Raw genomic sequence first — 57,671 nt, forward strand, 5'->3', positions numbered from 1 at the left:
GGTAGACGCGCATGGTTCAGGTCCATGTGCCGCGAGGTGTGGGGGTTCGAGTCCCTCCGTGGGCACCAAATGCTACCCGGCTTGCAGAAAGCCTCCGGCTCATCGCGAGATGATCCCCGGCGCAAAACGCCGCAATCTTTGCAAAAGGATTGCGGCGTTTTGCGTTCCGGCTGCCGCTTCATGGCCTGGCGACGGCCTGCCCTGCCAGGTGCATCGCCAAGAATTCGCCGATGCGGCGCTCGTACTCGGCCGGCGCATAGGCATGCAGGTCGACGTGCGCCGCGCCTTCGACCACCCACAGCGATTTCGGCTCGCGCGCGGCGGCGAACAGGCGCCGGGTTTCGGGCAGGGTCGTATGAAGGTCGGCGCTGCCGGCGGCGATCAGCACCGGCGCCGCCAGCTCCGGCAGGCGCGCGATCGGATGCAGCTCGGACGGCGCAATCTTCAGGCGCAGCGGCAGCTGCCACAGCAGCAGATTCGACAGCGGCTTGCCCAGCGCGCCCACGCGCATGCGCAGCCTGTCTTCGACCGCTTCCTCGATCGTCGGATACATCGATTCGAGCACCACGGCGTCCACCGGCGGGCAGTCCCGGCACAGCACCAGCGACGCCGCGCCCAGCGAAGTCCCGATCACGCCGATGCGCTGGCCCGGCGCCTGCCGCCGCAGCCATGCCAGCGCCGTGCGCACCCCAGCCGCTTCGTGCAGGCCGAAGGTCACCGCCGGCGCCAGGCTCTCGCCCTGGCCGGGCAGGTCGACCAGCAGCACGGCGTAGCCGCGCGCGTGCAGGAAGCGCGCCCGCCCGAGCATCGCGCGACGGTCGCTGCCGATACCGTGCAGCAGCAGCACCGCGCCGCTGCCTTCGAGGTACCAGCCTTCGACCCGCATACCGCCGTCGACCGGCAGGGACACCTCCTGCGCCTGCGGCCAGGGCGCGGGTCCGATCCGTTGCGCCCGCACGGCGATCAGGCTGGAGCCGGCCAGCCAGGTGGCGGCCGCGCCCAGCAGGACCAGGGTGAACAGGGACAGCAGCAGGGTCTGGATGCGCATGGGCGGCCGCTCAGTGGGTCGCCAGGTCATCGAGGATCGGGCAATCCGAGCGCTGGTCGCCGTGGCAGGACCGGGCCAGGGTCTCGAGGGTGCGCTTCATCGCCTGCAGTTCCTCGATCTTGCGTTCCAGTTCCGCGATGTGCTGCTCGGCCAGCCGGCGCACGTCGGCGCTGGCCCGGTCCTGGTCCTGCCACAGGGCCAGCAGCCCGGCGATCTTCTCCAGCGGGAAGCCGAGCGCGCGGCCGCGGTGGATGAACTGCAGCAGGCGCACGTCCTGCTCGCCGTAGACCCGGTAGCCGGCCGCCGTCCGCTGGGCCGCCGGCAGCAGACCGATCGATTCGTAATGCCGGATCATCTTGGCCGACACCCCGGATGCCTGCGCCGCTTCGCCGATATTCAACATCGTCCCTCCTTCATCTGTCCGCCACAGGATACACCTTCCCATCGCGGGAAGGTCAAGCCAGGTCCGCATGCTTGACTTGGCGCGCCGCCGCGGGCAAGCTCGGCCCATGAACAAGATCGTCGCCATCCTGCTGGGCCTTGCCCTGGCCGGTCCCGCCATCCTGAACGCCGCGCCGGCGCCCTGGTACCAGTGGCGCAGCAAGGCCGACGGCGCCCTGGCCTGCTCCCAGACCCCGCTCGGTCCCGGCTGGACCCGGTTCGCCGGTCCCTATCGTGACGCCCGTTGCGAATTCCGCATGTCCGAGAAATAATGTAAAAAGACAAACATTGAGTGCCGTCGCAGGAAAACCAACCGAGGAGACATCGATGTTCACCAACCCCGAGCAATTTGCCAACGCCACCAAGACCCTGTTCGAGCTGCAGGTCGAAACCTTCAATGCCCTTGCCAGCAAGGCCGTGCAGGGCGTCGAGCAGGTGGTGGCGCTGAACATGGCCACCGCGAAGAATTCGATGGAAGGCGCGGTGGCCGCCAGCCGCCAGATGAGCCAGGCGAGCGATCCGAAAGCGGCGCTGGACACCCTGTCCGCGCGCCTGCAGCCGGGCGTACAGGACGCCCAGGCCTACGGCGAGGAACTGCGCCGGATCGTCGCCGACATCCAGAAGGACTTCCAGCAGGCCGCCGACACCCACCTGGTGGAAGCGAAGAACACCCTGTCGGCCCTGATCTACGACGTCACCCAGAACGTCAAGCCGGGCCAGGAGAACGCGGTCGAGATCATCAAGGCCGCGATCGACAATGCCTTCAAGGGCTACGAACAGGTGACCCAGTCCACCCGCGAGGCCATGCGCCGGGTCGAGGAACAGGTGGCGCGCGCCACCTCGCAGCTGGCGGCCGCGTCCGGCCAGGCGCCGAAGGCCTGACCGTCCGCAGCCGGATCGCCGTTCGCGCCGCCTTCAGCTTTCCGCTGGCGGCGCGACGCCCAGCATCTCCTCGATGTGGGCGAACGAGGCCTCGTCCTTGACCACCGAACGCAGCCACACGTGCAGGGGCTGTTCGCCCCAGTGCGCGGCTTTTTCCGCCAGGTAGGCGACCGGGCTGTGCGGCTCGGTGCGGCGGAAGAACTCGGCGACTTCGCGCAGCCGGGCCAGGGCCTGGGCGCGCGATTGCGGCGGCCCGCCCGCGTCCGCGCCGGCCGCGTCGACCGGCGCAGCTTGCGATACCGGCGCCGCTGCCGCAGCCGTTGCGCCAGCCGGCTTCTCCGCCGCAGGCGCTGCCGCGCCCTCCTTCACCATCGGCTTCACGAACAGCATCACGCTTTGCAGGCCGGACCTGGCGGCGCTGAAGCTCGGCCCGTCCACGCCAAGGCGCGCGTCGACGCTGCGCTCGATGCGTTCGAGCGCGCCGGCGCAATGCTCGCAATCGCGCAGCAGGGCCGCAAAGAAGGCCGGCGAGCTGCGCGCCTTCGCCGTCTCCAGCTTCGTTAGTTCGTCGCCGCCATGCATGCGCGCGACGTCGAAGTCGCGCAGCGCATAGGCAGGCTGGCCGGGCTGGCTTTCCGTCAGCGGCACCTCGCGCAGCAGCGGCGCGATGCGCGCGGCCAGCCAGGACAGGTTGCCGATGCGCCGCTCGTGCCCATCCTCGTCCGGCAGCGGATACAGGCCGTCCCACCAGCGGTCGCATAGCGCGGCCACCAGCATCAGGCCGTCGGCCAGGCCGCGCAGGCCGCCCGTCCTGGTCTCGGCCTCGACCAGCCAGACCGCCAGCTGCAAGTCCTTGCTGCGCTGTTCGATCAGCTGGGCGCACTGCTTCGCGACGAACTTCCAGTCGGCTTCCTTCAGCTCGGTGACCCAGGCGCCCTGCTCCAGCGAGGGATCGTCGGCCTGGCGCGCACGCACGATCGCGTCGATCTCGACGGTGAAGGACAGGTCCTCGCCGCAGGGCCGGGCGCCGCCGACCGGCGCCAGCAAGCGTTCCAGGTTCAGCATGGCGCCCTCCTCATGACGGTTCGACCGCGTACTTGATCTTGCCGCCCCTGGTCGCGCCGACCTTGATGCGCCTGATGCCTCCGCCGGCCGCCATCGCCGCCAGCACGTTGTCGGCGATCTCCGGCAGCAGCGTGCCGTTCAGGATGGCGTCGACGCTGCGCGCGCCCGAATCGACTTCGGTGCAGCGCGCCAGCACAGCGCTCACCAGCGCATCGTCGTACTCGAAGCCGGCATGGTGGTTGGCGGCGACGCGCGCCTTGATGCGCTCGAGCTTGAGGCGGATGATGTCGGCCAGCACCTCGTCGTCGATCGGGTAGAACGGCACCACGGTCAGGCGTCCGAGGAAGGCCGGCTTGAAGTGCTTCATCAGGGTCGGGCGGATCAGTTGCGCCAGTTCGTCCGGGGATGGCCGCTCGGCGGGCGGCTTGTTCAGGCAGGCCTGCATGATCTGGCTCGAAGCCGCGTTCGAGGTCAGGATGATGACGGTGTTGCGGAAGTCGATCTGGCGGCCTTCGGCATCGTCCAGCACGCCCTTGTCGAACACCTGGTAGAACAGCTCCAGCACGTCGCCGTGCGCCTTTTCGATTTCGTCGAGCAGCACCACGCTGTAGGGATTGCGCCGCACCGCCTCGGTCAGCACCCCCCCCTCGCCATAGCCGACATAGCCCGGCGGCGAGCCCTTCAGGCCGGACACGCTGTGCGCTTCCTGGTATTCGCTCATATTGATGGCGACCAGCTTGCGCTCGCCGCCATACAGCAGGTCGGCCAGGGCCAGCGCGGTCTCGGTCTTGCCGACGCCGGAGGTGCCGACGAACAGGAACACGCCCTTCGGCTTGTCCGGGTCTTCCAGGTTGGCGCGCGCCGTGCGCACGCGCTGGGCGACGATGCCGCTGGCGTGGCTCTGGCCGAGAATGCGTTCATCCAACGTCCCTTGCAAATTCATCACGGTGCGGATCTCGTCCTTCACCATGCGCCCCAGCGGGATGCCGGTCCAGCCGGCGACGATGCTGGCCACCGTATGCCCGTCCACCTGCAGCGGCACCAGCGGCGTCTCGCCCTGCAGCGTGCGCAGCTCGCCGATCAGGGCCTGCAATGCCGGACTGTCCGCGGAATCGCCGGCTTCCAGGCGCGCGCGCATGGCGTGGATCTCGCTCGAGATGGCCTGCTCGCGCTCCCACTGCGTGCGCAGGCGCGCCTGCTCCTTCAGGCCGGCTTCGCGCTCGGCGTGCAGCCGTGCCAGCGTCGCCGCATGGTCGGCGCCGCCGCTCTGCTCGCGCACCAGCACGCCGATGCGGGCATCGAGCCGTTCCACGGCGCGGGTCGCTTCCTCCAGCGCCGCCGGCGTCGCCCTCTGGCCGAGCGCCACCTTGGCGCAGGCGGTATCGAGCACGCTGACCGCCTTGTCCGGCAGCTGGCGTCCGCTGATATACCGGTGCGACAGCCGCACGGCCTCGCGGATCGCCTCGTCGAAGATGCGCACGCCGAAGTGGCGTTCCATCAGCGGCGCCATCGCGCGCAGCATGGCGCAGGCGGTGTCCTCGTCCGGCTCCTCGACCTTCACCACCTGGAAGCGGCGCGCCAGCGCGGCATCCTTCTCGAAATACTTTTTATATTCGCCCCAGGTGGTGGCGGCGATGGTGCGCAGTTCGCCGCGCGCCAGCGCTGGCTTCAGCAGGTTGGCCGCATCGTTCTGGCCGGCCGCGCCGCCGGCGCCGATCATCGTGTGGGCCTCGTCGATGAACAGGATGACCGGGTGCAGGCTCTTGCTCACCTCCTCGATCACGTTCTTCAGGCGGTTCTCGAATTCGCCCTTGACGCTGGCGCCGGCCTGCAGCAGGCCCATGTCGAGCGTGTGGATCTCGACCCCGCGCAGCACGTCCGGCACCTCGCCGGCGGCGATGCGCAGCGCCAGCCCTTCGACCACGGCGGTCTTGCCGACCCCGGCCTCGCCGGTCAGGATCGGGTTGTTCTGGCGCCGCCGCATCAGGATGTCGATCACCTGGCGGATCTCGGCGTCCCGCCCGATCACCGGGTCGACCTTGCCGTCGCGGGCGCGCGCCGTCAGGCAGGTCGTGTACTGGTCGAGCGCGGGCGTCCTGCCCGGCGCCGCGGCCTGCAGTTCGCCGACCGGATCGCCGGATGCGCTGGCCTGCGGCTGCGCCTCATCTGTCGCCGCCGGCGCTTCGCAGGAGCCGCGGGTAAGCTTGTCGAAGTCGTGCTTCAGGCGGTCCAGCGGGAACTCCATGAAGCAGCGCGAGGCACGCTGGGCCAGCTGGGCCAGCCCGGGTTCGGCCAGGAGCGCCAGCAGCAGGTGGCCGCTGCGGATCTGCTGCGGCCGGCCATGGGCGGCCTGCCCCAGCGAGGCGATCAGCCAGGCATGCTCGAACAGCACCGGCAGGTGGCGCGAAAACACCGGCGTGCGGCCGCTGCCGCCAGGCAGCCGCTCGACTTCCTTGCGCAGGTCGGTCTCGAAGGCGGTCAGGCTGATCCCGGCGGCGCGCGCGGCCACCACGAAGTCGCTGGCCGGCTGCTCCAGCAGGGCCAGGAACAGGTGCTCGATGTCGACCTCGTACTGGCCGAAGCCGACACAGATCCCGGCCGCGCGCGTGGCCGCCGCCCGGGTCGTGTCGTTCAACTTGCCGATCAGGGTCTTCAGGTTGATGTCCATCGTCGTGGTCCTCCCTCCAAAAAAGACCGCGGCACGAGGCCGCGGCAAGCGCGCTGGCAACGGAGCGCGTCAGGCAAACCGATCGGACAGGCGGCTCAGGCCACCTTGTTGGACGCCAGGTCCCAGCCGCCGGAGGTATTCCCGCCGGCGCCGCCGCCGATCTTCTGCTGGGTGTACTTGAACTTCACCTTCGAGAACTTCAGGCCGACGTTCTCGGACATGAAATCGCCTTCCGAGACCGCCGACTGGACCGAGCCGATCAGCACATTCTCGAGCTCGACCTCGAAGTACTTGACCCGCTCGCCCTGGCCGTCGGCGCGCATGAACTCGAGCTTGGCCTTGGGGATGGTCTTGCCGGACGAGCAGGTCTGGAGCAGCACCGGCGACGACAGGTCGGCCAGCTTGGTGATCACCACTTCGGAATACTCGCAGCGCTCGGCGGTGTGGCCGCCGCCGGTCGAGGAAGTGGCCGATTTCGGCTGGATCACGCCCCATGCCACCGATTTGCATTCGATCCAGTCCTTGTGCCTGTCATCCATCGATTCGCCCTTGATGCCGTCGATTTGCAGGTACACGTCTATTGCCATGTCTTACTCCAATAATGGTTGGTGAATGAATCAGGATTTGGTCGATTGCGGCAACTCCGCGACCAGTCGGAGCGAAACGGACAGCTCGTCGAGCTGGAAATGGGGACGCAGGAAGGACACCGCGCGGTAGACGCCGGGACGGCCCGGCACTTCCGCCACCTGCACGCTGGCTTCGCGCAGCGGGAACTGGGCCTTCTGCTCCTGGCTGGCGTTATCGTCCAGCAGCACATATTGGGTTAACCAGCGATTGAGGTAATCCTCGACATTCGAGGCGGCGGCGAAGCTGCCGATCTTGTCGCGCATCATGGCCTTCATGTAGTGGGCGATGCGCGAAACCGCGAAGATGTACTGCAGCTGAGAGGACAGCAGCGCGTTCGCGTTGGCGGCATCGTTGGCATACTTGCGCGCCTTCTGCGCCGACTGGGCGCCGAAGAAGGCCGCGTACGAGGTGTTCTTGCAGTGCACCAGGGAGATGAAGCCGAGGTCCGACAGCTCCTTTTCGCGGCGGTCGGTGATCGCCAGCTCGGTCGGGCACTTCAGCGCCACTTCGCCCTCGTCGGTCTTGAAGGTGTGGGTTGGCAGGTTCTCGACCAGGCCGCCGCCTTCGACGCCGCGGATCGCCGCGCACCAGCCGTAGTCCTCGAAAGCTTTCGTCAACTTGGTCGCGAAGGCGTAGGCGGCGTTACACCACAGGTACTTCTGATGGTCGCTGCCGTCGACGTCCTCGACGAAATTGAAGCCCTCGGTGGCCGTGCCGTCCATCGGGTTGTACGGCAGGCGCCCGAGGAAGCGCGGCAGGGTCAGGCCGACGTAGCGCGCGTCTTCCGATTCGCGGAACGCCTTCCACTTGGCGTATTCGACGGTGTCGAACACCTTGGCCAGGTCGCGCGGCTTGCCGAGGTCGCCGAAGCTCTCGATCCCGAACAGTTCCGGCGCGCTGGATGTGATGAAGGGCGCATGGCTGGCCGCGGCCACGTGCGACATCTGCTCCAGGAAGTAGATGTCCTCGGGCTGGCGGTTGATCTCGAAGTCGCCGATCAGGGCGCCGTACGGGGCGCCGCCGAAGGTGCCGAACTCCTCTTCGTAGATCTTCTTGAACAGGCTGCTCTGGTCGAATTCCAGCGCCGACTGGAAGTCCTTCACCAGCTCGCGCTTGGTGGCGTTGAGCATGCGGATCTGCAGGTTGGTGGAAGTCGCGGTGTTCTTCACCAGATAGTGCAGGCCGGTCCAGCTGCGCTCGAGCTTCTGGAATTCGGGCGCATGCATGATGCTCGACAGCTGGGCCGAGATCATGCGGTCCAGCTCGGCCAGGCGCGCATCGATCGTCGCCGACAGGTTGCTGGAGATGACCATGGTGCCTTCCATCACCTGGGTCACCAGTTCCGAGATGATGTCGCGCGCCCGTTCGTGTTCGCTGCTGGACTTCGCCACCCTGCTCTGCTCGACGATCTGGTCGAGCAGGCCGGTGTCCAGTTCGAGCGCGCCGCCAGCCTCCGGGCTCGCCGCCGTTTCAAGCATCGCCGTCATGGGTTTCCTCCTTCGTCTTGCGCAGGCCTTCCAGCTTTTCGGTGTTGGTCAGCACGTCGTTCAGGATGTCTTCCAGCTTGTCGTTCCCGGCCAGCTTGTTGCGCAGGTCGGCCAGCTTGCTGCGCGCTTCCAGCAAGCCCCTCAAAGGCGCGACCTGCTGCACCACCGACTCGGGGCGGAAATCGGCCATCTCGCGGAACTGCAGGCTGACCGCGAACTCGCCGCCTTCCGGCGACAGGTGGTTCTCGACACGGAAGTTGGCGCTGGGCGCCACCCCGTTCATCACTTCGTCGAAGTTGTCGGCGTCGACATTGACGAAGTTGCGGTCCTTCAGGCGCTTTTTGGCGGCGTCCGGGTCGCTCCCGAAGTCGCCCAGCACGCCGACCACGAAGGGCAGCTCCTTGTTCTCGATGGCGTCGCCGATCTCGACGTCGTAGGTCATCTGCACGCGCGGGGCGCGCACTTTCTGCAGGCGTTTCTGCACGCTTTCATTCTTGGGCATGGCGGCTCCAGGCTGGGTGGAAGGATGTGTGTCCGGACGGCTTACTTGAGCGCGTCGAACGGGTCGTTGCTGGCGGCACGGGCGGCGGACCGGGTCGCAGCCGGCTTCCTGCCCGCCGCATCCTTGGGCCGCACCGGGGCCGGCCGGGCGCCGTTCGCCACCAGCACCTCCTCGCCCAGGCTGGTGCGCAGCAGCTTGGCCAGCTCCTGGGCCTCGGTGCGCACGTTGCCGCTCAGGTTATTCTTTTCGCTCAGGTCGGCCAGCGCCCTGGTGGTCACGCGCAGGCCGCTGACCGCGACGATGCTGTTGGCAAGCGTGTCGTCCGGGTCGCGCTCGAGCGCTTCCAGGGCGTCGACGATGGCTTCGCCGTAATCGGTACTGTCGAAGCGCATCTGGGCCATCCTTACCCACGGCGTCTTGTCGGTGGGAAAAGTACTGCCTGCGCTCTTCAGCAAGGCATAGGCCTTGTCGTTCTGACCGGCCAGCACGGCGGCGTCGACATCGGCCATCGCGGCGGCCATGGTGGGCGCCGGCCTGGCGCTGCTGGCCACCTGGCCGGAGCTCGCGCAAGCCGACAGCATCGCAACACAGATTAGACTCGGCAACAAGCGTTGGAACTTCATCTGGCTCTCCCTGGGTGAAATCAAGCGCCATTATTGGCGCGCGATTTCTGGGGAGAATTGTGTGACGTCAACTAAGGTTCCCCTCGCAATTGCGCCCGGTCGAAACCGGGCTTGCGCATGCTCAGCGTGCATCGATGGCGATCCCGTTAAATGTCGCTGTCGGCTTATTTACCAAAGGCATCACGCGATGGCTACCGCACCTTTTCCTTCCCGCTTGACCGGATTCCTCTGCTGCCTGCTGCTGGCCGGCTGTGCCGCCGGCGCCGGGCCCTCGCCAGCCGGACTGCTGGAAGCCGCCGGCTTGCGCAAGCCGCCGCCCGTGCCCGAAGCGCAGCTACCGCCACGCAACGTGGCGTTGCGCCTGCATGCCGCGAAACGCCTTAACGTGGACCCGCGCGGCCAGTCGCTGGCCCTGCTGGTGCGCATCTACAAGCTGCGCCAGCGCACCGCTTTCGATCAGGCGCCCTATTCCGCCTTCCTGTCGCCGCAGAGCGAGCGCGAGGCGCTGGGCGCCGACCTGGTCGAAGTGCGCGAACTGACGCTGGTGCCCGGCCAGCAGCTCGAACTCTACGAAAAGCTGCCGCGCGAGGCCGGCTGGCTCGGCGTGGTCGCCCTGTTTTATTCGCCGCCGCCGGAGGGCTGGCGGCTCGCCATCGCCGCGCCGGAAGCCGAACGGACCGGCGTGACGATCGGCCTGCATGCCTGCGCCATGAGCAGCAGCGCGGCCGGTGCGGGCAAGCCCTTATCGCTTGTCCGATGTCAATGAAAGCGGTGTGGTTTCCCCCAAGCTAGAGTTTTGTGACATCTGCGCGAGGCATCCGTGAAACCACCATCGAAGGTCTTGTGGGGCGAAGGGCTGTTCCTGCGTCCCCAGCACTTCCAGCAGCAGGACCGCTACCACGAGGCGCGCCTGAACGACACCGCCAGCGCCCTGCATCCCTATGCATGGGGCGTGCGCAAGCTCGAACTCGACCTGGATGCGCTGAAGGCCGACACCCTGCGCATCACCGGACTGTCGCTGATCTTCCCCGACGGCGAAATCCTGCACGCCCCCGACCGTGATGCCCTGCCGGCCCAGGTGCGGCTGGGAGAACTGCCTTCTTCGGTGCAGACGCTCACCTTCCACGCCGCCCTGCCGGCGCTCAAGGACCATGGCGACAACTGCGCCGCGCGCGGCGAGACCCGGCCCGACACCCGGTTCGGCCAGCACGAGCACGATACCTTCGACCTGTTTACCGACGCCGCCAGCGCGCCGGTCGCCTACCTGACCCGGAGCCTGCGGCTGGTGTCCGAACTCGAACCGCTGGAAGCCTTCGAGACCATCCCCCTGGTGCACCTGCGCCGCGTCGCTACCGGCGGTTTCGAGGTCGACCATGCCTTCGTGCCGCCCAGCCTGTCGATCGAGGGCGCGCCCGGCCTGCACAGCCAGCTGGCCCGGCTGATGGAAAAGCTGCTGGCCAAGGTGCACGCCCTGTACGGCCACTACCGCGAGCCGAGCAAGAACGTGGTCGAGCTGCGCGGCGGCGACGTCGCCTCGTTCTGGCTGCTGCACACGGTCAGCAGCGGCTACGCGGCGCTGACCCACTTCCTGGCCCACCGCGACCTGCATCCCGAGCGCCTGTTCCAGGAGCTGCTGGGTCTTGCCGGCGGCCTGATGACCTTTTCGCGGAGCAGCAAGCTCGAAGACCTGCCGGCCTACGTGCACCAGGACCCGGGCCCGGCCTTCGCGCGCCTGGATGCGATCCTGCGCGACCTGCTCGATACCGTGATCTCGTCGAAGTACTTCGCGATCGCGCTGTCGAACGAGCGCCCGTCCTATCACCTGGGGGTGCTCGACTCCGGCAAGATCAACGCCCAGACCACGCTGTTCCTGGGCGTGTCGGCCGACATGCCGGCCCTGCAGCTGGTCGAGATCGTGCCGCTGCGCTTCAAGATCGGCGCGCCCGAGGACGTCGACAAGCTGGTGCTGTCGGCCATGCCCGGCGTGCGCCTGGTGCATGCGCCGCAGGTGCCGAGCGCGGTGCCGGTGCGGCCCGACACCTATTACTTTGTGCTGGAGAACCGCGGCGTGCTGTACGAAAGCATGCTGAAGGCCCAGGCGATCTCGATCTATGTGCCGAACGGGATCCGCGACCTCAAACTCGAACTCATCGGAATCGCAGCATGAGCCAACACGTCGAACGGCGCGCCGCGCCCCAGGCCGGCAATCGCAATGCCGCCGGCACTACCCCCGCCTCCCTCGTCGACCTGATGTACGAGGGCTTTTACGCGCTGTTCCTGCTGAAGAACGGCTGCGGTCCGCACGACAGGACCGCGTTCGCCGACCACATGACGCGCTTCCTCGGCGACATCGACCGCAACGCCAAGGCGCTGGGCGTACCCGCCGACGACGTCACCGCCGCCAAGTATGCGTTCTGCGCAGCGGTCGACGAGATCATCCTGCGCTCCGACTACGACATCCGCGAAGCCTGGGAGACCCGCCCGCTGCAGCTGCGCCTGTTCGGCGACCAGCTCGCCGGCGAGCACTTCTTCCAGCGCCTCGAAGACCTGCGCGCCAAGGGGGCGGTGCATCTGCAGGCGCTCGAGGTGTTCCACGTCTGCCTGCTGCTCGGCTTCGAGGGACGCTTCGCGCTGGACGGCAGGGACAAGCTGAACTACCTGACCGCCCGCCTGGGCGACGAGATCGCGCGCATGCGCGGAAAGAGCCGCGGCTTCGCGCCGCATGCCGAGCGTCCCGACCAGATCGCGCACAAGCTGGGCAGCGACCTGTCGCTATGGGCGCTGTCGATGGTGTTCGCCGTGGTGACCCTGGGCGGCTACCTGGGCTTCCGCACGGCGCTGGCGCATGAAACGGATGTCGCGATGGCCGGCTACAACGACCTGGTGAAGCTGCCGCCGCAGTCGGCGAATGTGACGATCACGCTGCCGTAGACGCTTGCGCAAAAACAAACCGGGGTCAGACTCCCGAAATTGGAAACAGCCAGCAGGATATTTCCAAAATACGGAGTCTGACCCCGGTTTGATGTTTATTGAACTACCTTGAACTCGATCCGCCGGTTCCGCGCCCGCCCTTCCGGCGTGCGGTTGTCCGCCACCGGCCGGTCCGGGCCCTCGCCGGACACTGCCACCATCTCGGGATTCACGCCACGGCTCACCACATAAGCCTTCACCGCCTCGGCGCGCGCCTGGCTGAGCGAGAGGTTGCCGGCGCGCGAGCCGGCGTTGTCGGTATGGCCGATCACCTCGACCTTCTTGTCCTTCAGGCGCAGCAGCGCGACGCTCATCTGGTCGAGGATGGCCTTGCCGGAATCGGCCAGCGTGGCCTTTCCCGACTCGAACTCGATGATGCGGTCGGCCAGCGCGGCGTCCAGCATTCCCTGCTCCGACACCGCCACCCGCAGGCCATTATTGACGGTGTAGCCGGGATCGAGGTTCAGCGCCAGCTCGCCGGCGATCTGCTGTTTCTGCGCTTCGCTGGCGACGTCGCCGCGCAGGCTGACGCTGGTGCCGTCGACCTGCAGCTGGCCGCGCGTGACCAGTTTCAGGTTCGGTCCGATCAGGCGGGCGACGTGATCGTTCCAGTTCGCCGGCGCCGATACCTTGCCCACCGCGAGCTGGTCGACCACGCGCTCGGCGCCATACACTGCACGCAGGCGCGCCAGCAGGGCCGCCTTGCTGGCGTCGTCGGGGACGGTGCCGGACACTACGATCGGCGCCGCAGGATTGGCGCTGCCGTCGGCCAGGGCGGGCGCCGCGGCCAGGCAGGCGGCGGCAATGCAGATCGTCGTTGTCAGCTTCACGTGGCGGCTCCGATGAAAGTCTTGAGGAACAGTTCGCGCGCCATCCGCAGCGGCAGCATCGGCTGCTCCAGGTAGCTGGCCAGCGCGCGCACGTCGATGTCGATGCCGAGCTGCTCGTCGATCCAGCCGTCGTCGACCAGCTGCACCTGCTGCTCGCACCCGGCCAGCGGGTCGACGATCCCGTGCAGGGTCTCGGCGGCGGCGCCGCCGAAGCCGATCACCAGCGCCGGCCGCTCGGCGACCGTGGTCACGAACAGCACCAGGTCGAAGGCGGTGCGGCGAATGAAGGGCGTGACCAGCTCCAGCCAGAACGCCGCTACCCGGCAGCGCGCCGCCGCATCGCCCTGGCGCGGCAGCGGCAGCACCAGGCTTTTGTGCAACGCCGCCGGACGGCTGTGCATGACCGGCTGTAGCAGCAGGCCGAGGCCGAGGACCAGGCGGTTCGCCGCCAGCTCCAGCTCCGCCGACAGGGAACTGACGGTGGCGACGGCCAGGAAATCGTCGAGCTGGCCGTCGTATTCGCCGAGGCCGACCAGCGTATCGGCGATCGCATGCAGGTGCGGGCCCGGGTCCGTGGTCTCGAGCACGCGCGGCGCCATCCCGCCCAGGAACTCCCACAGCGGCGCGAAGGCCAGCGGGCAGCGCGAGACGAAGGCTTGCGGGTCGGGCACCTCGACGGTGCGCATCATCAGGAAGGGGAAGCGGCGCCCGGAGCGGTCGTGGCTCGCCACCAGGTGGCCGGCGATCGCATGGCGGCGGCGCGGGCCGACGAAGGCGAAGCTGACCGGCGGCGAGGCGTCGTAGTACAGCTTCCAGCGCGCGTCGTTCGGCAGCCGGGTCATCACCTGGGCCAGCCAGTCGTCCAGCATGCCCAGTACCGGCTGGTCCTCGGCGACCCTGACGAAGTCGCTGCGGGCGGGGATCTTGCCGAAGTAGCCGATCCGGCTCGAGGCTAGTGCGCGGTTCATTGTGCAGCTCCAGCCAGTTGCTGGCCGCTGCCCGCCGGGCGGCCGACCACGCTGTCCGGCAGGCGCAGGCCATTGAAGCCGCGGCTGGCCTGGCCGTCGGAGCCGCTGGAGGCGCTGCTGACCAGTTTCAGCGTGACGCCCACCGTCGTGCTGCCAGAGGTCCAGCGCAGCTCGGCCACGCCAGGTTCCAGTTTCTTCCTGACGGCAGTGGCGATCAGCTTGGTCAGCCCCTGCTCCCCCGGCTCGTTGAACAGTTCGACGGTGCGACCGTCAAAGGTAACAGCGCTCACCTTCGCCCCGCTCGCCCCCTGCGGCCCCGGATGCACCATGTTCACCCAGGCCGGCGGCGTATTCCGGTAGCGCAGCTGCTGCCCGTCGATCTCGATCGTATATTCGGTGACGCCGGGCGCCGTCATCGGCAACAGCTGGAACACGGTCTGCGGGCCGCCGCCGGCCGCGACGCCATTTGCCGACAACGGCGCGATCCAGCCGGGGAAGCCGCTCACCACCTGCGGCGCCAGGGTCACACCGATGTCGGCCCAGGTGCGGCTGGACAGCACGTCGCCGCGCCGCACGACCAATGGCCCCATGGTCGTGCCGACGAACTTGGCGACCGCGCCTTCGGGACCGAACACCTGGCCAATTTCCGCGGGTGTCGCCTGCATTTGCGCGCCGGGCGCAAACGGGTACTTGCCGGCCAGGTTCTTCTGGAAGGGTTCGACGACCTGGGCCTGCCAGGTCTTGTTGATCTCGGACTCGGACGGCAGCACGATCATCGCAAAGGTCTGCACCAGCGGACGCACCAGCAGCGGGCGCAGCATCTGCTTCTGGGCGTCCGTCATCCCGGTCAGCATCTGCTCGTCGACGTACTTGAGGGCGTCGGCCAGCTCCGAGCCATTGCCCTCCAGGGTCTGCTGCATCAGCTGCTTGGCCCCGGGGCCGGGATCGCCCTGGTTCTTCAACTGGTTCAGGCGCGAACGCAGCTTCGACAGCGCATCCAGGTAACCTGTCATGAGCGAGGCGTCCTTCTCCTTCACCCCGACCAGGCGCGCGACGCCGGCGAACTCGCGCCCGACCGGACCGGCCGCCGGGGCCACCCCGGCCGGCAGCGGCCCGATCGCATCGGCCAGCTGGCGCGCATCGCCCGGGGCCTGGCGCAGCACGACTTCGCGGAACCAGGCCATCACGCCGCGTTTGAGCTTGGCCTGGCTCACCTTCGCCTGGCCAGGGTCATCCCAGGAGGTCTCGTCGTAGACCGTCTTGAGCACCTTGGCCAGCGGCGAGGTCTGCGGGTCGCCGAGCCGGTTCATCGCCTGCACGCTCGCCTCGAAGCCATTCAGGTCGGCGATCGTCACGCCCTGCACGAACCCGGCCCATTCCTTCGCATACTCGGCTTTGTATAGGTCGATCAGGGTCTTCTGGATCTGTTCCGGGCTGCCTTCCAGGGTCAGGTCATCCTTCGCGACGGACTTCAGCACCCAGTCGCTGCTCTGCAGTTCGCGGTTCGACGCTTCGCGGATGGCGCCGATCACGAATTTTTCCCAGGCCTCGCGGGTGAAGGCGCCGGACACCGCATGGCTGCCCACCACCAGCGCCTGGTCCTGCTCGCCGACGATGCGCGCCACCGTCACCGCGGGGTACCGCGTCGCCGCGCGGGTGCGGATGTCGGCGTAGACCCGCTCGCGCGCCGGCGTGCCGCGCACCACGCGGCGCAGGTTTTCGCGCGCGGTATCCAATAGACTGAGCTTGGGCGTGATCTGCGGCCAGGCCGGATCCTGGATGTGTGAAAGGTGGAAGGTCATCAGGCGCTCGGCGCTGCGGATCATCTGCTCTTTCGGCATGCTGCCGCGGTTCGCCTGCAGCCACACGCGCCAGTAGCGGGTGAGCTGGTCGTTCAGGTGTCCCGGCTCGGCGTGGCTCTTATCGGCCAGCATCAGATAGGTTTTCAGGGCGTTGTAGGCATCGCCGACATTGGTGGCCGAGACGTCCTGATAGGGCTGGCCCGGCCTGGCCCTGGGCGCCGCCTGCGCGTTCGGGTCGAGCTGCGAGGCGTTGGCGTTCATCTCGGCCAGCAGCGCCTCCAGCGCGCCGGCCACCGGCTGCACCATCACCTCGCGCACGCCGGCGAAGTATTCGTCGCGCAGCTTGCGTTCCAGCGCCTCGCCCTGGTACAGGCCGAAGGACAGGGCCCACGGCTGGTCGCCGCGGTATTTTTCCAGCTGCTCGATGCGGTCCTGCAGGATGTCCAGCGCTTCCAGGCGCGACTGCAGGCCGCCGCCCCTGGCCTGCAGCTTCATCACCTTGTCGAGATCGGCCTGGACGTTGGCGACCAGCTGGCGGTTGCCCATATAGGACCAGCTCCAGCCGCCCAGCGCGCAGCCGAGCAGCACGGTGGCGGCGAAGAAGGCCGCATGCTTCAGGCGCGCCGCGGCGGGACTGGTGTAGCGCTTGACCAGGTCCTTGTCGGCGAAGATCACCTTGCGGAACAGGTCGAGCAGGAAGAAGCCGGATTGCTCTTCCTGCTGGGCGCCCTTCTGCACGCCAGCCTTCAGTTCCAGGTCGAAGCGGCTGGCGACGCGGCGCGACGACAGGTTCTCGACCACGCCCTCCTGCAGCGCGCTGGTGAAGTAAAAGCCGCGCATCACCGGCTTGAACTGCCAGGTGTTTTCTTCGAACAGGGTGGCGAGAAAGGCGCGCAGTTGCGGCTTGAGGGAGGCGAATTCGAGCGGGAAGGTGAATACGCCGGGACGCATCGCGGCGCTGCGGTTGCCGGCCATGGTGGCCAGGCTCAACTCCTTCAGGCCGTCGTACAGTTCGTCGAAATGCTGGTCGAAGAAGGCCAGCACGTCCTGCGGGGTGCAGCGCCGGTTGTAGCGCTGGGTCGCACCCCAGACCCGCTCGCGCTCGGCGCGGTCGCTGTCGTGGAAGAAGTCGGAAAAGCCGGCGATCAGGTCGGCCTTGGTGAACACCACGTACACCGGCGCATGCACGCCGAGGCGCTCCGTCAGTTCCTGGACCCGGGTGCGCAGGCTCTTGGCCAGCTCGATCGAGGCTTCCGGCGAACCGCCGGCCAGCTCGGCAACGCTGACGGCGATGATGATGCCGTTGATCGGCGCGCGCCGGCGGTGGCGGCGCAGGAGGTCGAGGAAGCTGAACCACTCGGCGCGGTCGGCTTCGAACACGGAATAGCGGCCGGCCGTGTCGAGCAGGATGCCGTCGGTGGTGAAGAACCAGTCGCAGTTGCGGGTGCCGCCCACGCCCTGCACCCCCTTGCTGCCGGGGATGGGAAAGGTCAGGCCGGAATGCTTGATGGCGCTGCTCTTGCCCGCCGCCGGGTTCCCGATGATCATGTACCAGGGCAGTTCGTACAGGGCCTGGGCGCCGCGCGTCAGCCCCAGCTTCGAGGTCTTGATGGTGTTGATCGCCTCCAGCATGCCCTTGCGCAGCACCTGGGCATCGTTGCGCTGGGCTTTTCCTTCGCCTGCTTCCGCGCCGGCCTGGGCGACGATGGCTTCGCTCAGGCGGGCGGCGGCGCGCTTGCGCAGCCAGCCTCGCACCAGGCGCCAGGCGCCCCAGGCGGCCAGCAAAAGCAGGCCGGCCAGCACGGCCCAGATGGCCGCCACTTCGAGCGATTCCGCGCCGAGAACAAGGAAGCCCGCGAGCGCGGCAATGCCGATCACGGCCAATACGCGGCTGTTGGTGAGAAACTGCCAGAGTCGGGCCATAGTGGATTCTGTTCGAAAGGTTATGAGCGTCGAACAGAACCTTCAGGGCAAGGCGCGTCGTCGAAGACAGTACGCTAGTACGGCGAGACGATGCAACGATGCCATGGAGGTTTTGTTCGGCGCTCTGAATGAAAACCACAGGGAATGGTGGCACTAATTGCGCGCCGATTGTTGCGCTGGAACAATGGCGCGAGCCCACGCATCAGCGCCGCATTACGCCGCGCAGGCGCAGCTCGGTATGGCCGAGATCCATCATGGTCCAGCGCCCGCCCCAGGTCAGGCCCAGCGATTCCGCGACTTCCCCATATAACTGGTAGCCGCGCATCGCCCACGGGTCCTTTTCGGAGATCACCAGTTTGCCGTCGCGCCAGAACGCGCAATCGGCCGCCAGCCCGTACTGGTGCCAGCTCTGGAAGGCGCGCGCATTCGTCACCGCCGCGCCCATCTTCGCCAGCATGTCCTGGCGCGCCGGGCTGCGGTAGCCCTCCAGCAGCGCCATCTCGTAGCCATGCTTTTCCTTCATGATGCGGAAGGCCAGCAAGAGGCGTTGGGAAAAGTCCGGATGCAGCAGGCCCCAGTTACGGCTGGCGTCGACCAGCATCGGCCGTACCAGTTCGACTTCGCGGGTGGTGAAGGCGACCGGAGGCAGGGCCGCCGGCGGCACCAGCTGCTCGCCCTTGAGCAGGGCCGCGACCTGGGCGTCGACCACGGTATCGAGCGGCTCGTAGCCGGGCAGCATGTCGGGCCGGCGCAGCAGCAGCGCGACCAGCGGCGGCACCAGCACCAGCGGCACGCCGACGGCGACGAAGGCGCGGCGCTTGCGCAGCCAGGCGCGCACATCCCGCCAGCGCCAGCGCACGCCAAGGCGGGCGTCGCGCCACCCCGACGCACCGGAGTGCCGCCAGTCCCCTGCGCGCGACTGCAGGCGGCGCTGCAAGCCGCCCAGGAACTGCAGCACCGATGCCCGCCTGGCAGGGAAACAGGCCAGCCAGATCAGGCCGCAAGCCAGGCAAAAGTACAAAAGGGCGAGGAAGATCAGCATGCGCTTCTCCGGTTTGTTTCTAATTGGAACGAGTGTCCAATCTTAGGAGGTACACGGTGCGCCCTTCAGATGAAGATCAATCCAGTTCGCGGCGTCCGAACTTGATGTCCTCGACGCGCCGGACGGCGAACGAGATCCATATCCTCGCCATGCTCGACCGCCGTGAAGCCGCAGGGCTGCCGCAGCGCCTCCTGCGCGGAATGCGGGGCTTGCCGGCCGCGGCGTGGTACGGCGCCGCGGGCGTGCTGGTGTGCGCCCTGGTCGGCGCGCTGGCCTGGCTGGCGCATGACGACGATTCGCCCGCCGCCGACAGCGCGCTGGCCGGCGCGGTCACGGTCAAGCCAGCGGCAGCGATCGCCGCCGAGCCGCCTGAACCGGCTTCCCGGGCCGCAGCGGATGCAGTGCCCGAACCCGCGCCCGATCCCGTACCGGCAGCCGGCGCGGCCATCGTCGAGGCCGCACCCGCGCCGGGGGCCGGGCCGGACGAGCCGGACGAGCCTGCCGAGCCGGTGCATCCGCTCCCGCCGCAGCAGCATGCCGGCCGCATCGCGCCGCAGGAGTTCGCGCGCGATCCGCAACGCCTGGCCGCGCACGCCGCCGCCGGAAAAGGCGCGGCGCGGGCAGCGGCGGGCAAAGCTCCGGCAGCCGGCGCCCGTACGGCTGCGCTGTCCCATGCCGAGCCGCGCCACAAGCGCCCGGCTTCGCTGCCGAAAACGGCTTTGACCCCGGTCGATACCGACGTCGCCCTGATCTCGGCCATCATCCAGCACGCCAACAAGCGCCAGGAAGCGGAGGACGTCGCGCCCAAGCCGTAGCAAAAAGGCACGCTGCTGTAAAAAAGCGACGGAACTGCTGGGTAAAGCGATATTGCGCCGCTATACTGTACAAAGCCACAGTATGGTGCGACATGATGAGGGTGTTGGAAAACGAGTTTTATTATCTGGACAACTTCCAGCGCGTCCTGGACTGGATCGCCCAGCGCTACGCCGACCTCCTCGACGACGAGGAGCAGGCCTTCATCGCAGCCTTCGCCGGCCTGCCGCGCCCCTCGCAAGCCCTGTTCGTGCGCATGGTGATGCGCAAGGGCAGCCTGTTCCGCGCCAGCAAGATGCATTATCCGGAAATCGGCTGCCCGGTCGCCGCCGCGCAAGACCTGCTGCCGACCGGCTGGATCGCGCTCGACCCGACATTGCATATCGACGAGCTGTTCGATTTGCTGGTCAAGCCCGAGATCCTCGACGCCTTTGCACTGACCGCGCCCCTGAAATCCGCGCGCAAGCCCGAGCAGCTGGAAGCGCTGCGCGAGCAGCACGGCGAACCGCGCCCCTTCTCGCAGTGGTATCCCGGCTGCCCCGACACGGTGTTCGCGATTGGCGTGAAGCCGCTGTGCGACCGCCTGCGCCTGCTCTTCTTCGGCAACCTGCACCAGGACTGGACCGAATTCGTGCTGTCCGACCTGGGCCTGTTCCGCTACGAGCAGGTCGAATTTTCGGACGCCTCGCGCGGCTTCCGCTCGCGCCAGGACATCGAGCACTACCTGCAGCTGCACGCCTGCCGCGAGCGCTTCGATGCGCTGGAGCCGGGGTCCGCGGAGCTGCGCGAGATCCTGCGTGAGGTGCCGCGCCACAGCTTCGGCAACGACTGGCTGGACAGCCGCCGCGAAAAGCTCCTTTTCCGCATCGGCCAGCAGCTCGAGAAGGACAAGGACTGGGAAGCCGCGCATGCCGTTTACGCCGAATGCCGCTTCCCGGGCGCCCGCTCGCGCGCGATGCGCGTGCTCGAAAAGGACGAAAAATTCGACCAGGCCTATGCCCTGTTCTGCGTCGCCGAACAGGCGCCGGAAAGCGAAGCCGAGCGCCAGCACCTGCTGCGCATCGGCCCGCGCCTGGCGCGGAAGCTCGGCCACGGCAAGACAAAGGCGCGGCGCATCACCCCCGCCGCACGGCTCGACCTGAACCTGCCGGTCCCCGGCGGCGAATGGCGCGTCGAAGGCGTGGTGCTGGACCACCTGCACCGCGACGAGGCCCCCGTCTACTACGTCGAAAACACGCTGGCCAACACCCTGTTCGGCCTGCTGTGCTGGCCGGCCGTGTTCGCCGCGATCCCCGGCGCCTTCTTCCACCCCTTCCATCGCGGACCGGCGGACCTGTACAGCCCCGACTTCCACCAGCGCCGCGCGCGCGAGTTCGAAGCCTGCCTGGCGCGCCTGGACGATGGCAGCCATGTCGGCGCCATCCTCGCCACCTGGGAAGAAAAGGCCGGGATCCAGTCGCCCTTCGTGGCCTGGGACTGGCTGGACCGCGGCATCATCGAACTGGCCCTGGACTGCATCCCGGCCGCCCACCTGAAGCTGTGGTGCCGGCGCATCCTGCAGGACGTGAAGGACAACCGCACCGGCTTCCCCGACCTGATCCAGTTCTTCCCGGCCGAGCGGCGCTACGACATGATCGAAGTGAAGGGCCCGGGGGACCGCCTGCAGGACAACCAGCTGCGCTGGATCGACTACTGCAACGAGCACGGCATGCCGGTCACGGTGTGCTACCTGCAGTGGCAGGAGGCGGCTTGAGCTACACAGTCGCCGTGAGGGCCCTGTGCGAGTTTACCGCCAAGCAGGGCGACCTCGACCTGCGCTTCACGCCCTCGCCCACGGCCCTCGAAGGCATCGCGGGCCATGCCGTGGTGGCGTCGCGGCGCGGCGACAACTACCGCGCCGAAGTCACGCTCGAAGGCGATTACGGCCTGCTGCACGTGCGCGGGCGCGCCGACGGCTACGATCCGGACCAGAACCTGATCGAGGAAGTGAAGACCTTCCGCGGCCAGTTCGCCAGCATCCCCGACAACCACCGCCACCTGCACTGGGCCCAGCTGCGCATCTACGGCCACCTGATGTGCGAACAGCTCGGCATGGAACAGGTCAACCTGGCCCTGGTCTACTTCGACATCGGCACCCAGCAGGAAACGGTGCTGCGCGAGACCCGTTCGCGCGCGGAACTGAAGGCCATCTTCGAGGACCACTGCGGACGCTTCATCGCCTGGGCCGAACAGGAGATGCGCCACCGCGAGCAGCGCAACGCCGCGCTGGGCGGGATGCGCTTCCCGCACGCGGATTTCCGCCCGGGCCAGCGCCAGCTCGCCGAAGCCGTGTTCCGCGCGAACGCCGGCAAGCGCTGCCTGCTGGCCCAGGCCCCGACCGGCATCGGCAAGACCCTCGGCACCCTGTTCCCGGCGCTGAAGGCCGCGCCGAAAGAGAACATCGACAAGCTGTTGTTCCTGGCCGCCAAGACCCCGGGCCGCCAACTGGCGCTGGACGCCGCCGCCACCTTGAAGGCGGGCGGCACGATTCCCTTGCGGGTACTGGAGCTGACTGCGCGCGACAAGGCCTGCGAGCATCCCGACAAGGCCTGCCATGGCGACGCCTGCCCGCTGGCGCGCGGCTTCTACGACCGCCTGCCGGCCGCGCGCGCGGCAAGCCTCGACGCGCCGCGGCTGGACCGCGACACCCTGCGCACGATCGGGCTGGCCCACGATGTCTGCCCCTACTACCTGGGCAGCGAAATGGCGCGCTGGAGCGACATGGTGGTGGGCGACTACAACTACTGGTTCGATGGCGGCGCCATGCTGTACGCACTGGCGCTGGATCGCGGCTGGAGAGTCAGCGTGCTGGCCGACGAAGCCCACAACCTGGTGTCGCGCGCGCGCGGCATGTACAGCGCGAGCCTGGCCAGGGCCGGCCTGCGCGCGGCCCGCGCGGCGGCGCCCCCGGGCGTGCAGAAGCCGCTGGAGAAGGTCGGGCGCGCCTGGACCGATGCAGGCAAAGCCGCGCCGCTGCCGTACCAGTTATTGGAGACTCTGCCGCAAAAGCTGCTGGACAGCCTGCAGAATGCCACCAGCGCGATTACGGAGCACCTTGCCGAACAATCGGGAGGCGCGCTCGATCCGGCCCTGCAGGAGTTCTATTTCGACGCCCTGCACTTCCTGCGCCTGGCCGAGAGTTTCGGCGACCACTCGCTGTTCGACCTCACGCGCGACAACGAACGCGATACCGTCCTCGCGATCCGCAATGTCGTGCCGGCGCCCTTCCTGAAACCGCGCTTCGAGTTCGCGCGTTCGACCACGCTGTTCTCGGCCACCCTCAGCCCCTGGCATTATTTCGCCGACCTGCTCGGCATGCCCGAGGACACCGCCTGGATCGACGTCGATTCGCCCTTCGTCGCCAGCCAGTTGGACGTACGGGTGGCGCGCGGAATCTCGACCCGCTACCAGCACCGCCAGGCATCGCTGGCGCCGATCGCCGACCTGATGGCCGGGCAGTACGCGCGCATGCCCGGCAATTACCTGGCCTTCTTCAGCAGTTTCGACTATCTGGAAAAGGTAGCCGACACCATCGCCCGGCGCCATCCGGAGATCCCGGCCTGGCACCAGGCGCGCCGCATGAGCGAAGGGGAACGTACTGCGTTTCTGGACCGTTTCACCTCCGAAAGTAGAGGCATCGGCTTCGCGGTGCTGGGCGGGGCCTTCGGCGAAGGGATCGACCTGCCGGGTGCGCGCCTGATCGGCGCCTTCGTCGCCACCCTCGGCCTGCCGCAGGTGAACCCGGTCAACGAGCAGTTGCGCGAACGCCTGCAGGCGATGTTCGGCGCCGGCTACGACTATGCCTATTTATATCCGGGCCTGCAAAAGGTGGTGCAGGCGGCCGGACGCGTGATCCGCACCGAGCAGGACCGCGGCACGGTGTGGCTGATCGACGACCGCTTCGCACGGCCCGACGTGCTGGAGCTGCTGCCGCGCTGGTGGCATGTCGAAGCGCGCGATCGCGCTAGCGCATCAGCTCCTTGAGCTTCTGGTAGCCGCTGCGGCTGACGGGAATCCGCGCGCCGCCGCGCAGCACCGCGCAATGGCTGTCCTTGCCGACCGCGTCGATGCGTTCGATCGCGGCCAGGCTGACGATATAGGAACGGTGCACGCGCAGGAAGGCGCCGGGGTCGAGCTGCTCCTCGAGTTCCGACAGGCGCTGGCTCTTCAGCCAGGCCTTGCCGGCGGCCACCACCTGCACGTAATCGTCCTGGGCCTCGATGTAGTCGATGCTGTCGGCCGGGATCACCTGCACGCGCGCGCCGTCGCGGATCAGGATACGGCTCAGCGGCGTGCGGCGCTGCGCGGCTTCCAGCGCCGCCGCCACCGCCTGCGAGCCGGCGGCCGTCATGGCGGGGCTGCCGAGCCGCTTGCGCGCGTGCGCCAGCGCCTGCCCGAGCCGCTCGGAAGAAAATGGCTTGAGCAGGTAGTCGAGCGCATGCACCTCGAAGGCGCGCAGCGCGAACTGGTCGTAGGCGGTGACGAACACGTATTGCGTGCCGGCGCCGGCCAGCTCGACGACTTCGAACCCGTCCAGCTTGGGCATCTGGATGTCGAGGAAGACCAGGTCCGGCGCCAGCTCGGCGATCGCCTTCACCGCCTCGAAGCCGTTCGCGCACTCGCCGACGATCTCGACGTCCGCATACGCCGCCAGGTGCTCGCGCAGCACCGCCCGCGCCAGCAGTTCGTCATCCACGATGATCACACGCATGCTGTCATTCCTCCTGTTCGGTCATTGCCGGCAGCGACAGCTCGACACGGAACCGCGCGCCATCCCGGCTCCAGTGGGTGCTGGCCTCGATCCCGTAGGCCGCCGCCAGCCGCCGGCGTACATTTTCCAGGCCCACGCCAGTGCCTTTGACACAGGGCGTGTCCGGGTCGACGTCGTTCTCGACGCCGATGCGCAGCAGCGAGCCGGCGCGCGCCGCATGGATGGAAATCCGGCCCGGCTCGATCATCTGGCCGATGCCGTGCTTGACGGCGTTCTCGACCAGCGGCTGCAGCAGCATCGGCGGCACCAGGCAGGCGCCGGCGTCAGGCGGCACCTCGGCCTCGAAGCGCAGGCGCTCGCCGAAGCGCACCTGCTCGATCGCGAGGAACTCGCGCACCAGGTCCAGCTCCCTGCCGAGGGTGACCTTGCGCTCGGCATGCAGGGCCAGGCTCTGGCGGAAGAAGCCGGCCAGGCGCAGGGTCATCGCACGCGCCGCGCCGGGGTCGATCGAGGTCAGCGCGCTGATCGAGTTCAGGCTGTTGAACAGGAAGTGCGGATCGACCTGGGTGCGCAGCATGCGCAATTCCGCGTCCTGGGCCATCAGCCGGGTCTCGAGTTCGCGGGTCTCGAGCTGGCGCACGCGCTCGGCTTCGATCAGCAGGTAGTTGACCGCGGCCGCCAGGCCGTACAGGATCACGCCCAGCGCGAACAGGGTCGCCAGCCGCGCCGCATCCAGTTCGAAGGCCGCGCCTTCCGGCGCCAGCGCGCGCAGCAGGCTGGCCCAGGCCGAGCCGATCGCGCACCACAGCGCCGCCGCACAGGCCGCCGTGATGCCGACCCCGCCGACGATCGCGGCCGGATGCTTCTGGCCGATCGGATAGGCCCGGCACACGTAATAGGCCGAGAACGCCGTCGCGTTCGCGTACACGATTGCCAGCGGCACCGCGAACAGCAGGCTGGCGCCCCACCCCGCCCCGCCGGCCGCCAGCAGCGCGGCGGTCGCCAGGCCCAGCATCAGCCAGGCGAGCAGGTAGAGCAGCGCCGCGTACCACCTCGAGACCCCTTGCATTCGCTGCGCGCCCTCAGTTGCGGACCTCGACTCCGCCCATGATGGCGTAGCCGGTGACCACCAGGCGCTTGCGGTTGTCGGGCGGGCGCGCCGTCTTTTCGGTGAAGCCGCCCATCACCGGCGTGCCGTTCAGGATCACGGTCCAGTCCGGCGGGACCTTGATCGTGATCCCGCCCCAGATCGCGAAGACATTGATCACGGCCTCGCTCGTGAGGGCCGCGTCGCGCAGGTCGAGCGCACAGCCGCCCATGATCGCGGTAATCTCGCCGCCGCGGAAATCGGGCGCGCTGATGCGGCGCTCGAAGCCGCCGAGGATGGCGGTAATGTCGACCAGGTTCTCGGCGCTCACCCCATCCTTGACCAGCGACGGACCGGCGCTGCGGCCGCGGCCGCCGCCGAGCGTGCGGTACAGGATCAATCCGCCCAGGCCGATCATCACCAGCGGCCAGAAGGTGCGCCAGCCGATGAACACGTAGCCGAGGCGGTTCAGGGTCATCGCCACGCCGATCGCGATCAGGACGATGCCGGTGATGCGCCCGCTGCGCGGTCCGTCGCTGCACAGGGCCACCAGGCCCGAGATGACGAAGGCCAGCGGCCAGAAGAAGATCACGTGGCGCAGGTAGATGATGTTCAGGTTATCGAGCAGGAACAGCACGCCGAAGGCCACCACCAGCAGGCCGATCACGACCTGGCTGCTGGCGTTGGTCCGTGCACGGGTGTTTTCATTGTCCATGGTGGTCCCCTTTGTGGTTGAAGCGGCGTTCGGCGATCGGGCGCAGCGCCATGCCGATGCCGCCGACGATGATGAACAGCGGCCAGCTGTTGAACCAGGTCAGGCCGAACAGGCCTTCGAACAGGGCGAACAGCCACAGGCCGATGAAGACGGTCCACAGGCCGTTGATGAACTCGCGTGCGCTCGGATAGCCGATGGTCTGGTTGATGCCGGCCACGACCAGCAGCAGCGGCGCATAGTGCCACAGGCGGTCGACCTCGTAGATATCGAGCTGGTCGAGCAGGAAGGCCACGCCGAGCCCGACCAGCAGCAGGCCCCACAAGACCTGGCGCCGCAGGTGATAGGATGCTTCGCTGTTCATAAATCCTCCTTGTTGGAATGACGACAAGATATACGAGGAGGCGCGCAGGGCGGAAGCGCTTTTCGGCGAATGGCGGCGATTGGCCGGTGAATGGCGCCGCGGTCGGCGAACTGCGGGGAACCGTGGACGTGAAAAAGCCCGCCGCGTTGCCGGGGCGGGCTTGCAGGTGCTGCTCAGGCCAGGCTCAGGGCGCCGGCGATGCCATGACCATGGTCGGCTGGCCCTTCTGCTGGTTGCGGTACTTGGCTTTGGCAATGGCCTGCTTGACCGCTTCGCGGGCGATGTTGGTCTTGCGGATTTCCGCGCGTTCCTTCTTGCCGCGATGCTGTGCGATGTGTTTGCTGCCGATTTTTGCGGTCATGGCGTTCTCCTGTGACGTTGGTTGATGCCGGAATCAGGAGCGGACGTCATGAGCGGGAACCGCCCATCCTGTCGTCGTCCGGCGAGTGCATCAGCATGCCCCAACCAAGCTGGCGCCGGATTTCCTCCGGTGTCGGCGGCGGTGCGCTTTCCTTCGTGCGGCGCTCGAGGTACTCGCGCACGAGGTGCTTTGGTGGATGGCTCGTCGTTGGCGTTGACATGGGCAACCTCCGCTTCCCAATGGGCGTGGAATCTGGTGCCGATCCTCGAGGCGACCGGCTGACCTGTCGAGATGGTTGGAGGCCTGCGCTTGATCGCTGGCGTACTCACTCAACGCCCCCATCTTATCGAAGGCTCCGGGCGCGCACCGTTAGGTGACGCACACTGCGCATGAAGCCTGCTCCTGCACGAAAAAAAGGGGAGCCGCAGCTCCCCTTCTTCATGCCAGCGGCATCGGGCCGGAACCTCAGAACTTGTACTTCAGGTTCAGGTAGTACTGGCGGCCGCTGACGTCCAGCTTCTGCTGTTCTTCCTCGCTGTAACGGTACTGCGCGCGGCGGACGTTGGTCAGGTTGGTCGCATCGAAGGTCAGGACCAGGTTCGGCGTCAGGTTGTAGCTGGCGTTGAAGGCCAGCGTGGTCACCGGCGCCGCCATGGTCGGGGCCGACGGCATCAGGATGCCGTTGATGTTCGACAGGCCCTGGCTGTTGGCGTTCGCGGCCGGCGCGGTGCTGGTGTTGACGTACTCGCTGCGGTAGTTCGCCACCAGGCGCGCCGACAGGCGGTCGTTCTCGAAATAGCCGCCCAGGTTGCCGGCCCACTCGGAAGCGCCGACCATCGGACGGCCGTCGTCGACCTTGGTCTTGGCGCGGCTCACATTGGAGGTGAAGCCGAAGCCGGTATTGCCGAACGGTTGCTCATACGAGATTTCGAGGCCGGCGATGCGTGCGCCCTGCTGCGACGAGGTCTGCACCTGGAAGGTCTTGACCTGCGAATCCTTCGGGTCGACCAGCTGGATGCTGTCGGTGCCGACGCCGGTCTTCGCATAGCCGTCGATCTTCGAGTAGAACACGTCGACCGCCACCAGCGAACGCTTGGCGAAGAACCACGACCACGAGGCATCCAGGTTCTTTGCCGTCATCGGCTTCAGGTTCGGGTTCGGGCCGGTGACCGTGCAGCCGTTGTCGCTGCAGGTGGGCGAACCGTAGCCGGCGCCGTACAGGTTGTAGTTCTGGCGGCCGATGGTCTTGCTGGCGCCGAAGCGGGCCAGCATGTCCTTGTTCAGCTCGTAGCGCAGGTTCAGGCTCGGCAGCACGTTGTTGAAGGTGCGGTCCGACTTCAGCTTGTAGTAGATGATGCCCGCCAGCGGGTTGAACTTGGTCGCCGGATTGGTCTGGTCGTCGAAGTAGGACACGGCCTCGCCGACGTCCGTGATCGCGTCCGGGAAGCCCGGGCACGGGATCGGCGGCTGGCCCGGCGCGGAACGCTGGCAGATGCCGACGCCGATCGGCATCGGGATGTTGGCGTTGACGCGGGTGCGGACATAGCGCAGGCCGACGTTGCCCGACCAGCGCTCGCCTTCCAGGTTGGCCATCAGGTAGGCCGCGGTCTGGCGCTCGCGCATGTCGAGTTCCGAAGAGATGCGGCGCTCCCACTGCGGCGTGGTCTCCTTGGTGTTGGCCTCGAAGTAGGCCTTCATGGTCTCCGGGCTCATGGTCCAGCTGGTGTTGTCCCAGCCGGCCGGGCCGCCGAGGCCGCTGCCGAAGTCGGACGGATACGGGATGAACGAAGTCACGCCCATCGTGCTGGTGTCGAGCGGGGTACGGAAGGCCGGGTAGCGGCGCGCGCTGTCGCGGTGGTGGTCCGAGTAGCGGGCGCCGGCTTCGAGCGACTGCACCCAGCCCTTCTCCACGCGGTACTCGGCGTCGATCTGGCCGCTGTGCTCCTTGTCGTTGGTGACGATGCCGGAGGCCGCGCGGCCGCTCAGCACGAAGCCGCTGCCGTCGGCGTTCCGGCCCGGCACGTTGGGGCCGGTGCCCAGCCACTGCACGTACGGCGCCTCGTCGACGGCGCCCAGGCGGTAGGACACGCCGGTGCCGTAGCGCGAATAGGTCAGGCCCTGGTCGAGGCCGGTCTTGCCGACGCCCTTGGTGGTCGACAGCAGGGTCTTGACGGTCAGGTCCTGGCTGACGCGGTACTTGGCGTCCAGGTCGAGGAAGGAGGAGGTGGCGCGTGCGCCGTCGCGGTAGGCGCCCTCGGTCTCGCCGATGTACTGCGGCGTGGTGCCGGGCGCATACACGATGTCGGCCGCCTTCAGCACTTTCAGCTGGTCGCCGTACATCGTGGTCTCGTTGACGATCACCGGGTTCTTGATCATCGCGTAGACGCGCTGGCCGTTCGAACTGGTCGGCGCGGCGCCGCCCTGCAGGCCGCCGCGGCCCAGCAGCATGCTGAACATGGCGCCCGCGTTCAGGCGGCCGTAGTTGTTCGCATTCATGCCGGAGTGGAAGCCGGTCATGGTCACGTCCAGGTCCTGGTTCGGCTTGAACTCGAGCGAGAACATGCCGCCCTTGCGGTCGCGCACGCCTTCGACGAACTCCATGCTCATCGAGCCCGGGATGCGGACGCCGTTCAGGTCGGCCGCCTTGTAGCCGGTGCCGGCCAGCGACTCGTCGGTAATGCCCTTCATGGTCGCGGTGTTGATCACATCCCAGCCGCTGCCGCCGCTGTAGGCGAAGCGCGAGACCGAATCGCGGCGCACGTAGCGCTTTTCGGCGAAGCCCTGGACGATCAGGCCGATCGTGCCGGCCTCGTTCTTCCAGTTGAACATCGCGTTCAGGTCCGGCGCGCTCTTGCCCGGCAGGTCGGCGTAGCTCATGCCGCCGCTGATCACGCCGCCGAAGCGCTCTTTCTGCGCCAGCGGCTTGCGGGTGGTGACGTTGATGGTGCCGGCCAGGCCGCCGTCGGCGATATTCGCCTGCGAGGTCTTGTACACCACCGCCTGGTTCAGCACCGAGGACGGCATCAGCGAGAGGCTGGTCGACCGGCTGCTCGAGGCCTGGTCGGCAACGTACCAGTCGCCCCCGGACACGGTATGGCCATTGAAAATGATGAGCGACATGTCGGGGTTGGTGCCGCGCATCGACACCTTTTCCGCCTCGTCGTAGTCGGTACGCACCGCCACGCCGGGCAGGCGCTGCAGCGAATCCGCCAGGTTCTTGTCCGGCATCTTGCCGACGTCTTCGGCGGTGATCACCTCGACGTTGGCGGCGGAGTCCCGCTTGACGGCCAGCGACTTTGCCATCGAGGCGCGGATACCGGTCACCTCGACCGTCTGCATGGTCGCGGCGCCGGCGGCATCCTGGGCCAGCGCGGGCATCGCTGCCAGGCCCAGCACAGCCATCGATACGGCGGTCGCGAGCGGCTTCTGTTTCAACATTCTCACTCTCCTGATTGGTTATCCGAGGACAGGTGTCTCCCTGCCGAGCGAGCAGTATTGTTCACGGAGAAACTTTTGGATAATGATTACTGTTACAGAAACCATAACCTCAAGGAATGTTCAGTCGCTGTCGAACACCGCCGGTTATACTCATCCATACAATTTTCATTTTGCAAACACGTCGCCGCCAAGGTAGCGTGAAGCTTTGCATCCGCCCCGGAGACCCCATGCGTTACGCCTGCCTTCTGCTTGCCGCCGCCCTCGCCGGCTGCGCCGCCCCGCCCGCTTCGCCGCCGCCCGCCGGGCCCCAGGCCGCGGCGCCGCTCGAGACCATCCTGCAGAAGCAGATCTACCAGATGAGCCCGGTCGAGGCGGGACGCTATGTGGCCTGGGTGCACCAGGCCGAACCGGACCTGCGCAAGCGCATCGCGGCGATCGGCCGCAAGAACATCGGCCAGCCCTACCGCCTGAACCTGCTCGGCGAATTTCCGTTTGAAGTACACGACGACCTGCCGATGTTCAGTCTCGATCACAGCGACTGCGTCGTGTTCGCGGAACACACCTATGCAATGGCGCTGTCGCAGTCGTGGGAAGAATTCTTCTGGATGCTGCAGCGGATCCGCTACCGCGACGGCGTGATCGGGGTCGCCACGCGCAACCACTACACCGAGATGGACTGGAACGTGGCCAACCGCTGGCTGGTCACCGACATCAGCGCCGAACTGGCCGGGCCGGCGGGGCCGTCGTATCGGATGACGGTCGACCGCGCACGCTTCCTGAAGACCCGCCATCACACCGAGCGCGCCATCCCGGTCGAGAGCAGCCGCCAGGCTTACGTGAGCAAGGACCAGGTGGCGGCCATCGCCGGCCAGCTGCGCGAAGGCGATTTCGTGAACGTGATCTCGACCCGCGACGGCGAGTACTGGGCCTCGCACGTCGGCCTGGTGGTGCTCGGCCCGGACGGCGAGCGCCATTTCCTGCATTCGTCCGAGCCGCAGGTGCGCGAAGAGACCTTCGAGTCCTTCATTGCGCGGGCGGCCGCGCGCGAGGAACGCAACCGCCAGGCCGGCAAGAACGGCCAGAAGCTGGCCGGCTTCAAGTTCCTGCGCCTGAACGACAACATCGTGGTGCCGCCGATGGCGCCGCAGCCGCGCCCCGGCGCCGGCGCCTGATCCCTTCCCCTCCCTCCGCGGGCCGCTCGATGCGGCCCGCCGTCATTTCGATTCCCGCTTTTCCGGTTGCCGACGCGATTTACGACGGCCGCGCACGCATTTATTTTTTTGTGCAAACAAGAATTAAATTAATTCAGGAAATTAATTTCCCATTTCCAAATAAACGGGGAAAGATTTAATTCCCTTATCGCGGTTGAGCATGGTCAAGCCCATCAATCTTAGCGAATCAGATAATAAACTTACTCAGCAATAAGCAATCTAAACAGCGACGTATTTTATTTCCATCCAAAATATTTCCGCCAACAAAAAAATAAAACACCGCGCACCCTGGCGATATCCCCGAGAAAAAGACAACCCGCAATCACGCAGCCTTTTCGAGATTATGCCCAAGCTAAATCCAGGCTTTGTCAGCCAGTTTTGCTCCAGGTTGGTATCCCTGCACCGCAGGACCAAGATCGCCCTGATGATCGTGGCTGACCTGGTCGCGCTGCCATTCTGCTTTCTTGTCGCAATGCTGCTGCGTGGCGGCGACCTGAAACTGGCTTCCCATTTCGGCCCCGCTTCCTATGTATTGGTCGCGGTGGTGACGATTGCCGCATTTTCCGTCTCCGATCTTTATCGCGCGGTGATCCGGTTTATTGATCAGCGTCTATTGAGCGTCACCGGACTGGCGCTGGCGGTCGCCATTTTATGCGCCTATGTCGTGATGTTCGCGATTAACGAGGAACGTTTCCCGCGCAGCGCATTGGCGATTTACTGGTTTATCGTCTTTTCTTATGTCGTCGCTTCCCGTGTAGGCATGCGCAATTTCCTGCGCAACCAGAATGCCAGGCAGCGCTGCGCCGCCGAAGTGGTCGCCATCTACGGCGCCGGCGAAGCCGGGGCCCGCCTGGCCCAGGCCATGCGCAACGGCGAAGAATACCGCCCGGTCTGCTTCTTCGACGACAAGCACGTCCTCAGCGAACGCAATGTCGCCGGCCTGCGGGTCTTCCATACCGACCGCCTGGCCGAGATCGTGGAGGCGATGTCGATCCGCTCGATCGTGCTGGCCCTGCCGTCCGTGTCCCCGGAGCGCCTGCGCGACATCATGCAGCGCCTGGCCCAGGCCGGCGTCAGCACCAAGATCCTGAGCCGGCTGGTCGATCTCGCCGACGACAAGGCGACGCCGCGCGAAACCATCCGCGAACTGAAGTTCGAAGACCTGCTCGGCCGGCCGCCGGTGCCGCCGCGCGTCGACCTGTTCGCCCGCTGCGTGCGCGGCAAGACCGTGCTCGTCACGGGCGCCGGCGGCTCCATCGGCAGCGAGCTGTGCCGCCAGATCGTCACCGTGGCGCCGAGCCGGCTGCACCTGCTCGACCACTCCGAGTTCGCCCTGTACACGATTCGCCAGGAACTGGGCACGCGCTTCCCCGACATCCCCATCGAGGCTCACCTTGGCTCGGTATGCAACGCCGACCTGGTCGAGCGCATCCTGCGCGACGGCCAGGTCGACACGATCTACCACGCCGCCGCCTACAAGCACGTGCCGCTGGTCGAAACCAACATCGTCGAAGGCCTGCGCAACAACGTGGTCGGCGCCCAGGTGATCGCGTCCCAGGCCGCCAAGCACCGGGTCGCGACCTGCGTCCTGATCTCCAGCGACAAGGCGGTGCGCCCGACCAACATCATGGGCGCCAGCAAGCGCATCGCCGAGCTGATCTTCCAGGCCGCGGCGGTCCGGCATGGCGCGCACACGACCTTCTGCATGGTCCGCTTCGGCAACGTGCTGGGCTCATCCGGCTCGGTGATCCCCCTGTTCCAGCGCCAGATCGCGCGCGGCGGCCCGCTGACCATCACCCATCCCGAGGTATCGCGCTACTTCATGCTGATTCCCGAGGCCGCGCAGCTGGTGATCCAGGCCGGCGCCATGGCCAAGGGCGGCGACGTGTTCGTGCTCGACATGGGCGAACCGGTGCGCATCGTCGACCTGGCGCGCACCATGATCGCCCTGCACGGCCTGACCGAGAAGAGCGCCCAGAACCCGGGCGGCGACATCGAGGTCCGCTATGTCGGCCTGTTCCCTGGCGAGAAGCTGCACGAGGAACTGCTGACCGACGGCGTCGTCTTCCCCAGCGACCACCCGCGCATCATGCGCATGAAGGAAAACGCCTTGCACCCCAGCGTGCTCGAGACCTTCATCACCTGCCTGATGATGGCCTGCGAGACCCACGAGCGCGCCATGATCGAGTCGATGGTCAAGGCCATCGTCACCGAATACACCCCGCAACTGGCGCCGGCCGCACCGGTGCCCACCCCGGTGCCGGAAGCGCCGCGGCTGGGCCTGATCAGGAAATTCGTGCCGTTCCGTATTTAACTTCAACCCCGTTTGGCGAGGACACTCATGCGTGATGAAAGCAAACCGGCATATCTCGAACAGCTGACCGAACGCTTGAACAAGCGCACGGCCGTGATCGGCATCATCGGCCTCGGCTACGTTGGCCTGCCGCTGACACTGCGTTATTCCGAGGCCGGCTTCCGCGTCCTTGGCATCGACATCGACGGCGCCAAGATCGAACGCCTGAACCGCGGGGAAAGCTACATCAACCATATCAAGTCTGCCGACATCGCACGAGCCCGCGAACGCGGTTTCGAAGCCACCAGCGATTTCACCCGCGCCGGCGAGCCGGATGCCCTCATCATCTGCGTGCCGACCCCGCTGAACGCCTACCGCGAGCCGGACCTGTCCTTCGTGCTCGACACCGCCGACGCCCTGCTTCCCTTCATGCGCCCCGGCCAGGTGCTGTCGCTGGAAAGCACCACCTACCCCGGCACCACCGACGAGGAACTCAAGCCGCGCCTGGAGTCGCGCGGCTTCGTGGTCGGGGAAGACGCCTTCCTCGTGTTCTCCCCGGAGCGCGAAGACCCGGGCAATCCCGACTTCCATACCCGCACCATTCCGAAGGTCTGCGGCGGCGTCACCCCGGCCTGTCTGGAAGCTGGCCTCGCCCTCTACGGCCCGGCGATCGACAAGGTGGTGGCGGTCAGCTCGACCCGTGCCGCCGAGCTGACCAAGCTACTGGAGAACATCCACCGCGCCGTCAACATCGGCCTGGTCAACGAGATGAAGATCATCGCCGACCGCATGGACATCGACATCCACGAGGTGATCCGGGCGGCCGCCACCAAGCCCTTCGGGTTCACGCCCTACTACCCGGGTCCCGGCCTCGGCGGGCACTGCATCCCGATCGACCCCTTCTACCTGACCTGGAAGGCGCGCGAGTACGGCCTGCACACCCGCTTCATCGAACTGGCCGGCGAAATCAACAGCGACATGCCGCACTGGGTGGTCGGCAAGGTGACCGACGCCCTGAACCTGCGCGGCAAGTCGGTGATGGGCAGCCGCGTGCTGGTGCTGGGCATCGCCTACAAGAAGGACGTCGAGGACATGCGCGAGTCGCCCTCGGTCGAGCTGATGGAGATCCTGCGCCACAAGGGCGCCATGGTCGACTACTCGGATCCGCACGTGCCGGTCTTCCCGCGCATGCGCGAGCACTATTTCGACCTGCGCAGCGTGGAACTGAACCCGCAGACCATCGCCTCCTACGACGTGGTGCTGCTGGCCACCGCCCACAGCGCCTTCGACTATGAGCTGATCCGCCAGTACGCCGCCCTGGTGGTCGACACCCGCGGCGTCTATCTCAACCCGCTGCCGAACGTCGTGAAAGCCTGAGGACCGCCATCATGCGCCACTATCCCGCCCCCATCCAGGACCGCAAGATCCGCTTCGCGCTGGTCGGCTGCGGCCGCATCGCCAACAACCACTTCGACGCCCTTCGCCAGCACCAGGAGCGTGCCCAGCTCGTCGGCGTCTGCGACGTCGACCCGCGCGCCCTCGACCGCGCGGTCGGGCTGACCGGGGCCGAGGGCTATGCCAGCCTGGACGAGATGCTGGGCCGCGCCGACGCCGACATCGTCGTGGTCACCACGCCGTCCGGCCTGCATCCCGAGCAATCCATCCAGATCGCGCGAAGCGGCCGCCACGTGATGACGGAAAAGCCGATGGCCACGCGCTGGGAGGACGGCAAGCGCATGGTGGCCGCGGCCGATGCCGCCGGGGTGCGCCTGTTCGTGGTCAAGCAGAACCGCCGCAACGCCACCCTGCAGCTGCTCAAGCGCGCCGTCGACAAGAAGCGCTTCGGCCGCATCTACATGGTCAACCTGAACGTGTTCTGGACCCGGCCGCCCGAGTACTACAACAGCGCCAGATGGCGCGGCACCTGGGAATTCGACGGCGGCGCCTTCATGAACCAGGCCAGCCACTACGTCGACCTGATCGACTGGATCGTCGGCCCGGTCGAAAGCCTGCAGGCCTATACCGCCACCCTGGCGCGCGACATCGAGGTCGAGGACACCGGCGTGCTCAGCCTGCGCTGGCGCAACGGCGCGCTGGGCTCGATGAACGTCACCATGCTCACCTATCCGCGCAACATGGAAGGCTCGATCACGGTGCTGGGCGAACACGGCACGGTGCGCATCGGCGGCGTGGCGGTGAACGAGATCCAGCAATGGGAATTCGCCACGCCCGACCCGGACGACGACAAGGTGCGCGACGCCAGCTACGAGACGACCTCGGTCTACGGCTTCGGCCATCCGCTGTACTACGACAACGTGATCAAGGTCCTGCGCGGCGAGGCCGAGCCGGAAACCGACGGACGCGAGGGGCTGAAATCGCTGGAAGTCCTGATCGCCGCCTACAAGTCCGCGCGCGACGGCCAGCGCGTCGCCCTGCCGCTGGAATACTGACATGGGCGCCACCATCCATTCCAGCGCGATCGTCGATGACGGCGCCGTGCTCGGCGACGGCACTCGTGTCTGGCACTTCACCCACGTCTGCGCCGGGGCGCGCATCGGCGCCGGCTGCTCCCTGGGCCAGAACGTGTTCGTCGGCGACGACGTCGTCATCGGGAATAACGTCAAGATCCAGAACAACGTGTCGGTCTACGACGCCGTGACGCTGGAGGACGACGTGTTCTGCGGCCCGAGCATGGTGTTCACCAACGTCTACAACCCGCGTTCCGCGGTGACGCGCAAGCACGAATACCGGCGCACGCTGGTACGGCGCGGCGCCACCATTGGCGCCAACGCCACCATCGTGTGCGGGGTGACGGTCGGCGAACATGCCTTCGTCGGCGCCGGCGCGGTGGTCAAGCGCGACGTGCCGGCCTTCGCGCTGGTGGCCGGCGTGCCGGCGCGCCAGATCGGCTGGATCAGCCGTTTCGGCGAACGCCTGCCGCTGTCCCTGAGCGGCAACGGCGAGGCGCGCTGCACCCACACCGGCGACATCTACATACTGCGGGACGGCGTGTGCCTGCTGGCGCGCCGGACTTTCTCCGAACCGACCGAGTGAAGCGAACATGGAATTCATCGACCTCAAATCGCAATACCAGCAATCCCGTGAACTGATCAACGGGCGCATCCAGGCCGTGCTCGACCACGGCCAGTACATCATGGGGCCGGAGGTGGCGGAGCTCGAAGCGCGGCTCGCGGAGACCAGCGGTGCGCGCCATTGCGTCACGGTGTCGTCCGGCACCGAGGCGCTGCTGATCGCCCTGATGGCGCTCGGCATCGGCCCCGGCGACGAAGTCATCACCACGCCTTTCTCCTTCATCGCGACGGCCGAGGCCATCGTGCTGGCCGGCGCCAGGCCGGTGTTCGTCGACATCGATCCGGTGACCTGCAATATCGACCCGGCGCTGATCGAGGCCCGCATCACGCCCCGCACCCGCGCGATCATGCCGGTCTCGCTGTACGGCCAGCCGGCCGACATGGAGCGCATCAACCAGGTCGCACAGCGCCACGCCCTGCCGGTCATCGAAGACGCGGCCCAGAGCTTCGGCGCCACCGCCCATGGCAGGAAGAGCTGCAACCTGTCGACCATCGGCTGCACCAGCTTCTTCCCGAGCAAGCCGCTGGGCTGCTATGGCGATGGCGGGGCGCTGTTCACCAGCGACGATGCGCTGGCGGCGGCGGCGCGCGAAATCCGCGTGCACGGCCAGTCGCAGCGCTATGTGCATACCCGGATCGGCGTCGGCGGCCGCATGGACACCCTGCAATGCGCGGTCGTGCTGGCCAAGCTCGAAACGTTCGAACGGGAAGTCGCGCTGCGCGCCGAAGCCGCGGCCCGCTACAACGCGCTGCTGTCCGGCCGGGTCGGCCTGGTCGGCCTCCTGCCGGGGCACAGCAGCGTGTACGCGCAATACACGGTCGTGGTCGAGGAACGCGAGCGCATCCGCGCAGCCTTGCACGCGGCCGGGATTCCGACAGCGGTCCATTACCCGGTGCCGATCCACCGCCAGCCTGCCTATGCCTCGCTGGGCGCACCGGATGCCTGCCCGGTCGCCGTCGAGATGGCCGGCAAGGTGCTGAGCCTGCCAATGGGTCCTTACCTGTCCGCCGCCGATGCGCACCAGGTCGCGTCGACCTTGCTGCAATCGGTCGACGCGACACGGAGCTGCCGCGCGCAGGCCGAGGAACTACTGGGGTAATGGCTGTGACCAGAATTGCTCATCTCACCTCGGCCCATCCCCGCAACGATACCCGCATTTTCATCAAGCAGTGCCGGACCCTGGCCGCGCACGGCTATGAAGTCATACTGGTCGTGGCGGACGGCAAGGGAGACGACTGCAGGGACGGGGTGGCGGTCGCCGATGTGGGTCACCTGCCCGGGCGGTTCAAGCGCATCTTCACGACCACGCGCCGCGTCGCCGACAAGGCGGTGGCACTGGACGCCGATATCTATCACCTGCATGATCCCGAGCTGATTCCCACGGGCCTGAGGCTCAAGCGGCTCGGCAAGAAGGTGATCTTCGATTCGCACGAGGATGTGCCGCGGCAGCTGCTGGGCAAACCCTATCTCGGTCCGGTGTCGCGCAGGATCCTGTCGCGGACTTTTTCGATGTTCGAACGGTATGCCTGCGCGCGCTTCGACGGCATCGTCGCGGCGACTCCTTTTATCCGGGATAACTTCCTCAAGATCCATCCGCATACCGTCGACGTCAACAATTTCCCGATGATCGGTGAGCTCGACAGCGCGGCGCCGTGGGAACACAAACTGTCCGAAGTCTGCTATGTGGGCGGGATCGGCAGCATCCGCGGCATCCGCGAGCTGGTCCAGGCGGGCGAATTCCTCCAGTCGGCGGCGCGCCTGAACCTGGTCGGCACCTTCTCGGAGCCCGTAGTCGAAGCGGAAGCGAAGGCAGGGCCCGGATGGCGCCGGGTGAACGCCTGCGGCTTCCTCGACCGCGATGGCGTGCGCGAGGTGCTGAAACGTTCGCTGGCGGGCGTCGTGACCTTCCATCCGCTGCCGAACCATGTGGATTCCCTTCCAACGAAAATGTTCGAGTACATGTCGTCCGGCATTCCGGTGATTGCCTCGGATTTTCCACTGTGGCGCGAGATCATCGAAGGCAATCGCTGCGGCCTGTGCGTTGATCCGCTCGATTCCCGGGCGATCGCGGCTGCGATAGATTACCTCGTCACCCATCCGGACGCCGCGAAAGCCATGGGTGAAAACGGCCGCAGGGCCGTGCTCGAGAAATACAACTGGACCGTGCAGGCACGCAGGCTGACCGATTTCTACGGAGCGATTTCCCATGCCGAGCAAATTGTCGCAACTGCTTAATCTGGCCATCGATATCGGCAGGCTCCCGGTCGCCCATCTCGAATTTCGCCTGGACTTGAATCCCGACGAGGTTCGGCGCATGCACGCCCACTTCACCAGGCGCCATCCCAAACTCAAGATCGTCCAGAACAAATCCTTCGGCGCGGCACTGGTCGACCTGAAGCGCTACGGCAGCCGCGACCAGTACCTGGACAGTATCAAAGGCCGCAACTCGGGCGAACACCATGCCAGGAAAGCCCGCTCGCGCGGCTATGTCGTGGCCGAGATCGACAGGAACGATTTTGTCGACGAACTCCACGAGATCAACATTTCGCTCGATGCGCGCCAGGGCAGGCCGATGGACGCCGCATACCGGGAAAAGGTCACCCACTATTCCCCGGAAAGGAATTACAAGTATTACGGCGTGTTGAATCCGGATGGAAAACTGATGGCGTACAGCAACCTGGGCTTTTACGGCAATTTCGCCGCTTTCGACCGCCTGCTGGGCCTGCGCAACAACGACGGTGTGATGCACCTGATGGTCACCGAAATCGTCGGCCAGTTGATCGAAAGCCGGGCGTACGCCTATCTCATGTATGACACTTATTTCGGGGCCAGCCCTGGACTGCAGGCATTCAAGAAGATGCTTGGTTTTGAACCCTACCGCGCAAAATATTCACTCCAATGATCGGCTTACTCAGGCGACTCTACAGCGACTACGGGATGCCATCCCGCTTGTGCCTGCACGAGAAATTGATCCGTGCTGCGCTGGACGCTGGCTTCACCCAGACCTCGGTCCGGGAGTATTTCGACTCCATGCGTCATGGGCATGCTGTGCATCCCAAGGTCATCGTGCACAGGCATGACATCGACACCGATCTGCGAACGACGAGAAAATTGTTCGAGATCGAAAAGAAATATGGGATCAAGGCCAGCTACTATTTCAGGCTCTCCACGCTTGACTTCGGTCTCATGCGTGAAATCGAAGCCTATGGCAGCGAAGCCAGTTATCACTATGAGGAACTGGCCTCTTTTGCCAAGAGAAACAAGATAAAAGATCCCGCCCTGGTGCGAAATCGCCTCCCCGAGATCCGCGAGGCATTCCGCAAGAATTTCCACTGGCTCGAGCAGCAGCTCGGCACGAAGTTCAGGACCGTGGCTGGCCATGGCGATTTCGCGAACCGCCGGCTCAAACTGAACAACACCGAAATCCTCGCGGACCGCCAGTTGCGCGAGGACTGCGGCATCGAATGCGAAGCCTACGACCGCGACCTGCTCGACCATTTCGACATGTACATCGCCGACCGACCGCCCCCACAATACTACTGGCCGACTTCGCCCTTGAACGTGATCGGGATACACCACCGGATTTGCCTGGTAACCCATCCGAGACAGGTCGAAACGAACTGGAAGGAAAACACGAAGGACAATCTTTTCCGGTTTTATGAAGCCGTGACCTGGTAAAACAAGGAACCCGTCCATGAATCCCAAAAAAATCGTCACGGTAATCGGCGCTCGACCGCAATTCATCAAAGCCAGCGTGGTATCGGCATTGCTTGCCGAATCCGAAGGGCTGCATGAGGTCATGGTGCATACGGGCCAGCATTTCGACGCGAACATGTCGGACGTCTTCTTTGCGGAACTCGGCTTGCAGGCGCCTGCTTACCAGTGCGCCATCCACGGCGGCAATCATGGCGACATGACGGGACGGATGCTGATCGGGATCGAAAAGATCCTGTTGTCGGAAAAGCCGGATGCGGTCATGGTCTATGGCGATACCAACTCCACGCTCGCCGGCTCCCTGGCGGCAATCAAGTTGCACATCCCGGTCGCGCACGTCGAAGCGGGTCTGCGCTCCTTCAATATGAAATCGCCGGAGGAAGTCAACCGCATGTTGACTGACCGTGTATCGCGCTGGCTGTTCACTCCCAGCGAGGAAGCGGGCGCACATCTCCTGCGCGAGGGGGCCGCGCCGGACAGGATTCATCCGGTGGGCGACGTCATGGTCGATGTGGCGCTGCGCCATGGCGAGCGGGTCGGCCCCGGCGGCGGCGTGCTGGGCATGCTGCGCGAACGCCATGGCATCCAGCCCGGCGCCTACTGCCTGGCCACGATCCACCGCGCGGAGAACACCGACGATCCCGCCCGCCTGGCGACGATCGTCGATGCCCTTTCGCGCTTTTCGAGGGATATCCAGGTGGTGCTCCCCTTGCACCCGCGCACGCGCGCGATGCTGGCGCAGCAAGGCAGGCTCGATGCCCTGGAAAAGGCCGTGGTGCTGGTCGAGCCATTGGGCTATCTGGCGATGGTACAGCTGGAAAAGTACGCCGCCGTCATTGCCACCGACTCGGGCGGCGTCCAGAAAGAAGCCTTCTTCCATCGGGTCCCCTGCGTCACCTTGCGGGACGAGACGGAGTGGGTCGAACTGGTCAAGGCAGGATGGAACCGCCTGGCGCCGCCCATCGATGTGAGCGCCGTACTGCAGTCTCTTCGTGCGAGTCTGAACAGCATTGGAGCGGAGATTTCTCCTTATGGTGCAGGAGATGCCGCGGCAAACATCGTCAAGCGCCTTTCAGCCGACCTCAACTGATTTTTCCGCTTCCAGTAAAACCCGAATCGGTGCATCCACGCCGCTCCGGTCCCTCCTCCATCGAGTTGACGGCATGGCTCCTGCGCCAGTCATCGATTCCTTGCGCACCTCGAAAACACCACGCATTCCTGGAACGGTATGGGTGTTTCTTGATTCCTTAACCGGACACATCCTTCGGCATTATCTTAAAAGGCTGCAAATATTCCAGCAGATAGCAGACATGCCGGTCATGCCGATCGAAGCCTTACAGTTTTGCCATGCGTAAAATTTTTTCCCAAAAACACTGAACTTCGGAAATTTCCTCGGGTCATAAGTTGCTCCTTAGTTTGAATTTTGTGAGCTTCTTCATGTCCTTCCACAATTCCAAGTTCCTGCTGTCCGCTGTCATCCCTGCTATCCTGAGCGTCTGCGCCGCAAGCCCGGCGTCGGCTGCGACTGGCAACCTGTATGTCTCGCCGACCGGCAAAGACACCAACCCGGGCACCCAGACCGCACCGCTGCTGACCATTGCCCGCGCCGATGCGCTGGCCACCGCCGGCTACACCATCCACGTGGCTCCGGGCACCTACAAAGTGTCGGCGCCTTCGCTCGGCAGCATCGGTATCAGGACCATCCGCAGCGGCACCGCGACCGCCCGCATCCGCTTCGTCTCCGACGTCAAGTGGGGCGCCAAGATCGTCGTGTCCGGTACCGGCATCACCTGGAACTCGAAGGGCAGCTACGTCGACATCGACGGCTTCGACATCAGCGGCAGCGGTCGCCATGGCATCCTGGCCGACGGCAACCACCTGACCATCACCAATAACAACATCCACGACCTGACCATCAGCGGCGGCTGCAACGGCAGCGGCGGCGCGGCGATCGATACCAACGGCGGCTCGGGCGGCGTCCTGATCGATGCCAACCGGATCCGCAACATCGGCTACGCGATGATCGGCAGCTGCAACACCGTGCAGGGTATCTACATCGCCAACCCGAACAACGTCGTGACCAACAACATCGTATCGGGCGTGGCCGCAGTGGCGATCCAGCAATGGCACGGTGCGACGGCCTCGACCATCGTCAACAACACCATCTTCCACAGCAAGGAAGGCATCCTGATCGGCCAGGGCGACGCCGGCACCTTGCCGGGTGGCTCGGCCAACAACTACGTCGCCAACAACATCGTGTACGACAACACGGCCTACGGCATCATCGAGGCCGGCGTGGTGGGCACCAACAACCGCTACGTCAACAACCTGGTTTACAAGAGCGGCACCAATGTGAAGATGGTGAAGGGTGCGGTCAGCGGCACCATCGTCGCCGATCCGAAGTTCGTCAGCTACCTCACCAACGGCAGCGGCGATTACCACCTGCAGAGCACCTCGCCGGCCATCGGCAAGGGTTTGACCACCTACCCACTGACCACCGACGTCGACGGCGCATCCCGTATCGGTCTGCCGCGCAGCGTCGGCGCCTACAAGTAATCCAAAGCGTTTTCCCTTCGATGCGACGCTGCGCCGTACGGACAGCATCGCCATCACAGCAAGCCAGGCCGGGCGCATTGCCCGGCTCTCCTCCGGCCCAGCCCGGCCTGGCGAGCTTCTTCCCTCCCTCATCCCTTGCTTGGCTCGACCAGCGGCATTCCGCTTCGTCAGCCCGCCCTTCCGTTCAATTAAGATGCATTTCTCGAATTCACTAAATAGTGCATGTTTGAAATGTTGTTCTTTTTAGTATTGGCGTTGGTAATCTTTGTTTTTAAAGCGGACCATGCAATAACAATTTTGCCACACGAAAATTTTTCCGCAAAAACACTGAACTTTGGAAATTTCCTCCGGTCATAAGTTACTCCTTCGTTTGTGAGTACCTACATGTCCTTCCGCAATTCCAAGTTCCTGCTGTCCGCTGTCATCCCCGCTATCCTGAGCGTCTGCACCGCAAGCCCGGCGTCGGCTGCGACCGGCAACCTGTATGTTTCGCCGACCGGCAAAGACACCAACCCGGGCACCCAGACCGCACCTCTGCTGACCATTGCCCGCGCCGATGCGCTGGCCAGCCCCGGCTACACCATCCACGTGGCTCCGGGCACCTACAAAGTGTCGGCGCCTTCGCTCGGCAGCATCGGTATCAGGACCATCCGCAGCGGCACCGCGACCGCCCGCATCCGCTTCGTCTCCGACGTCAAGTGGGGCGCCAAGATCGTCGTGTCCGGTACCGGCATCACCTGGAACTCGAAGGGCAGCTACGTCGACATCGACGGCTTCGACATCAGCGGCAGCGGCCGCCATGGCATCCTGGCCGACGGCAACCACCTGACCATCACCAATAACAACATCCACGACCTGACCATCAGCGGCGGCTGCAACGGCAGCGGCGGCGCGGCGATCGATACCAACGGCGGCTCGGGCGGCGTCCTGATCAATGCCAACCGGATCCGCAACATCGGCTACGCGATGATCGGCAGCTGCAACACCGTGCAGGGTATCTACATCGCCAACCCGAACAACGTCGTGACCAACAACATCGTATCGGGCGTGGCCGCAGTGGCGATCCAGCAATGGCACGGCGCGACGGCATCGACCATCGTCAACAACACCGTCTTCCACAGCAAGGAAGGCATCCTGATCGGCCAGGGCGACGCCGGCACCTTGCCGGGCGGTTCGGCCAACAACTACGTCGCCAACAACATCGTGTACGACAACACGGCCTACGGCATCATCGAGGCCGGCGTGGTGGGCACCAACAACCGCTACGTCAACAACGTCGTCTACAAGAGCGGCACCAATGTGAAGATGGTGAAGGGTGCGGTCAGCGGCACCATCGTCGCCGATCCGAAGTTTGTCAGCTACCTCACCAACGGCAGCGGCGATTACCACCTGCAGAGCACCTCGCCGGCCATCGGCAAGGGTTCGACCACCTACCCGCTGACCACCGATGTCGACGGCGCATCCCGTGTCGGCCTGCCGCGCAGCATCGGCGCCTACAAGTAATCCAAAACGTTTTCCCTTCGATGCGATGCTGCGCCGTACCGGCAGCATCGCCATCACAGCAAGCCAGGCCGGGCGCATTGCCCCGGTTCCCCTCCATGCCGGTCCGGCCTGGCGAGCTTCTTTCCTCCCCCCGTATTTCCCCAGCCCTCTACCCGATCAGCTACCGATCGGCGTTTCTTTGCGCCCGAATTTTCAATTAAGAATTATTTCCATGACTTACTTCTCGTGAGTCGTTGGACATAATTGTTGAGAGAAAATGCATTTTAGTTTCATAAGCGCAACGAATTGCCCGGATATTTTCCGATGAAAAATTTTTTTCGAAAAATTCGTGAACTTAAGCAATTTCCTCTAGTCATAAGTAACTCATCAGTTTGAGGAATTGATTTTGAAGACTACGAAAACGCTCGCACCACAAACCCGTTTCTTACTTTCTAGCATTATTCCTGCATTCCTGGCCGCCTGGGCCGTGGGCCCAGCCGCAGCCGCGACGACGAAAGACTTGTACGTCGCGCCGAACGGCAAGGATACGAATCCCGGCACCCAGACCGCTCCCCTGCTGACCATCGCGCGCGCCGATGCGCTGGCCGGCCCCGGCTACACCATCCACGTGGCCCCGGGCACCTATAAAGTGTCGGCCCCCTCGCTCGGCAGCGTCGGCATCCGGACCAGCCACAGCGGCACCGCTTCCGCACGCATCAAGTTCGTCTCCACCGTCAAGGGCGGCGCCAAGATCGTCGTGTCCGGTACCGGCATCACCTGGAACTCGAAGGGCAGCTACGTCGACATCGACGGCTTCGACATCAGCGGCAGCGGCCGCCACGGCATCCTGGCCGATGGCACCAACCTGACCATCACCAACAACAACATTCATGACCTGACCATCAGCGGCGGCTGCAACGGCAGCGGCGGCGCGGCGATCGATACCAACGGCGGCGCCGGCGGCGTTGTGATCAATGGCAATATCATCCGCAACATCGGCTACGCGATGATCGGCCGCTGCAACACCGTGCAGGGCATCTACATCGCCAACCCGAACAACGTCGTGACCAACAACATCGTATCGGGCGTGGCCGCAGTGGCGATCCAGCAATGGCACGGCGCGACGGCCTCGACCATCGTCAACAACACCGTCTTCCACAGCAAGGAAGGCATCCTGATCGGCCAGGGCGACGCCGGCACCTTGCCGGGCGGTTCGGCCAACAACTACGTCGCCAACAACATCGTGTACGACAACACGGCCTACGGCATCATCGAAGCCGGCGTGGTCGGCACCAACAACCGCTACGTCAACAACCTCGTCTACTCGAGTGGCACCAATGTGAAGATGGTGAAGGGCGCGGTCAGCGGCACCATTACGGCCGATCCGAAGTTCGTCAAGTACGTGGCCAACGGCAGCGGCGACTACCACCTGCAGAGCACCTCGCCGGCCATCGGCAAGGGCACCACGGCCTACGCCCTGGCGGCCGACATCGACGGCGTGTCGCGCCTGGGCGGCAAGATCGATCTTGGCGCCTACCAGGCCTCGAGCGGGACCTCTGCCCCGGCCCCCACGCCGCCGGCACCGACTCCGGAGCCCACCGAGCCCGCCGGCCGCCAGCTCTACGTGGCGACGAACGGCTCCGACGCCAACCCGGGCACGGAAGCGCAACCGTTCGCGACGATCGCGCGCGCCGATGCCGTCGCGGTGGCGGGCGATACCGTCAACGTGGCGCAGGGCACCTACAATGTGTCCGCACCGGGCGACACCGCGGCCGGCATCGTGACTGCGAAGAGCGGCACGGCCACGGCCCGCATCAAATTCGTCTCGCAGGTGAAGTGGGGCGCGAAGATCGTCGTCAGCGGTTCCGGCACGGCCTGGAATTCGAAAGGCAACTATGTCGATATCTCCGGCTTCGACATCACCGGCAGCGGCCGGATCGGCCTGTTCGCCAGCGGCGCCTACACGTCCATCAAGAACAATGCCGTCCACGACCTGTCCATCAGCGGCGGCTGCAACGGCAAGGTCGGCGCCGCCATCCAGGTCGATGGCAGCGTGGGCCAGGCCGACGTCTCGGCCAACGTCGTCCGCAACATCGGCGTGTCGATGCTCGGTTCGTGCAATTCGATCCAGGGCATCTACATTGCGAGCACCGGTACGATCGTCCGCAACAACATCGTCTCGGGCGTCGCGGCGGTCGGCATCCAGCAGTGGCAGGATGCGACGAATTCGACGATCGTGAACAACACCGTCTTCCATTCGAAGATCGGCGTCCTGATCGGCGATGGCGACGCAGGTGCGCTGGCACGCGGTTCGGAAAATAACGTTGTTGCCAACAACCTTATCTACGACAACATCACCTACGGCATCGTCGAAGGGGGCACCGTCGGCAGCAACAACCGTTACGTCAACAACCTCGTGTATGCGAGCGGAACGCCGGTACGCGCGGCAGGCAAGGTCTCCGGCACCATGACTGCCAACCCGCAGTTCAAGAGCTACAAGGCGGACGGCTCCGGCGATTATCATCTCCTGAGCACTTCGCCGGCCCTCAACAAGGGGGCCGCACCGTATGCGCCGCCGACCGATTTCGATGGCAGCGTCCGCGACGCGACCCCGAATATCGGTGCCTACTGATCATTGATCTGTTAGGGTAAGGCAGCGGGGACCGCGTGCCGATGGCACATCGTCCCCGCTGCTGATCGAACTCAAGTCCACGCTTTGCGGATCTCGCGTGCGATCAAACGTCGCGCCCATTGTTAAGTACAACATTTTCCAGTTGTACCTCATGGGATGCGACGATGAAAACGATACTTCTGACAGGATGGTGGTGTGCGGCGCGCCTGGCCTGCCTGGGCCTTGCGGTGCTGCTCGCGTCCTGCGCCGGCACCAAACACCTTTACGTGGCGCCCCAGGGCGCCGATTCCAATCCAGGGACCAGGGAAGCGCCCTTCCGGACCATCGCCCGCGCAGATGCGGCCGCGGCCGCCGGCTACACCATTCACGTGGCCCCCGGCAGTTACCAGGTCGCCGCGCCAGGCGCGCACAGCGCCGGCATCGCCACCTCCCGCAGCGGCACCGCCGACGCACGGATCAGGTTCGTCTCCGAGGTGAAATGGGGAGCGAAAATCATCGTGTCCGGCACCGGCATCGCCTGGCGTTCGAAGGGAAGTTATGTCGACATCGACGGTTTCGACATCAGCGGCAGCGGCCGGCACGGTATCGTGGCCGAGGGCGCGCATCTCACCATCACGAATAACTTCATCCATGACCTGACCGTCAGCGGCGGCTGCAGCGGCAGCGGCGGCGCCGCCATCGACACCAATGGCGGCCCCGGCCATGTGCTCATCAAGGGCAATGTGGTCAGGAACATCGGTGTTGCCATGACCGGCAAGTGCAATACCGTCCAGGGCATTTATATCGCCAACCCGAACAACACGGTGGTCAATAACGTCGTCTCCGGCGTCGCGGCCGCCGGCATCCAGCAATGGCATGGCGCAACCGATTCGACGATCGTGAACAATACCGTCTTCCGCTGCAAAGTCGGGATTCTCATCGGCGGCGGGGACGCTGGCGTCTTGCCGGACGGGTCAAAAAATAACTATGTCGCCAACAACATCGTCTATGACAACATCACCTTCGGTATCGTCGAAGGCGGCAAGGTCGGCGGCAACAACCGGTATGTCGATAACCTGGTGCATTCGAGCGGTGCCGGCATCTCGGTCACGGGCGAGGTCAGCGGCACCATTGCCGCCGATCCGGAATTCGTCGATTACCAGGCGGACGGCTCCGGCGACTACCGCCTCAGGAAAACGTCTCCGGGGATCAGGAAGAGCGCCAAGGTGTCCGAACGCCCGGCAAGCGCCGCCGATGCTTCCCACGCGGCGCCGGCTGAGCTCGGCGCTTACAACGCCACGCCCTCCGTCCCCTAACGAAGGGAATGGGGTGCCGGCGGATGCGCGGCGCACACATTCACCGGCCGGGTCCATCGGTAAGGTTGATCGCGCCCCGAAAGAAACAGCGCCACGTCGACGAGGCGGTGGCTGACCACCGACGGCTTCAGGCCGCAGATGACGACGAATGCGAACAGGCTGGCTGGCGCAGCCCAGGCACTGGCGCGCGGCGCAGGCAGCGTCGTCGCGAGACGCAGGAAGACCAGGCCGGCGGCCACCCCGAGAATCGAACTGGCGACGACCTCGGAAACCGTGTGGAACCCGAACATCACGAGCAGGACACCGATCCCCATGCCCAACAGGATCCCCAGGGCCACACCGGCCATGCGCCAGCGCACCGGCGCAGCTTGCAGAACGACGAAGAACAGCACAGGAATGACCGCCGTGGCGCGCCAGGCATGACCGCTGAGGGCCTTGAAGCCAAGCGCGGGCAGCTCGAGTCCCCAGCCCAGGAATCCGATCTTCGAGAGCGCCACCAGGCCGAGGCCCGCGGAAAAGATCAGGCACCACCACCAGGCCTGCTTCCATGCGCGCGCAGCGGCCAGCCAGGCGGCGATCGCTCCCGCCGCCGGCACCATAACCGCCGTATGGCCGATATCGATGACGTACATCCACGGGGTCATGTCGCAGACAAGGTCACGGTTTTTCGGCCATCGAGAAGACGTCCCGGATCGCCTGGCAGGTCCTGTCGATGTCGGCCTCCGTCAGCGTCGGGTGCACGAGAAACATCAGGCTCGTTTCGCCCAGTTCCCTGGCAACTTTCAGGCGCTCCTTCGGACGGTAGGCGGTGTCATCGAAGGCCTTTTCCAGATACAGCTCCGGGCAGGTGCCCTGCATGCATGGCACGCCCCGCGCGGCAATTTCATCGACGATGCGGTCCCTGGTCCAGCCCTCGGCCAGCTTGCCCGGTTCGACAAAGGCATAGAACTTGTAGCAGGCGTGTTCCACATTGGCCGGCACAAGCGGCACCCGCAATGCAGCGGACTGCCTGCATGTGGCGGCGATGCGCCGCGCATTCGCCTGCCGCTGCGCGGTCCACGAGGCCATCCGCTGCAGCTGGATGCGGCCGATCACGGCCTGGGTTTCCAGCATCCGCCAATTGGTGCCGAAGGAATCGTGGACCCAGCGATAGCCCGGCGGATGCTCGCGCTCGTACATCGCTTCCCAGGATTTGCCATGGTCTTTGTAGGACCACATATCCCGCCACCATGTCCGGGAATTGGTGGTGACCATGCCGCCCTCCCCGCCCGTCGTCATGATCTTGTCCTGGCAAAAGGACCATGCGCCGATATGCCCGATGCCGCCGACCATGCGACCCTTGTAACGCGCTCCATGGGCCTGCGCGCAATCCTCGATCACGAACAGGCCATGCGCTTCGGCGAGCTCCATGATCGGGTCCATGTCGCACGGCCATCCCGCCAGGTGCACGCAGATGATGGCCCTGGTGCGCGGCGTGAGCACCGCCCGGATCGTTTCGGCCGTGATGTTCTGGCTGTCGCGGTCGACATCCGCGAACACGGGAATCGCACCGGCATTCACGATGCAGCTGGCCGAAGCAAGAAAGGTTCTCGGCGTGACGATCACTTCGTCGCCGTCCGCTATGTGAAGCGCCTTGAGCGCCAAGTCGAGCGCCAGCGTGCCGTTCGACAGGGCGACGGCATATTCCGTTCCGACCCAGGCCGCGAATTCCTTCTCGAATTCGCGGCATTCGGTGCCCGTCCAATAATTGACTTTATTCGACAGGATGACATTCTTTACGGCGGTGGCTTCCTCGATCGAGAAACTGGGCCAGGTGGCGCATAAGGCATTCATGTGATCACCCAAGAATAGTGTGGACGATATACTTCACATCGCGCAGCAACGAGTAATTGACGAAATACTCCCTGTTGATTCGCACCTTGTCGGGCCAGATGACCCGATCGTTGTATGTTTCCGGATCGTCGACCGCGGCCAGTATCGACTCTTCATCCTTGTACTTGATCGAGGCCGGCCCCGTGATCCCTGGCCGCAGCAACAAGATGACCTTATCCCTGCCCTGCAACCGGTCCGCATAACCAGGCACATCGGGCCTGGGCCCCACGATACTCATGCTGCCGACCAGCACATTGAACAATTGCGGCAATTCGTCGAGTTTGTATTTCCTGAATACCCTGCCGGAACGGGTGATCGAACACAGGTTGCTGGACGCGATGGGGCTACGCCTGCCGCTTGCCGGATACATGGTCTTGATCTTGCAGACATGGATGATTCGTCCATGCCGCCCGATGCGCTTCTGGATGAAGAAGCCATTGCTGCGGGTTTCCAGGGCCGCAACGATCCAGCATACGCAGATGATGGGCGACAGCACGATGAGGCCGCCGAGTGAGGCGACAAGATCGAAGGTCCGCTTCAAGAAAATATCGGTTCTGGACATGCGCACCACCTTTATCGGATCAGGAAACACACGCGGCCAGGAAACGCCTGCTTAGAATGGGATAGGTCAGGTGATCCATCACGAAGTCCCTGCCCCGCTGCCCCATCGCCTGGCGTTCGCCCGGGGTGAGGGAAAGCAGGCGTCGAATGCCCATTGCCGTCGCTTCCGGGTCTTCCGGTGCGACCGTCAGTCCGCACCCCGCTTCTCCCACCGGGTCATTGCCTGCCTCGACGGCGTGCAAAACCGGCCGGGCCGCCATCATGTAATCCATCAGCTTGTTGGGAGCGATCCCGAAGCGGTAAAGCGATTGCCGGCGCCAGCCGATATAGGCCAGGTCGAACCGCTGCAACAGTGCCGGGACCTGCTCCTTGATGACGGGATCGATGAACAGGACATTTCGCAACTGCTCCGTCCGTGCCCGCGCCTGCAGGCCGGGCTTTTCCGGTCCGCCTCCCACCAGCACGAAGGACACGTTCTCCTCGCGCATCAGGCGTGCGGCATCAAGAAAGGTGTTCAAGGAGTTCGATATGCCGTGCGTGCCGGCGTAGCCGACAATGGCATTCCCCGTGCGCGCCAGCGCGGCCAGCGTGTCATCCACGCCCGCTTCCAATGCGGGGAGCGTACCGGCCCATTCCTGTGGATCGACGCCATTGGGCACGATGTGCAGCCGCTCGAGCGGCATCCCATGCGATGCCACATGCTGGTGGACTTTCGGAAGCATGGACACGACGGCATCCGCATGACGATAAACGTCATCCTCGGCCGCCTTGACGACCATGATGAAAGGATGCCATCTCGGCATGCCGCCGAGTTCCATGGGCGTGAGCGGCCACAGATCGTGAAGCTCGAATACAAGCCGGGCGCGGCAAAGTTTTGCGATGCGATGGGCAGGCCAGATATCCATCGGATAGGTGCTGGATGCGATCACGACATCGGGCGCGTACGCTGACAGGCGCCGGCTTTCACGGTACAAGGCGCGCACGAACGAGGCCATATTGCGCACCCGCCCAACACCATTTCCGCGATAGGGCTGCGTTTTGAGCCAGGTGTACTGAATGCCATCGATGAGCTCATCAAACCTGGTGCAGGCGCCAAGCCCGGGTTGGCGGGCGCGGATATGCGACTGGTCGGCGGCGACGATGTTGACCTCGTGCCCTGCCCGTACCCATTCCCGCGCAAGGTAATAAGGGCGGTACTCCATGCCATGTCGAGGAGAGCCCGCGTAATGGTTAATGTAGAGAATGCGCATGATGTCGAAGCTGGATTAACGTTCGAGCCGGTTCCTCTTCCGGTACCTGTATCTCGCAAAAGCACCCATGGCCGCGCCGACGCTCATGTCGGGCATATTTTTGGCGGTAAGCGCCCACAGTATCGTGATGCAGATGAGTGCCCAGGCCAGGACGAAGTAAGAGGATTTCGTCTTCGAAAAAAAGCCGTTGAAGAACAGCCAGACGGCGTGCGACAGCAATAGCGACAGGAAGAAAATGAATCCGAACAGGCCGAAGTCGACCCAGGCGCACAGCACGTTATGCGCGTAATGGCCGTCGGGGTAGCTGGCGAAATCGCCGAAGATCGGGTTTTCCGAAATGGTGCGTATTGCATTCTGCGACAGATGCTCACGCGCGACAGCCGAGGTGGAATGCGACAGGTCGAGCAGCTGCAGGATGCGGTTCTCGGGCAACATGCTCGTGATCTGGTCGATGCCGCCCATGGTCAGGCCGATGATGAACACGAGCACGGAGATCGCGTACAACCTGTGTTTCGCGTAATACAGCTCAATGACGGGGATCAGGAACATGGCCCCGGAGAATTCGCTTCGTGCGCCATTCAGGAACAGCGCGCACGCGCCGATTGCGTAAAACACATACCGTATTGCCATGGACCGGACCACGGCAATCATGACGATGTATGTGTAGATATATGACCGGGCAAACCCCTGGTAGGTCGCAAGATTGTCCGGGCTCTTCGATTCCCCGAGAGCTTGCAGGAAGAAGAATCCGCCGATCGAAAAATAATAGGTGATCACCGACATGACCAGGAGCGACAAGGCAGTGACCAGAATGAGCCGTTTGTTCTCGAGATCGATCAACCGGAAGATGACATAGGTTTCGAAGCAGAAGATCATGCTTTGGGTATACCTCTCGATGATGATCGGATCTGCCCCTGCCACATAATTAATGATCAGGATGGAAAAATAGTAGATAACAAAAAGAACGATCCACGCGTCCATGCGGGACAAATAATTCTTGTTCCGCTTGACTGTCCCGATAAACACGATGGCCAGTGCAGGCAGCAGGAGTAATGCGACGAGCGTGAAATACCCGCCCAGGTAGGCGCCGATCATACCGAGGCCAAGCAGCGTCTGATAAAAGAAAAAGCCTGGATACAGCAAGAGAAATGCGGCGTGGACCGTGAACTGCTGGCTGACGCCGATCACTGGCCGGCTTGTCAACGTACCGGTAGCTTGCATGATTTTCCGTCCCTGATATCGCTGAGTTTTTTCAACCACCATTAATCGACTGCGAATTTCCAAGACTGCCGCTCACTGCCGGAGCATTTTTGGAAAACCTGTAGGACAAAAGCAGATAGACGATATACAGGGCCGAATAAGCAACGGTGTAGTTGAACAAAACCTGTTTCAAAGAGATCGGCGCCAGGAATACGGAAATGGTCGTAATGAACAATGCGACCTGCCACAGGAGTTCGACCTTCTGCTTGCCGGCCACAAAAAATACATAACTCAAGGGGCTGGCGACGAAATTCAGGAAGTACAGTGGAGCGAGGATGCGGGCGAACTCCCCGGCCTCGCGCCACGGTTTGCCGAATACCCAGGCACAGAGATCTGGAGCAAAAAGAAAGATGAACAGCACGGGCCCGGAACCGAGCAGGACAAGTGCCTTGAACGTGCTGCGAAACGCTTCCCGACAATTACCCAAAGTCTGGTACTCATGTACCGACTGGCGTTTGAACACCTCGAGGACCGACGCCGCCAACAGCGAAATCGGGGCCGTCAATATGCGCTCTGTCAGCGCAAACAACCCCGCCGCGAAGAGACCGTATTTCGCACCGATCAGGAAAAGTGGAAACTTTCCTGCCGCTGTGTTCAGCAGGCCGGCCGGCAGGGAGAAACGCCAGAATGACTCGTGCTTTTTGAGGTAATTCAGCTGTGAACGGGTTGGCACGAGGGATAGGTTCGGCCGTGGCGGCGACAACAGGAACATCGCCGCCGCCACGCCCATTGTCATTCCCAGGATCTGCCCAGCCAGCAAGGCTCCCCGACCGGCGCCAATGAATAGCAGCACCAGCTGGCCCAGGGCGATCGTCCCCGCACCGCAGATCTTGGCCATCGCAGTCTTGGCAAAGGCGTTGTAGGAAGTCGCGTAAGCGACCAGGGCCGAGTTATAGGCCATTAACCAAGCGCCAAGGCCGACCGTCATCAGTCCAAGCCAGGACATTTGTTGCGCTTGCTGAAAACCGGCAAGATGGGCGATGACTGCAAGGCAAGTGATCAGTATCGCGAATACGGTCGAAAAATACGCGACCACGCTGAAGCAGGTTTGCTGTTCGTCCGAATCGTGGTCCAGAATCATCGCCGCTTCGAGCCGCAAGGTCGCAACCGTGGCGGTAATCGCGATCACGCCCAGCCAGACGCTGAATTCGCCAAGATCCGCAGGCGTGCACAGACGCGTGATGAGTGGCGAAACCAGAATCGGCAAGACTTGCGCTATCACGGTGCCCGTCAGGACTGTTGTAGCGTGCTTCCAAAAAACAGGTAAATTCATATTGGCAACTATGGCTTTGTACCGCATATCCAACGAGATACGTGGACTAAATGGGAGCATCCTTTGCGATCGGGCCTGCGGCCGGACCTTTGCTGAAAAAGTGTCGGCGCATGAGCCGTCGGCCTAGCCAATAGGGGCAACAGGGTGAGCTGAGTTTGACCAAGCTATTTCCCGTCAATCATTCTGGAGCAGCATGTCTTCGAATACGCGCATTCCTCCAAGGCCCTCCCTGCGCAATTATCATATCGTTGAGATTTGATGGATTGACAGTCATCAATCCAACTTGCCTACATTTCCATTGAAAAATTTCCGCATTCAGCGAGAAATAGCCGAATATCGCTATCAGCTTTCCTTTGTGCGCGTCAGCACCATTGACTCAGGAAAATTATCCGAATGTTTTCCAAATCGAATTTCGTGAATAGCCAAGCTGCGAGAATGCCGACATGCAAATACATGACCGAGAAAAGTACGAAATAAGCCTGATTAATTTGCGACCCCACAAAACTTGAAGTGATGCCTGTGCAAACGGATTCTCCGAAAGCTCCACACTCCCGATTATTTGCGTCTTTTCAAAAACGATGGCTGGTCGGATTGATATTGTCGGGAATTGAATATGACATAGCCTGCCTCATCAATATCAAGGAGACCCGAATGCATTCACGAAAGATGGTCCGTCTGACCGTCCAGCGAACCGGTCAGCTCGATGACGTAAGCTGGCGCTCGATCCTCATTTCCCTGCTGCGGGGCCTGGCTGCTTTCATTGTCGTCGTCGCTCATTTACGCGCGGCGATGTACCCCGGCCTGCGCGCCGTCGCCGATCCACCGCTCTGGTTCAAGGGCCTGGCCTTCGTCAGCGGCTTCGCCCACCAGGCGGTGCTGGTATTTTTCGTGATCAGCGGCTGGCTGGTCGGAGGAAGTCTGCTCAACAAAATCGGGCAGCCCGGTGCGATCGCCAATTACGCGATCGACCGTGTCACGCGGCTGTGGACCGTATTGATACCCACTTTCCTGCTGACGCTCCTCTTTGCCGGCGTGACCGGCGCCGTCAGCCTCAACGGATTCGACTTTTCTCCCGACAACCCTTACTCGGCAGTCAATTTCCTCGGCAGCCTCGTCGGTTTGCAACGCGTGCTGCTGCAGGATTTCGGCGGCAACTTCCCGCTCTGGAGCCTTGCCAACGAGACCTGGTATTACCTGCTGTTTCCTGTGCTGACAGTGGCGTGTACGGCGCGCAAGCCTGTCGTGCGCATCGCCTGTACCACCGGGCTTGTTCTACTGTGCGTTCAATTGCCCACCTCGATCGTCGCTTACTTCCTGATCTGGCTGCTCGGCGTGCTGTTCTCGCGCATCCGTATCGAATGCAGCGACATTGCACGCTGGGCCTGGGCGCTGCTCGTGGTTGCAGGGGCGGCCTACTTCCGGCTGACAGGAGAACTCGACGCATTCGAGATCACGACGCTCGGACAGGACCTCGTGTGCAGCCTCCTCTACCTGGTGCTGCTGTCGAGCCTGCAATTCGAGGCTTCGGCAGCGTCTGCACTGAAAGGGCCTGTCCAGCGGGTCGGCAAGTTCTTCGCTGAGTTTTCATTCAGCCTGTATGTGCTCCATGTGCCCCTCATCGGTCTGTTACACCACTTGAGCACGAATCAACTCGGCTTGCGCCAGCTGTCGCCAGCGGCGCCCTTGCATGCCCTGATTTACTTCGGCATGCTCGCCGCCATCATGGTCTCGGCTTACCTGTCCTATCTGCTTTTCGAATCCAGGACTTATCGCATCCGCATTGCGGCGAAACGCGTCTTCCTCCAGCGTCCTGCGGTCCAGCCGAAAGGCAACGCGGTATCGACCGAGCGTTGAATCGGACAGTCGAAGCCTGTTCTGATTCGAAACCAGCGCGGCCAGATCGACGAGATCTGGCCGCGAGTTGTATGCAGTCGACTGCCGCGAATGAACCGATGCAGACGCGCTCAGCCCGCAAATGCCAGTTGACCTGCCGGCGTCGCCTGGTGCAATGCACTGTACCGGCCGATACCGTAGGTCATATCGTTGAACAGAACGCCTTGTGGAGACATGCCGGCATAGTTCAGCCGCTTGATCGACTCGGTAATCTCGGCTTCGGTCGTGACGCTTGCGCGTGCGAGCAGGAAGACGGCGCCGGCCCGGGCGCCGATGATCAGTGCATCCGCGGCCGCCAGAATCGGTGGCGTGTCGATTAACACCAGGTCGTAATCGGCGCTCAGGGTCTCGAGCAGTGCGCTCAGATTTACATCCAGCAGGAATTCGGAGCGATTCAGTGGCAGCGGACCGGTCGGGATGAAGTCCAGGTTCTCGACCACATCATGGTGGATGATTTCCGTGGCGCTGGCTGCCCCGCTGATGGCCTTGGACAGGCCCTGGTCACGGTTGACGCCGAAATAGCGATGCAGGCGGCCACTCCGGAAATCGGCATCGATCAACAGCACCCGCTTGCCGGCGGCCGCCATCACGACCGCGAAATTCGCCGTCACGAAGGACTTGCCCAGGCCTTGCGTGGGTCCGGCAAACAGGACGACGTTGTTCTTGAAATGCGGCATGGAGTACTGCAGGGCCGCCCGGAAGCTGCGCAGGCTTTCTACCGCGGCATCCTCCGGGATGATGCTGGCCAGCAGCGGCAGCGGCTCGGCGTCGTCCCTGGCCTTGCGCATCAGCTTGTCCTGGTTGCTGCTGTGGGGAATGGTCGCGTAGACCACGCGTGCGCGCAGCAAGCGTTCGATCTTCTGCGGATCGTCGATCCCGCCCT

Annotated in this window: 48 protein-coding genes (1 of these 48 cut by a window edge); 23 read left to right on the forward strand and 25 right to left on the reverse strand. The window is 64.8% G+C overall.

The features are described 5' to 3' along the window. Positions 1-178: 178 nt before the first annotated feature. On the reverse strand, positions 179-1,048 hold the full coding sequence (locus tag AC3A6M_RS18275) for an alpha/beta hydrolase (RefSeq protein ID WP_487854145.1): 870 nt from the start codon (positions 1,046-1,048) through the stop codon (positions 179-181). Between the two features lie 10 nt (positions 1,049-1,058). Next, entirely contained in the window at positions 1,059-1,451 is a 393-nt protein-coding gene (gene cueR, locus AC3A6M_RS18280) for a Cu(I)-responsive transcriptional regulator (protein ID WP_487854146.1), read from the reverse strand. A gap of 106 nt (positions 1,452-1,557) precedes the next feature. Between cueR and AC3A6M_RS18285 the strand changes: the two genes are divergently transcribed. Together AC3A6M_RS18285 and AC3A6M_RS18290 are read left to right on the forward strand one after the other, a co-directional pair. Continuing rightward, positions 1,558-1,761, forward strand: coding sequence for a hypothetical protein (locus AC3A6M_RS18285; protein ID WP_487854147.1), 204 nt, complete (start codon positions 1,558-1,560; stop codon positions 1,759-1,761). 55 nt (positions 1,762-1,816) lie between these two features. Continuing rightward, the gene (locus AC3A6M_RS18290; RefSeq protein WP_487854148.1) at positions 1,817-2,371 is read left to right on the forward strand and encodes a phasin family protein; all 555 of its coding nucleotides are present in this window, start codon (positions 1,817-1,819) and stop codon (positions 2,369-2,371) included. A gap of 33 nt (positions 2,372-2,404) precedes the next feature. On the opposite strand, the gene tssA is transcribed toward AC3A6M_RS18290, so the two are convergent. The 6 genes from tssA to AC3A6M_RS18320 form a co-directional block, all read right to left on the reverse strand. Further along, positions 2,405-3,436 (reverse strand): type VI secretion system protein TssA, encoded by a 1,032-nt coding sequence (tssA, locus tag AC3A6M_RS18295; RefSeq protein WP_487854149.1) that lies wholly within the window; start codon positions 3,434-3,436, stop codon positions 2,405-2,407. 10 nt (positions 3,437-3,446) lie between these two features. Then, a complete protein-coding gene (gene tssH, locus AC3A6M_RS18300; protein ID WP_487854150.1) occupies positions 3,447-6,104 on the reverse strand; it encodes a type VI secretion system ATPase TssH in 2,658 nt (885 codons plus the stop codon). A gap of 95 nt (positions 6,105-6,199) precedes the next feature. Then, the gene (locus tag AC3A6M_RS18305) at positions 6,200-6,691 is read right to left on the reverse strand and encodes an Hcp family type VI secretion system effector (protein ID WP_487854151.1); all 492 of its coding nucleotides are present in this window, start codon (positions 6,689-6,691) and stop codon (positions 6,200-6,202) included. Positions 6,692-6,721: 30 nt separating this feature from the next. Then, entirely contained in the window at positions 6,722-8,209 is a 1,488-nt protein-coding gene (gene tssC / locus AC3A6M_RS18310) for a type VI secretion system contractile sheath large subunit (RefSeq protein WP_487854226.1), read from the reverse strand. After that, positions 8,202-8,720 (reverse strand): type VI secretion system contractile sheath small subunit, encoded by a 519-nt coding sequence (gene tssB / locus AC3A6M_RS18315; RefSeq protein WP_487854152.1) that lies wholly within the window; start codon positions 8,718-8,720, stop codon positions 8,202-8,204. The genes tssC and tssB overlap by 8 nt, the downstream gene beginning before the upstream one ends. A 41-nt stretch (positions 8,721-8,761) precedes the next feature. Further along, positions 8,762-9,343 (reverse strand): tetratricopeptide repeat protein, encoded by a 582-nt coding sequence (locus AC3A6M_RS18320; protein ID WP_487854153.1) that lies wholly within the window; start codon positions 9,341-9,343, stop codon positions 8,762-8,764. A 187-nt stretch (positions 9,344-9,530) separates the two neighbouring features. On the opposite strand from AC3A6M_RS18320, the gene tssJ reads away from it, so the two are divergent. Genes tssJ through icmH form a run of 3 tightly spaced genes read left to right on the forward strand, consistent with a single transcriptional unit; the run spans position 9,531 to position 12,274 of the window. Further along, complete coding sequence (gene tssJ / locus AC3A6M_RS18325) at positions 9,531-10,109, forward strand: type VI secretion system lipoprotein TssJ (RefSeq protein WP_487854154.1); 579 nt, start codon at positions 9,531-9,533, stop codon at positions 10,107-10,109. Positions 10,110-10,163: 54 nt separating this feature from the next. Next, positions 10,164-11,510, forward strand: coding sequence for a type VI secretion system baseplate subunit TssK (gene tssK / locus AC3A6M_RS18330; protein WP_487854155.1), 1,347 nt, complete (start codon positions 10,164-10,166; stop codon positions 11,508-11,510). Then, the gene (icmH, locus tag AC3A6M_RS18335) at positions 11,507-12,274 is read left to right on the forward strand and encodes a type IVB secretion system protein IcmH/DotU (RefSeq protein ID WP_487854156.1); all 768 of its coding nucleotides are present in this window, start codon (positions 11,507-11,509) and stop codon (positions 12,272-12,274) included. The genes tssK and icmH overlap by 4 nt, the downstream gene beginning before the upstream one ends. A 95-nt stretch (positions 12,275-12,369) precedes the next feature. On the opposite strand, the gene AC3A6M_RS18340 is transcribed toward icmH, so the two are convergent. The 4 genes from AC3A6M_RS18340 to AC3A6M_RS18355 all read right to left on the reverse strand — a co-directional run bounded on the left by AC3A6M_RS18340 (position 12,370) and on the right by AC3A6M_RS18355 (position 18,878). Beyond that, a complete protein-coding gene (locus AC3A6M_RS18340; RefSeq protein WP_487854157.1) occupies positions 12,370-13,143 on the reverse strand; it encodes an OmpA family protein in 774 nt (257 codons plus the stop codon). Continuing rightward, positions 13,140-14,111, reverse strand: coding sequence for a type VI secretion system-associated protein TagF (tagF, locus tag AC3A6M_RS18345; protein ID WP_487854158.1), 972 nt, complete (start codon positions 14,109-14,111; stop codon positions 13,140-13,142). The genes AC3A6M_RS18340 and tagF overlap by 4 nt, the downstream gene beginning before the upstream one ends. Beyond that, on the reverse strand, positions 14,108-17,836 hold the full coding sequence (gene tssM / locus AC3A6M_RS18350; RefSeq protein WP_487854159.1) for a type VI secretion system membrane subunit TssM: 3,729 nt from the start codon (positions 17,834-17,836) through the stop codon (positions 14,108-14,110). The genes tagF and tssM overlap by 4 nt, the downstream gene beginning before the upstream one ends. Before the next feature lie 202 nt (positions 17,837-18,038). Then, positions 18,039-18,878 (reverse strand): M15 family metallopeptidase, encoded by an 840-nt coding sequence (locus AC3A6M_RS18355; RefSeq protein WP_487854160.1) that lies wholly within the window; start codon positions 18,876-18,878, stop codon positions 18,039-18,041. Positions 18,879-18,982: 104 nt separating this feature from the next. On the opposite strand from AC3A6M_RS18355, the gene AC3A6M_RS18360 reads away from it, so the two are divergent. The 3 genes from AC3A6M_RS18360 to AC3A6M_RS18370 all read left to right on the forward strand — a co-directional run bounded on the left by AC3A6M_RS18360 (position 18,983) and on the right by AC3A6M_RS18370 (position 23,714). Beyond that, positions 18,983-19,693, forward strand: a complete 711-nt coding sequence (locus AC3A6M_RS18360; protein WP_487854161.1) for a hypothetical protein — start codon at positions 18,983-18,985, stop codon at positions 19,691-19,693. Positions 19,694-19,785: 92 nt separating this feature from the next. Continuing rightward, on the forward strand, positions 19,786-21,444 hold the full coding sequence (locus tag AC3A6M_RS18365) for a VRR-NUC domain-containing protein (RefSeq protein ID WP_487854162.1): 1,659 nt from the start codon (positions 19,786-19,788) through the stop codon (positions 21,442-21,444). Next, positions 21,441-23,714 carry an ATP-dependent DNA helicase gene (locus AC3A6M_RS18370; protein WP_487854163.1) on the forward strand — a complete coding sequence of 758 codons (2,274 nt, stop codon included), beginning with the start codon at positions 21,441-21,443 and terminating at the stop codon, positions 23,712-23,714. Before AC3A6M_RS18365 ends, AC3A6M_RS18370 begins: the two co-directional genes overlap by 4 nt. On the opposite strand, the gene AC3A6M_RS18375 is transcribed toward AC3A6M_RS18370, so the two are convergent. The 6 genes from AC3A6M_RS18375 to AC3A6M_RS18400 form a co-directional block, all read right to left on the reverse strand. Further along, a complete protein-coding gene (locus tag AC3A6M_RS18375) occupies positions 23,695-24,441 on the reverse strand; it encodes a LytR/AlgR family response regulator transcription factor (RefSeq protein WP_487854164.1) in 747 nt (248 codons plus the stop codon). The two genes, AC3A6M_RS18370 and AC3A6M_RS18375, sit on opposite strands and share 20 nt — an antisense overlap. A gap of 4 nt (positions 24,442-24,445) precedes the next feature. Further along, complete coding sequence (locus AC3A6M_RS18380; protein WP_487854165.1) at positions 24,446-25,510, reverse strand: sensor histidine kinase; 1,065 nt, start codon at positions 25,508-25,510, stop codon at positions 24,446-24,448. Between the two features lie 13 nt (positions 25,511-25,523). Then, positions 25,524-26,243, reverse strand: coding sequence for a LiaI-LiaF-like domain-containing protein (locus AC3A6M_RS18385; RefSeq protein ID WP_487854166.1), 720 nt, complete (start codon positions 26,241-26,243; stop codon positions 25,524-25,526). Then, positions 26,233-26,604, reverse strand: coding sequence for a LiaF transmembrane domain-containing protein (locus AC3A6M_RS18390; protein WP_487854167.1), 372 nt, complete (start codon positions 26,602-26,604; stop codon positions 26,233-26,235). The genes AC3A6M_RS18385 and AC3A6M_RS18390 overlap by 11 nt, the downstream gene beginning before the upstream one ends. Positions 26,605-26,788: 184 nt before the next feature. Beyond that, the gene (locus AC3A6M_RS18395; RefSeq protein ID WP_487854168.1) at positions 26,789-26,965 is read right to left on the reverse strand and encodes a hypothetical protein; all 177 of its coding nucleotides are present in this window, start codon (positions 26,963-26,965) and stop codon (positions 26,789-26,791) included. 465 nt (positions 26,966-27,430) lie between these two features. Next, positions 27,431-30,403, reverse strand: coding sequence for a TonB-dependent receptor (locus tag AC3A6M_RS18400; protein WP_487854169.1), 2,973 nt, complete (start codon positions 30,401-30,403; stop codon positions 27,431-27,433). 227 nt (positions 30,404-30,630) lie between these two features. Between AC3A6M_RS18400 and AC3A6M_RS18405 the strand changes: the two genes are divergently transcribed. The 14 genes from AC3A6M_RS18405 (at position 30,631) to AC3A6M_RS18470 (ending at position 48,679) form a co-directional block, all read left to right on the forward strand. After that, the gene (locus AC3A6M_RS18405) at positions 30,631-31,575 is read left to right on the forward strand and encodes an N-acetylmuramoyl-L-alanine amidase-like domain-containing protein (RefSeq protein WP_487854170.1); all 945 of its coding nucleotides are present in this window, start codon (positions 30,631-30,633) and stop codon (positions 31,573-31,575) included. A gap of 463 nt (positions 31,576-32,038) precedes the next feature. Then, entirely contained in the window at positions 32,039-33,928 is a 1,890-nt protein-coding gene (locus tag AC3A6M_RS18410) for a polysaccharide biosynthesis protein (RefSeq protein ID WP_487854171.1), read from the forward strand. Positions 33,929-33,955: 27 nt separating this feature from the next. Then, a complete protein-coding gene (locus AC3A6M_RS18415) occupies positions 33,956-35,284 on the forward strand; it encodes a nucleotide sugar dehydrogenase (RefSeq protein WP_487854172.1) in 1,329 nt (442 codons plus the stop codon). 11 nt (positions 35,285-35,295) lie between these two features. Continuing rightward, positions 35,296-36,357, forward strand: a complete 1,062-nt coding sequence (locus tag AC3A6M_RS18420; protein ID WP_487854173.1) for a Gfo/Idh/MocA family protein — start codon at positions 35,296-35,298, stop codon at positions 36,355-36,357. A 1-nt stretch (position 36,358) separates the two neighbouring features. Then, entirely contained in the window at positions 36,359-36,961 is a 603-nt protein-coding gene (locus AC3A6M_RS18425; protein WP_487854174.1) for an acyltransferase, read from the forward strand. A 7-nt stretch (positions 36,962-36,968) separates the two neighbouring features. Beyond that, on the forward strand, positions 36,969-38,099 hold the full coding sequence (locus AC3A6M_RS18430; RefSeq protein ID WP_487854175.1) for a DegT/DnrJ/EryC1/StrS family aminotransferase: 1,131 nt from the start codon (positions 36,969-36,971) through the stop codon (positions 38,097-38,099). Beyond that, positions 38,099-39,235 (forward strand): glycosyltransferase family 4 protein, encoded by a 1,137-nt coding sequence (locus tag AC3A6M_RS18435; RefSeq protein ID WP_487854176.1) that lies wholly within the window; start codon positions 38,099-38,101, stop codon positions 39,233-39,235. The genes AC3A6M_RS18430 and AC3A6M_RS18435 overlap by 1 nt, the downstream gene beginning before the upstream one ends. Then, complete coding sequence (locus AC3A6M_RS18440) at positions 39,207-39,902, forward strand: hypothetical protein (protein WP_487854177.1); 696 nt, start codon at positions 39,207-39,209, stop codon at positions 39,900-39,902. Before AC3A6M_RS18435 ends, AC3A6M_RS18440 begins: the two co-directional genes overlap by 29 nt. Further along, on the forward strand, positions 39,899-40,678 hold the full coding sequence (locus AC3A6M_RS18445; protein WP_487854178.1) for a hypothetical protein: 780 nt from the start codon (positions 39,899-39,901) through the stop codon (positions 40,676-40,678). The genes AC3A6M_RS18440 and AC3A6M_RS18445 overlap by 4 nt, the downstream gene beginning before the upstream one ends. 16 nt (positions 40,679-40,694) lie before the next feature. Continuing rightward, positions 40,695-41,804: a non-hydrolyzing UDP-N-acetylglucosamine 2-epimerase gene (gene wecB / locus AC3A6M_RS18450; protein ID WP_487854179.1), complete on the forward strand. Its 1,110-nt coding sequence runs from the start codon at positions 40,695-40,697 to the stop codon at positions 41,802-41,804. Positions 41,805-42,151: 347 nt separating this feature from the next. Further along, positions 42,152-43,270, forward strand: coding sequence for a right-handed parallel beta-helix repeat-containing protein (locus AC3A6M_RS18455; RefSeq protein ID WP_487854180.1), 1,119 nt, complete (start codon positions 42,152-42,154; stop codon positions 43,268-43,270). 384 nt (positions 43,271-43,654) lie between these two features. Continuing rightward, positions 43,655-44,773: a right-handed parallel beta-helix repeat-containing protein gene (locus tag AC3A6M_RS18460; protein WP_487854181.1), complete on the forward strand. Its 1,119-nt coding sequence runs from the start codon at positions 43,655-43,657 to the stop codon at positions 44,771-44,773. Between the two features lie 499 nt (positions 44,774-45,272). After that, a complete protein-coding gene (locus tag AC3A6M_RS18465; RefSeq protein ID WP_487854182.1) occupies positions 45,273-47,384 on the forward strand; it encodes a right-handed parallel beta-helix repeat-containing protein in 2,112 nt (703 codons plus the stop codon). A 164-nt stretch (positions 47,385-47,548) separates the two neighbouring features. Then, entirely contained in the window at positions 47,549-48,679 is a 1,131-nt protein-coding gene (locus AC3A6M_RS18470) for a right-handed parallel beta-helix repeat-containing protein (RefSeq protein ID WP_487854183.1), read from the forward strand. Here AC3A6M_RS18470 and AC3A6M_RS18475 read toward each other — a convergent pair. From AC3A6M_RS18475 to AC3A6M_RS18500, 6 genes are read right to left on the reverse strand one after another with little or no spacing between them, the layout of a single operon-like run. Beyond that, complete coding sequence (locus AC3A6M_RS18475; protein WP_487854184.1) at positions 48,676-49,311, reverse strand: phosphatase PAP2 family protein; 636 nt, start codon at positions 49,309-49,311, stop codon at positions 48,676-48,678. The two genes, AC3A6M_RS18470 and AC3A6M_RS18475, sit on opposite strands and share 4 nt — an antisense overlap. 25 nt (positions 49,312-49,336) lie before the next feature. After that, positions 49,337-50,512 (reverse strand): DegT/DnrJ/EryC1/StrS family aminotransferase, encoded by a 1,176-nt coding sequence (locus tag AC3A6M_RS18480; RefSeq protein WP_487854185.1) that lies wholly within the window; start codon positions 50,510-50,512, stop codon positions 49,337-49,339. A 4-nt stretch (positions 50,513-50,516) separates the two neighbouring features. Next, on the reverse strand, positions 50,517-51,113 hold the full coding sequence (locus AC3A6M_RS18485; RefSeq protein WP_487854186.1) for a sugar transferase: 597 nt from the start codon (positions 51,111-51,113) through the stop codon (positions 50,517-50,519). 19 nt (positions 51,114-51,132) lie between these two features. Next, positions 51,133-52,362 (reverse strand): glycosyltransferase family 4 protein, encoded by a 1,230-nt coding sequence (locus tag AC3A6M_RS18490; protein ID WP_487854187.1) that lies wholly within the window; start codon positions 52,360-52,362, stop codon positions 51,133-51,135. Positions 52,363-52,377: 15 nt separating this feature from the next. Then, positions 52,378-53,583, reverse strand: a complete 1,206-nt coding sequence (locus AC3A6M_RS18495; RefSeq protein WP_487854188.1) for a hypothetical protein — start codon at positions 53,581-53,583, stop codon at positions 52,378-52,380. 31 nt (positions 53,584-53,614) lie between these two features. Continuing rightward, entirely contained in the window at positions 53,615-54,895 is a 1,281-nt protein-coding gene (locus tag AC3A6M_RS18500) for an oligosaccharide flippase family protein (protein ID WP_487854189.1), read from the reverse strand. A 651-nt stretch (positions 54,896-55,546) separates the two neighbouring features. On the opposite strand from AC3A6M_RS18500, the gene AC3A6M_RS18505 reads away from it, so the two are divergent. Then, positions 55,547-56,749, forward strand: a complete 1,203-nt coding sequence (locus AC3A6M_RS18505; RefSeq protein ID WP_487854190.1) for an acyltransferase family protein — start codon at positions 55,547-55,549, stop codon at positions 56,747-56,749. Positions 56,750-56,859: 110 nt separating this feature from the next. On the opposite strand, the gene AC3A6M_RS18510 is transcribed toward AC3A6M_RS18505, so the two are convergent. Beyond that, a protein-coding gene (locus AC3A6M_RS18510) for a polysaccharide biosynthesis tyrosine autokinase (protein WP_487854191.1) crosses the window boundary here: on the reverse strand, positions 56,860-57,671 show its 3' portion. Its footprint extends 1,474 nt past the window's final position; only the last 812 of its 2,286 coding nucleotides appear in the window; its start codon lies off the right edge, out of view — the gene reads right to left on this strand; its stop codon occupies positions 56,860-56,862.

The sequence above is a fragment of the Telluria sp. Soil_C_11 genome (assembly GCF_057657395.1).

Bases quoted from the DNA above. Each gene is read 5' to 3' on its own strand.
- AC3A6M_RS18470 (WP_487854183.1), top strand. From the start codon at position 47,549: ATGAAAACGATACTTCTGACAGGATGGTGGTGTGCGGCGCGCCTGGCC.
- AC3A6M_RS18440 (WP_487854177.1), top strand. From the start codon at position 39,207: ATGCCGAGCAAATTGTCGCAACTGCTTAATCTGGCCATCGATATCGGC.
- AC3A6M_RS18455 (WP_487854180.1), top strand. From the start codon at position 42,152: ATGTCCTTCCACAATTCCAAGTTCCTGCTGTCCGCTGTCATCCCTGCT.
- cueR (WP_487854146.1), bottom strand. From the start codon at position 1,451: ATGTTGAATATCGGCGAAGCGGCGCAGGCATCCGGGGTGTCGGCCAAG.
- AC3A6M_RS18505 (WP_487854190.1), top strand. From the start codon at position 55,547: ATGCATTCACGAAAGATGGTCCGTCTGACCGTCCAGCGAACCGGTCAG.
- AC3A6M_RS18485 (WP_487854186.1), bottom strand. From the start codon at position 51,113: ATGTCCAGAACCGATATTTTCTTGAAGCGGACCTTCGATCTTGTCGCC.
- tagF (WP_487854158.1), bottom strand. From the start codon at position 14,111: ATGAACCGCGCACTAGCCTCGAGCCGGATCGGCTACTTCGGCAAGATC.
- tssH (WP_487854150.1), bottom strand. From the start codon at position 6,104: ATGGACATCAACCTGAAGACCCTGATCGGCAAGTTGAACGACACGACC.
- AC3A6M_RS18480 (WP_487854185.1), bottom strand. From the start codon at position 50,512: ATGAATGCCTTATGCGCCACCTGGCCCAGTTTCTCGATCGAGGAAGCC.
- AC3A6M_RS18360 (WP_487854161.1), top strand. From the start codon at position 18,983: ATGTCCTCGACGCGCCGGACGGCGAACGAGATCCATATCCTCGCCATG.
- tssC (WP_487854226.1), bottom strand. From the start codon at position 8,209: ATGCTTGAAACGGCGGCGAGCCCGGAGGCTGGCGGCGCGCTCGAACTG.
- AC3A6M_RS18430 (WP_487854175.1), top strand. From the start codon at position 36,969: ATGGAATTCATCGACCTCAAATCGCAATACCAGCAATCCCGTGAACTG.
- AC3A6M_RS18435 (WP_487854176.1), top strand. From the start codon at position 38,099: ATGGCTGTGACCAGAATTGCTCATCTCACCTCGGCCCATCCCCGCAAC.
- AC3A6M_RS18285 (WP_487854147.1), top strand. From the start codon at position 1,558: ATGAACAAGATCGTCGCCATCCTGCTGGGCCTTGCCCTGGCCGGTCCC.
- icmH (WP_487854156.1), top strand. From the start codon at position 11,507: ATGAGCCAACACGTCGAACGGCGCGCCGCGCCCCAGGCCGGCAATCGC.
- AC3A6M_RS18275 (WP_487854145.1), bottom strand. From the start codon at position 1,048: ATGCGCATCCAGACCCTGCTGCTGTCCCTGTTCACCCTGGTCCTGCTG.
- AC3A6M_RS18425 (WP_487854174.1), top strand. From the start codon at position 36,359: ATGGGCGCCACCATCCATTCCAGCGCGATCGTCGATGACGGCGCCGTG.
- AC3A6M_RS18400 (WP_487854169.1), bottom strand. From the start codon at position 30,403: ATGTTGAAACAGAAGCCGCTCGCGACCGCCGTATCGATGGCTGTGCTG.
- tssJ (WP_487854154.1), top strand. From the start codon at position 9,531: ATGGCTACCGCACCTTTTCCTTCCCGCTTGACCGGATTCCTCTGCTGC.
- AC3A6M_RS18385 (WP_487854166.1), bottom strand. From the start codon at position 26,243: ATGGACAATGAAAACACCCGTGCACGGACCAACGCCAGCAGCCAGGTC.
- AC3A6M_RS18395 (WP_487854168.1), bottom strand. From the start codon at position 26,965: ATGACCGCAAAAATCGGCAGCAAACACATCGCACAGCATCGCGGCAAG.
- AC3A6M_RS18290 (WP_487854148.1), top strand. From the start codon at position 1,817: ATGTTCACCAACCCCGAGCAATTTGCCAACGCCACCAAGACCCTGTTC.
- tssB (WP_487854152.1), bottom strand. From the start codon at position 8,720: ATGCCCAAGAATGAAAGCGTGCAGAAACGCCTGCAGAAAGTGCGCGCC.
- AC3A6M_RS18405 (WP_487854170.1), top strand. From the start codon at position 30,631: ATGCGTTACGCCTGCCTTCTGCTTGCCGCCGCCCTCGCCGGCTGCGCC.
- AC3A6M_RS18490 (WP_487854187.1), bottom strand. From the start codon at position 52,362: ATGCGCATTCTCTACATTAACCATTACGCGGGCTCTCCTCGACATGGC.
- AC3A6M_RS18500 (WP_487854189.1), bottom strand. From the start codon at position 54,895: ATGAATTTACCTGTTTTTTGGAAGCACGCTACAACAGTCCTGACGGGC.
- tssA (WP_487854149.1), bottom strand. From the start codon at position 3,436: ATGCTGAACCTGGAACGCTTGCTGGCGCCGGTCGGCGGCGCCCGGCCC.
- AC3A6M_RS18460 (WP_487854181.1), top strand. From the start codon at position 43,655: ATGTCCTTCCGCAATTCCAAGTTCCTGCTGTCCGCTGTCATCCCCGCT.
- AC3A6M_RS18475 (WP_487854184.1), bottom strand. From the start codon at position 49,311: ATGTACGTCATCGATATCGGCCATACGGCGGTTATGGTGCCGGCGGCG.
- AC3A6M_RS18410 (WP_487854171.1), top strand. From the start codon at position 32,039: ATGATCGTGGCTGACCTGGTCGCGCTGCCATTCTGCTTTCTTGTCGCA.
- wecB (WP_487854179.1), top strand. From the start codon at position 40,695: ATGAATCCCAAAAAAATCGTCACGGTAATCGGCGCTCGACCGCAATTC.
- AC3A6M_RS18365 (WP_487854162.1), top strand. From the start codon at position 19,786: ATGATGAGGGTGTTGGAAAACGAGTTTTATTATCTGGACAACTTCCAG.
- AC3A6M_RS18320 (WP_487854153.1), bottom strand. From the start codon at position 9,343: ATGAAGTTCCAACGCTTGTTGCCGAGTCTAATCTGTGTTGCGATGCTG.
- AC3A6M_RS18420 (WP_487854173.1), top strand. From the start codon at position 35,296: ATGCGCCACTATCCCGCCCCCATCCAGGACCGCAAGATCCGCTTCGCG.
- AC3A6M_RS18305 (WP_487854151.1), bottom strand. From the start codon at position 6,691: ATGGCAATAGACGTGTACCTGCAAATCGACGGCATCAAGGGCGAATCG.
- AC3A6M_RS18375 (WP_487854164.1), bottom strand. From the start codon at position 24,441: ATGCGTGTGATCATCGTGGATGACGAACTGCTGGCGCGGGCGGTGCTG.
- AC3A6M_RS18445 (WP_487854178.1), top strand. From the start codon at position 39,899: ATGATCGGCTTACTCAGGCGACTCTACAGCGACTACGGGATGCCATCC.
- AC3A6M_RS18380 (WP_487854165.1), bottom strand. From the start codon at position 25,510: ATGCAAGGGGTCTCGAGGTGGTACGCGGCGCTGCTCTACCTGCTCGCC.
- AC3A6M_RS18415 (WP_487854172.1), top strand. From the start codon at position 33,956: ATGCGTGATGAAAGCAAACCGGCATATCTCGAACAGCTGACCGAACGC.
- tssM (WP_487854159.1), bottom strand. From the start codon at position 17,836: ATGGCCCGACTCTGGCAGTTTCTCACCAACAGCCGCGTATTGGCCGTG.
- AC3A6M_RS18390 (WP_487854167.1), bottom strand. From the start codon at position 26,604: ATGAACAGCGAAGCATCCTATCACCTGCGGCGCCAGGTCTTGTGGGGC.
- AC3A6M_RS18495 (WP_487854188.1), bottom strand. From the start codon at position 53,583: ATGCAAGCTACCGGTACGTTGACAAGCCGGCCAGTGATCGGCGTCAGC.
- AC3A6M_RS18355 (WP_487854160.1), bottom strand. From the start codon at position 18,878: ATGCTGATCTTCCTCGCCCTTTTGTACTTTTGCCTGGCTTGCGGCCTG.